The following is a 57,671-nucleotide window of genomic DNA, read 5'->3' as shown; positions in this document are numbered from 1 at the left end:
AAAGCTGGGACAATGCGTGGGATGTTGGCGCAATGTCTACCTATAATACGATTACTTCTTTGGCGGAATCACCTTTGCAGGAAGGTCTCATTTATGCTGGGACAGATGATGGTATTTTGCAGGTTACCGAGGATGGTGGTGCAAATTGGAGAAAAATAATGCTTGGGTCCATCAAAGGAGTACCAAACAGAGCTTTTGTAAATGATGTACGGGCAGATTTATATGATGCAAATACCGTATACCTGGTCTTGGACAACCATAAAGAAGGGGACTATAAACCTTATCTTTTAAAAAGTACCAATAAAGGAGCAAGTTGGACCTTTATAAACGGAAACCTTCCCGAAAAATTGATTACTTGGCGAATTGTACAAGATCATAAAAAAAGAGAGTTATTATTTGCTGCAACGGAGTTTGGAATCTATTTCACCAACAATGGAGGTGGATATTGGGTACCTTTAAATGGTGGTTTACCTACTATTTCATTTAGGGATATTACAATTCAAAGAAGGGAAGATGACCTTGTTGGTGCTTCTTTTGGGCGTGGTTTCTATATTCTGGATGATATTTCGCCATTACGTGATTTTGATATGGCCAAGATGGGAAAAGCCACTCTTTTTAAGGTGAAACCGGCGTATTGGTACATCGAAAAAAGTGGTGTCTCTAGTCAAGGTCATTCGGAGTATAGGGCTGAAAACCCACCGTATGGAGCTACGTTTACTTACTTCTTGCCTGAGAAGCTTAAAACGTTAAAAGAGCTGCGGACGGAATCAGAAAAAACACTTAACAAGCAGAAAAGCAATATCTCTTTTCCAGGATGGGAAGCATTGGAGAATGAAAAAAATCAGGAAGACCTGGCAATAGTACTTCTAGTAAAAGACGATGCAGGAAATTTGGTAAATACCATAAAAGGGACAAACAAGAAAGGGTTTAACCGAGTTTCCTGGAATCTTTCTCATGCAGCTAGAAGAGGGATAAAGTTGGAAAAGCCAAAAGGAGGAAACAATTTTTTCGGTTCTCCTTACTTGGCAACTCCAGGTACATATGCTGTGGAATTATATCAACAGGTGGATGGAGAACTAAAGCAACTGTCAAACACACAAACGTTTGAAGTAAAACCATTGGGCAAAGGTGCACTACCTGGCAAACCAGCTTCTGAAATAGATGCGTTCAGAAGTACATACCAACATTTTCAACAGGATTTGGCAGCAACAAATTCCATCCTATCTAAGAGCATGTTAAAAGTCGATGCCATGAGACGTGCAATGGCTGAAATCAAAAAACCAAGCCCTGGATTATCAACTAAAATATATAATACTAAAGTATCGCTTCATTCATTGCAGAAACAGATGAATGGCAGTCCTGCTAAAAATGAAGTTGGAGAAAGAAATCCACCGTCTCCAGGGAATGGCAATTTTATTGGTGTTGTGGCATTGAGCAACACATATGGCCCTACAGGAAACCACAAAGCTGCTATGAAAAGAGCAACGGACCAATTGAAGAACATCAAAAAAGAATTAAGTGTTATCGTAAAAAGCACCCTTCCAGCTATTGAATCAGAATTGAAGGAGGCCGGAGCCCCATGGATTGAAGGTCAAGGGTTGATTGAAGACTAACTAGTATATGAAACATATCTTTTCCGTCCTATTTACAATCATAACTTCAATAGCTTCACTTACAGCACAGTATACGGAAGCAGATTGGTCGGAACGAGATCAATGGATGAAAACCGATTATTTATTAAATCTATCGGGAATAAAAGTCGGTGACAGAGTGGCGGATATAGGCTGCCATGAAGGGTATTTGAGCATACATTTGGCAAAAAAGGTCTTAAAGGATGGAAGGGTTTATGCCGTGGATGTAAGAAATGACCGATTGGAGACACTACGCAGTAATGCAAACAAACGAGGACACACGAGTATAATTACCATTTTAGGCGATTATGATGATCCTAAACTACCCAAAAGCGAATTGGATATTGTGTACATTATTGACACCTATCATGAAATAGACGCCCATGAAAAAGTATTACGGCTCGTAAAAAATTCCTTGAAATCCAATGGAAAAATCATGATACTGGAAAAATTAAAAAAAAGAGTAAAGGGAAAATCGAGAAAGGAACAGGTAGCGGCCCATTCGTTGAGCATTGGCAATGTTAGAGAAGAACTAAAGCAAGCGGGGTTCAAAATTATATCAGAAATAGAAAATCATGGGAAATGGGAATGGGAAGAAGACAAACAAATGTGGGTAATCATTGCGCAAAAGCTTTGATAAATCATTCCCTGTTCAATTCTTCCTGCAATTGTTCATAAGAAGCTATCCAACTATATAGTTTCCCACCTAGGCTGATTATTGGGCTAGAGATAGAATCCATTTCTTCTGGAGACTTTGCAATAAACTTGCTTAATTGATTTTTCACCTCCGGCTTCTCGTTCAAATTAATGCTTCTGAAAATAAGATTATCCACGGTAAGTTTTGCTACAATACTATCACATGCAACACAAGTATTGGTAGTATAAATCGTAATCTGTTTTCTTGGTTTGATTTTAGGAGGTGGAATATCCAGAATTTCAAACTCTTTCTTTAACGCCCTCTTTGATAGACTATCATTTACTTTCAAGCTTTTTGTGAAAACCGGTTTTTTATCCCTAAAAAGAATAACAGTTTTTAGGTGCACCTTAGATGTTGCGGGAACCCTTATCCATCTTGGTTTTGCGGCACTTTGTCTGAAATTTTTTCCTTTCACTTCAAAAAGAACGTCATAATCAGTTTGGGTTTCGTTTACAGCAAAAAAGGTCATCCTATTATTGGATGGTTTTTCAACAATCTTAATAGGGTTTACTTGAGCCTGAAGCTGCGAAAGAAAAAGACCGATTAAAAGAAATACTACTCTGCTCATAACTTTTCAAATATATGCAAGGCAAGGGCTATTCCATGTTAAAAAGGGCAACAAATTTAATTTACAATCCGTCGCTCATACACGTAACTTTGAATACCCGGCAAGTCTTGACCCAATTGATTGACTAACAACTCACCATCAATCTGTAATGCTGTCAACACTGAATTTCCATCAAAAGTTGCCTCAACTTCATCTGAAAACCAGGTGCCCGTGGCAGTAACACTTTCCAGACAGGTAACAACATATTGATTGTTGGTAATCGGTGAAACGGCGATATCTGTCTGTTCATAGGTCCAGACCAAATCTCCGTCAATCAATAATGTTCCAGAAATACAATCCATTTCGTCAATTAAGTTGGTAGAAGCCGTACCATCCATATTAATATCCTGCGCTGGATTCACATTCACTTCAACCAAATCCCAAAGACCAATAACATCAAAATTGGGTGGGTCTATTCCTTGTTCACCATCATCGATGCTACAAGAAAATAAAAGCAATACAAAACAAACAAGAAGGGGTACTTTTTTAATAAGATTCATAAGCCATTTTTTATTGTAAAGTAAAGCAATTTTGTAATTACTCAGCTTTACAACCACCGCCGATTGACAAAGGAGTGTTTCCAATTGAACTTTTCGCATAAAAAATCGCTATTTTTAGGAAATTGACACCATAATTCTAAATTCTTTCCATGAAATTTCTTTCCTTCTTTTTTACGCTAGCATTTTTTACCGTTCACCAAAGTACATTCTCCCAAGAAAATTTTCTAGTTGGAGACGCCCTTCCCGATGCCCCAGAACTTTCTGCCAGAGGAGATAATGGAGTAGGGGTTCAGACACTGGATTTGGTCAATAAAAATCAATTGGACATTCTTAGCATCAAAGACGGAAAAGGTCAATTGTACGACCGCCCCATTACGGTGGAAGTATGGTATCCAGCTACAATTCCACAGAATGTTGATGAAATTGAAACCTATACACAGGTATTGGGAACAAATGGAAGAGCGGAACGCCCCCTTGTACCTTTTAAATTTAAAGGAAGAGCTTTACGAAACGCTTTAATTGTAAAAACTGAAAAAAAATATCCGCTTGTTATTTTATCCCATGGATATGTAGGTTCCCGTTTTCTATTTACCTATTTGGCTGAAAATTTGGCTTCAAAAGGATATGTGGTCGTTTCTATTGACCATACAGATTCAACCTATAAAGATGCGGCCAACTTCACCAGTACATTGGCAAATAGATCTCTTGATCAATTATTTGTGCTTAATGAAATTGAAAAACTCGCATCTCCTTCAAGCGATAGCTTTTTAGCCGGATTGGTCGATACTTCCAAAACGGGATTAATAGGTTATTCCATGGGTGGATATGGTGGTCTCAATACCTGCGGAGCTGGATATAGTGCCGCTGCAATTGGCTTTTTTAAATCCATGACAGGAGGAAGCGATGCTTTGGATAAAAGAGGCATGGACAATGAAGCATATAAAAGTTCAATTGACCAACGAATCAAAGCCTTTGTTGCCCTTGCGCCTTGGGGTATGACCAATGGGGTTTGGGATACTATGGGATTGGCGGGCTTAAAAACCCCAACGCTTTTTGTTGCGGGTAGTCAAGATGACATATCTGGATATGAAAAAGGAATTAAAGCAATCTATGAAGGAGCAATAAACAGTGATCGCTATTTGTTGACCTATATAAATGCAAGACATAATGTAGCTCCAAACCCACCTGTTCCAGATACCATGAAACCTGGACTTCATATTGATGAATATTTAAGATACGCGGATTCCGTTTGGGATATGCGCCGTATCAATAATGTGAACCAACATTTTATAACCGCATTCTTGGGAATTCATTTACAGGAAATGGATTATGCCGAGTACTTAGACCTTGAACCTGATGCAAATACGGGAAATTGGAAGGGTTTTAAACCAAGAACTTCTATCGGCATGGAATTACTTCATACAACACCTGCTACCGACTAATTTCTAACTAAATAAAGTGAAGAGAAGAGATTTTATAATAGGAACAGGAGCAGTGGCATTAACTGCAGCATCTTATGGAAATATTCTTGGGTCCAATGATAAAATAGGCCTTGCAGTTGTAGGAGCAGGGAGACGGGGTAGATGGGTGTTGGGAGAGATGTTGAAGACCAATCAGATAAGACCGGTAATGTTTTGCGATGTTTGGGATGAACAAGTAAAAAGAACAACGGAATATTTGGAGTTGGGCAAAATTCCAATGACCTATGATTTGGAGGAAGTATTATCCAATGATGCTGTTGATGCGATATTGTTGGCCACACCTGACCATTTACATAAAAATTACGCGATCCGAATTTTAGCGGCTGGGAAGCACCTACTCTTGGAAAAACCGGTGACCTTACATTATAACGAAGGTCCTATGCTAAAAGAAGCAGTAGCCAATAGTGGGGTAGTGTGCCAAACAGGAACACAACAGCGCAGCGGACAGATGTATCAAAGAGTAAAAGAAGAATTCTTTGGAGGTTCCAAAAAACTGGGGGATATGGTTTTTGTTAGGGCAGTTTGGAGCAATTTTGGCTGGCAAAGGCGCCAGTTGCAACAGCGACCAATGCCAAAAAACTTCAAATGGGATACCTTTCTTGGACCTTCACAAAAAATGGATTACTACTGGCCAAGATACGATGGATGGCGCCATTATAAGGAATACGGTACTGGAATTCTATCTGATCTTTTGACCCATTGGGGTGATGTCGCCCAATGGATGATGGATGATACAAATCCTTTAGATGCAGTTACAACAGGAGGTATCTATCACCTAAAAGATGACAGAACCAATCCAGATACGGTCAATACCATTATTAAATATAAGGCAGGATGGAATTTTACTTTTGAATGTAGCGTTATGCCTGTAAAAAACAAACACGACTCTGTTCTTTTTCATGGTACAGAAGGTCAATTGGAACTCTTTCGGGCTGGATACATCTATACACCGCATAAAGGTGAACCGGTTATTTTCCAAAATGATGAAAATCTTACCCATGCACATGTCAAAAACTTTTTTGATGCCATTAAAACGGGAGCACAGCTCACAGCGCCTATTGATGTGGGACTAAACGCCGTTAAACCTTCCCATTTGGCTGCTGCTTCATATTGGTCTGGAAAACGAATGCAGTTCAGTGCTGATCAAACAGATATTGTTGAAGTAATTTAAAGTAAAACATGGGGGCGTTTGTGTTGTTTTCTAGGAAGCAATTCATCGATAAAACAAAGAAATGCACACTAAAAAAGCCCGCTTACCGTTAGTGGAGCATAACCCCATAACTTTAGTATCATGAATGGACTAACTAGAATAATCCATGCATTGTCAATTACCGCTTTCGCTCTTCTCTTCTTGCAAGGATGTAGCGAAGATGCAAATTCATACAATGGAGAAGTAGAGCTTTCCCAAACAGAACTTCAAATCATTTTAGAAACTGATGACGCTGCTGGTGCCGTAGATAGCGCCTTGGCAGAACTGTTTACTTTGGATGCAACAGCTAGCAAATCTACAGGCGTGTCAAATGAATGTTATTCGGCCGAATACACCCAAACTGGCTACACGGTAACGTTCAACAATTGTGTGCTGAATGGAACTGAAAACATAAATGGCACATTGACGGTAACATACAATCTTGAAAACGAAACTTCTGCGTTTACGGCGACTTATGTTGACTTTTATGTAGGAACCCTAAAACTTAACGGAACACGAAGCTACACTTTGGGTAGTGATATTGAACAAGGTACAATCGCTTTCACTGTAGTTAGCAATATGTCTGTTGAGATGGAAGATGAAAGTGTTATTTCAGAAAATGGCACGAAGGTTTTTTCATTCACCTTTGGTGAAAATTTAGAGACAAGCATATTCACTCTTTCAGGAACTTGGCAGGTAGAAGCTGATGGAAACACCTACATTGTTGAGACCATTACCGATTTAGCGGGTAATTTTGGTTGTGAGTATTTAACCTCAGGAAGCATGGATGTAAATAAAAACGGGCTTACCATTACAATTGATTTTGGTGATGGTACCTGTGATAATGTTGCTACCCTTGTTTTTCCAAACGGAAATACTCAGGAAGTAACTTTATAAAAACATAATTTCTTAAAATATAAGCATCGGGTAATTCCGGTGCTTTTTTGTTGGATGTAATCCAGCGGAGCCATTTCCTATATATCCTATATTTGTAGTATTAACTATTTTTTTGTTGCTGATATTCAAAAGGACAGGTATTTATGATAGGAGATTTGGTAAAAAGACAACGTGAATTCTTTGCTGGACAGAAGACAAAGGATGTTGGATTTCGGAAAAAATACCTAAAGCTTTTACAAAAGGAATTAGTTTTAAGGGAAGATGACATCTGTGATGCCTTATATGCTGATTTTAAAAAACCAAAGTTTGAAGCGCTTGCCACTGAAACCCAATTGGTTCTTTCTGAACTAAAGCATGCATTGAAGAACGTAGCTTTTTGGAGTGAACCTACCAAAGCAAGTCCAACACTGGGAAACTTTCCTTCTTCAGACTATATCTATAAAGAGCCCTATGGAAATGTATTGGTTATTGCCCCATGGAATTATCCCGTTTTACTTTCCATATCTCCACTAATCGGAGCCTTGGCCGCAGGGAATACAGTACTGCTCAAACCTTCAGAGCTATCTTCGCACACATCACGAATCATAGCGGATATCATTAAAAATGTATTTCCACCCGAATATGTAACCGTTGTTGAAGGAGGAGTGGAAGTTTCACAATCACTTTTGTCCGAGAAATGGGATTATATCTTCTTTACAGGAAGTTCACGAGTGGGTAAGATCATCTATAGAAGTGCCGCCGAAAAACTTACCCCGGTTACTTTGGAATTAAGTGGTAAAAATCCCTGTATTGTTGATGGGACTGCATCCATTAAGCTTGCTGCAAAGCGAATTGTATGGGGAAAATTTTTAAATGCTGGGCAAACCTGTATTGCTCCCGACTATATTTTGGTCCATGCATCCGTAAAAGAAACCTTGATAAAAGAATTGAAGCATCACATCACCACCTTTTATGGCGAGGACATACAAAAATCAAAGGATTTTGCCAGAATAGTTACCTCTGACCATTACAATAGCTTAAAAAGTAAGCTGGATAGGCAAAACATTTTGTTCGGAGGGAATTACGCGGATACAGAACAATTTATAGAGCCCACATTGATAGATGAACCAAAGGTGGAAAGCGAACTTATGCAAGGAGAGATTTTTGGGCCAATACTTCCAATACTATCCTATTCATCCGAAGAGGATATCCATCAACACATATCCCGCTACGGGAAGCCGTTGGCACTTTATGTATTTTCAACAAACAAGAAATTTCAGAAACGGATGATCAATTCCAATAGTTTTGGGGGAGGTGTCATCAATGATGTTGTTATGCAGATCACCAACAAGAAATTACCATTTGGAGGGGTAGGGCAGTCCGGAATTGGAGGATATCATGGTAAACACTCCTTCGACTTGTTCTCTCATGAAAAAGCAATAATAAGAAAGCCCAATTGGATAGACATTCCAATTCGATACGCTCCATATACCATTCCCGTAAAATGGGTTAAAAAGCTAAAACATCTGTTTTAGTCATACTGGATAGGTGCAAAACAAAGTGGCATTGTTCATCTTTGGTTATCTTTAGGTTCATTTTAAAATTTGATACCATGAAAGCTTTTATCACCTTCATGTTGTGTGCATTTTTAATTGTCACAACGTCCTGCAAACAGAAATCTGAAAATAAAAACAATACAGAGCAAAGCAACCAAGAACTGCCAGTAAAAGTAAAAGGGGAGGAGGTTACCTATGCTTCGGACTCTACAAATCTCAAGGGCTATGTTTCTTTTGATGAAAATAATCAGAAAAAACGGCCTGGAATATTGATTGTACATGAATGGTGGGGGCACAACGATTACGTCAGAAAACGTGCGGACATGCTCGCCGAATTAGGGTATACTGCAATGGCTATTGATATGTATGGCGATGGAAAGCAAGCAAACCACCCAGATGATGCCGGAAAATTTGCCATGAGTGTAATGACCAATTTACCTGAAGCAAAGGCTCGATTCAATGCAGCTTTGGAACTCTTAAAAAAACAAGAATCCGTTGATGAAGAAAAAATAGCCGCAATAGGTTATTGTTTTGGAGGTAGTGTTGCGCTTACCATGGCCAACTCCGGTGCCGATTTAGATGCCGTGGCTGCATTTCATAGTGGGGTGCAACTTCCCGTAATGCCAAATAAGGGGCTTAAGGCGAGGGTTTTGGTATGCAATGGTGCGGATGACCCATTTGTTAGCCCTGAATCCGTTGTCGCATTTAAGACTGCCATGGATTCAATCCAAGCGAAATACGAATATGTTTCCTATCCCGGGGTAAAACATAGTTTTACAAGTAAAGATGCGGATGTAAATGGTGAAAAATTCCAATTGCCATTGGTATATGATGCAGATGCGGACAAAAAGTCATGGGAAAGTCTGCAAATACTCCTTAAGGAGACTTTTTAACCACTTTAGGCTTTAGAATAGTAAAAGGAGATTCTTAAAGAGTCTCCTTTTTTCACCTGACATTTTTATTAATTAAAAGTTAAACCACTGTAAATTAACAGTATTCGTGTTATATTTAAGTGTACTCATGTCGGTTTTGATGTGCAACAATTAAAAAAACAGCAACTATGAAAACTAAAAACAACCCTTCAAAATATCGCTTATCCGTATTGATGGATTTGTCCAACACATCGGAAGCAGTATTGACCAATGCGGTTCAATTAGCCAAAATCATAAATGGGACGGTAGAAGTGTTTTTTGTGAAAACTCCTGTCGATGTGGTTAAATATGACAACCAACTATCAGCGATGCGAGCTATTAATGAGGATAGGCGTGATTCAAAGGCCAAGGTTACCAAAATAGCGGAAGAAGTTAGTGAAAGTGAAAGTTATCCTATTTCGGTTCAAATGACCTACGGAAATATAAAAAATAAGTTGAAAGAGTATGTTGCTGATGCTAAACCGGATATTCTAGTACTTTCAAAGAAAAAATCAAGATTCATCAAATCTATAAATGATAAGGTTAATGTGTTGATAATGGATGAAGGGCATAATTTTCATTCATTTGAAGATATCTCCTTAGGGGTATTCGATGACCTAAAAGGAAGTGATTTTGAAATAATCAATGATTTAAAGGGACAAAGCAGTGCACCGGTGCGTATATTCAGTATAAAGGATTCCCAAATGGAACACAAAGAAAAAACAGATTTGGAAAACACCGTTTCCTACGTTTTTTCAGAAGGAGCACATGCATTGGATGCAATTGCCTCATATGTGGATCGAACGAACACAAAATTACTTTGCATTCCCAAAACTTCAAAAGGCGAATTAAGTTTTCAAAGTGGTAATGCAAAACAGGTGATACGAAAACTAAATGTTCCTGTATTGATCATGTCATAATATAGAATCACAAATGGGGGATGATTGATTCTTATAATTTCTATTTTACATAATATAAATTATGATACATTTGACGTGGTACCCGTGCTGAGCGCAGTCGAATTATAAAGTATCCACTCCCAAGTAAAATATATGCAAACAATGGAAAGAGTAATTAGTTCAGCTGTTTTTTATCTATTCCTTAAGTTTTAATTACACAATCTTTAACGGTAATTGGTTTTTGTAAAGATATTTTTGTCTTCCATCAATCAAACATATGAGACGTAAATTACGGTTACTCTTACTTTGTCTATTCCTATTCACCGTCTTTAGCTACGGGCAAATCAAATCAAAAAAGAAAACGACAAACACCGAACTCCCAGAATCTTTTTTGGACAGAACTGAATTTAAAGTGGGGTTAGTGGGGACTGTGTTTTGGAGCAATGGCCTGTCAGTAGGCGCAGAATACCTATGGAAAGAAAACGAAAAAACAAAAACCCGTAACGATAAAGAGCGAACCAATACCCATCAGTTCCTATTTAATGGAAATTTGGGGTTTGTAACTAACTTTTCATCAAAAACGGATACTGGGGCCTACACTAATTTCGGACTTACCTGGCGCCGTACCAATAAAAAGGGAAAACAGTTTAACATCGAGCTAAATCCTTTAGGATATTATCGTTCTTTTTTACCTGAGACCTACGAGGTCAATGGCGATTCGGTCGATAAGGTTTTCTTGCCAGGACGCGGATATTATGCACCCTCGTTATCTGTTGGAATAGGCAAACATCGCAAAGGAAAAGTACGTTCTGGCAGCTATTTCAATATCAACTACACCCTAAGAACACCATACAATTCAGGAGCCTTGCCTACCTTTTCGTTGCAATATGGTTTCCGGTTCAATTTTAAAAATAAAAAACAATGATGCAATCACTTGCCAATAATATCAAAATAGGATTTCTGGCAATAGCCACATTGTTGGTCAATGCCTGTTCTAATGATCATACGCTAAGTAATCTTGATGCTACAGTTTTTGTACGTCATAAAGGTGCCGATATGCCAGCTTATATCAAAGGGAATGCCAATGAAAAGATATTCCTTATCACCTTACACGGTGGCCCAGGCGGTTTAGGATTAGGTTTTAGGGGAAATGCATTTAATCAGATAGAGGATAACTATGGTGTGGTATATTTTGACCAACGAGGTTCTGGAATGTCACAGGGAAATTATTCCGAAGATGACGTTACGATTGATGTAATGGCCGAGGATGTACTCGCCTTGGTTAAAGTTATAAAGCGTATTTATGGTAATGATTCTCGGTTCTTTTTATTGGGACATAGCTGGGGAGGCGCATTGGGCCCGGCTACCTTATTGAAAGACCAAAGTGAATTTTTGGGTTGGATCAACGTGGATGGCAGCCACAACCCAAAAGACCTCTATTTTGAGTACATACGAAACTTTGAGCGCGTAGCGGCCGCTCAAATTGAACTTGAAAATAGTGTTCTCTTTTGGGAGTCGGTTTATGATGAACTGGATAAGGTAGATGCGGATGAAGTGAGTCTTGACGATTTTGCCATTTTGAATACCCTTGCGTTTGATGCTGAAGAATATCTGAATGATGACGGAATAATTAACAATGCAGAAAATGGAAACGTTAAGGTTTCGGATTATAATGTACTCACTTTTATCTGGAACTTATTAAAAATTCAATCCATCTTGGACGAAGATATCATTGGCGAATTGTCCTTCACTGAAAGACTTTCAGAGATTACCATTCCTTCTTTGATTCTTTGGGGAAGGCATGATATGGTCGTTCCAGAATTCTATGCCCAGGAAGCTTTTGATAATTTAGGTTCCAGTGACAAAAAGCTTGTGTTTTTTGAAAGATCCGGACACTCACCCATGTTTAGTGAACCAAACCAGTTTGCCGAGGAAGTACTACAATTTATAAACCAAAATAAATAGTGTACTACCGTTTCCGTTCCATACACTTTCACATCCCTTCAATCATCTAGTTTGTGAAGAATAATTTTTTCTTCATTATTCTCAATCAAATAAAGTTGGGCGCTATTGTTCAGGTACCAAGCGTATAAGTCTACCAGGGCCCTCTACAACGATGTACAGATACCCATCTATACCCATATGTGCGTCGCGTACCCTGCCTATACCATCCACAAGCGTTTCATGGCCAATAACCTCGTTGCCATTCATTTGTAAACGATGGAGGTATTCGAATTTGAGCGAGCTGACGAACAAATCATTTCTCCAATTTCCATAAAAATTGCCAGACACAAATGTCATTCCGCAAGGAGCAATGGAAGGGGTCCAATAGTATATGGGTTGTTCCATGCCAGCCAATGCAGTAAGATCTGTAAATATGGTGCCATCATAATTGATACCGTATGAAATAACCGGCCAACCATTGTTGTTCCCAGCTTCCAAAATATTGATCTCATCACCGCCCTGAGGCCCATGCTCACCTTCCCAAAGCGCTCCGGTTTCCGGGTGCAAGCTCATGCCTTGGGGATTACGTGTGCCGTAGGTGAAAATTGAATTGACTGCTCCTGCTGTATTATAAAATGGATTATCGGTAGGGATTTGACCATCGTCATGGATACGGTGTATTTTTCCGATAGCATTGTCCAATTCCTGAGGATAAACCTCTCTGAATCCTCGATCACCCACAGAAACATATAGGTAGCCATCGTTATCAAATTCTAGTCTTGAGCCATAGTGATGGGTACTACCAAGATACGGAAGTGCCGTAAATATGTTCTCCACTTGAACCAAGTTGTTGCCCTCTAACCTACCCCTTGCCACTGCAGTGGTCCGCTCGGATGCATTATTGGGGTTAGCCCGGGAATAGGATAGATACACAAATGCATTGTTTTCAAAATCTGGATGTATCAGCACATCCAACAGTCCCCCCTGCCCTTGTGAAACCACAGCTGGGACACCGGTAATTGCTGTCAGTTGCTTGTCATTATTAACCAAAAATAACCCTCCCCCACGCTCGGTCACTAAAATTTCGCCAGTGGGCAATTGTGCTATTCCCCAAGGAATGCCTGGAATCTCATCGGTTAGGGTTTCCAGTCGAAATGTAAGGTCATCGGATGAGATTAAGCCTGATAAATCAGGGTTCTCCTCCTCCAACATCGCTTTGGTTTTCCCATCAATCTCGGTAAGTATAAAAGTGGTCAAATCCTCGATTGCTTGCGCACTTAAAGCAGACCCGTATGCTGGCATACCATTGCTCGCGTATCCATCGGTTATGGAATTTATAACATCGTCCTGAGCATTGCCGTAGGCCCACTCGCGTTCCACAAATGAGCCAAGGTCTTGTCCATGGCAACCTCCACAGTTGTTTCTATAATTGAGAGCAGCATCTCCTGAATCCACAATTTCATTGCCTGGATCAATTTCTTCTTCAGACGACACGGGTTCCAGTGAATTGTTACAGCTCAACAGAATGGATAAAAGAAACAACAATACCAATTTCGGTGTTGTATCTAACCATTGGTAAGCGTTCTTTAATGGTAAAGCTATCTTGGAAAACAGATTTGAGGTGTGTGGGGCCATAATTATCCATTTTAGCACTTAGTGTATCAACGTTACATATATATGTAACGTTGACAATTAAAATAAAGTATTGAATTGGGAAGTCAAAATGATACTGGTTATCAGCAGATTACTTCCATGTACCTATGGGACTTCATCCGAGTTTTATGGCTTGGGCCTAAGATCTTCAATCACCTTAGCATCTACCCAAAAGATATCTATATTTTCGTAATCGGATGAGCCCACATTTCTATTGAAGAAAAGATATTTTCCATCGGGCGTCACAAACGCGGTTGACTCCCAAGCTTCTGTATTTATACTACTTCCCAAATTAATGGCCTCACCCCATAAACCATCTTTCTCTTGAAAGCTGATATAGAGGTCAGAATCACCATAACCGCTCGCTCTTTCACCATCCCATATCATATAGGACTCATCAGGTGCAATGAATGGGTGCGCATTGAATTTGCCGGTGTTGATCTCTTTGCCAAATGGTTTTGGTGCTTCCCGCTTGCCATTAATTAAGCGAGAGTAACGAATAACACCATCTCCATCTTTAGAACCTACTTCATCAAAAACAAAAGTGCCCTTGGATGAAGACGTAAGGCGCATAATGCGAATGTCATCGAAATAAGAACCAAGACTTTTCACTTCAGACCAACCTGTCTCGGTACGTACCATATATTTCTTTCCCAAATGCATGGTCTTACCGTCAGGTGAAAACACTGGTCTTCCTATTCTGGGCATTACATACGACTCGCTCCATTGATTTTCTATATTTTTAAAAACAACCAATGCGTGCTTTTCGTAGCTACCCCCATTCCTATTAAAATAAAACTCTTTTAAATCTGGTGAAAAGAATCCACTCAGTTCCCGATGTTCTGTATTAACAATTCCGGGTGCAAAAGGTATAGCAGTGAAACCAGGTGGTTTTTGCCCCAAATAAAGACCTCCCAATACGGGCTTATTCAGTTGTGCCAGCCAGCTAATACTGCGAACTGCGGTCATAGGGAATGCAGTTCCATGATTTCCATCAATCACTTCTTTTAGTACGGTTAAACCCGCATCTCTTCTATCATTTAATAATTTAATAAAAGCCTCAATAGGCTCCATCATCGCTTCTTCCAATGAGCCATATGAAATGAAAACATTGGCATTCAGACTCGAGTTTCTTTTTGAGGCTTCATAGGCTCCGAATTTCGTATTAAGTTCAGATAGATATTCAACTTCATTTTTGATTGATGGACTACCAAGAATGTAATTATTAAAGGTATCAGGTTGAGACAATAATATATAAGCACCAAATTCACCACCCATTGAATAACCGAAATAGGTACGACTATTTGGGTCAGTGCGATACGTATTGTCAACATAAGTAATAACATCATTACGAATAAAGTCTAAATGTTTGTTAGCTTGTCCAAACTGTATTTTTTTTTGAATTTTAGGATTATCATGTTTCCTAAAACTATAATCCCTATATCGACTTACGTGGTCTCCAAACTCTTTTTTCAGGCTATCATTGATGTCTTTCTGCCAAGAAATTCCGACTAGAATAACATCTTCCAGCATGTATTCTGTGGAACCAGATAACATCTCCATGTGCCACATTGCATCGGTTGTATAAATTACCGGATACGATTTATCATTGCTTTCTGAATACGCCTCTGGTAGCTTAATATAAAGTTCGTATTGTCTATTGGCATTAGTATCCGTTATTGGGACAACCTGAATCTTTGGCAATTCAAAATTAGAGGTTCTCGCTACCCCCGCATTTTCTTTAATTTGATTCTCCTGAGCAAGGAGCGCATGGAGCGCCGCTGTGGCTAGCACCAGAAATAACTTCAATTTTCTCATTTTTCTATTTTTGGTCTCAGTTTTTCAATAATCTCTGCATCCACCCACATTCTATCATAGGGTGGGCTGCAACGGGGGCAATAGGAAAGATATTTTCCATCTGGCGTTACGTAACCTCCACCGTCTTCGCCATCTGTGTTTATCTTATCCCCGAAGTTAATGGCAGCTCCCCATGAACCATCTGACTGTCGAAAACTGATATACATATCACTATCACCATACCCACCTTCACGCTCACTATCCCAAATAATGTAAGATTCATCTGGAGCAATGAAAGGATGAGCCGTCCATTTACCTGTGTTTATCGTTGCATCAAAAGGTTTTGGTGCTTCACGCTTGCCATTTATGAGTCGTGAATAACGAAGAATACCATTTCCATCTCTAGTGGCTTCATCAAAAACCAAAGTTCCTTTGGAAGAAGCTGTTAAACGCATAATGGGAATCGTGTCAAAAGGAGCTCCAAGACTTTTTATGGCTGACCACCCTGATTCGGTTCGTTCAATGTATTTATCTTTCGAGTACAAAACATCTCCACCTGTATCATAGAACTCGTACTTCTTCCAAGCTCTGTTTTCCTTGCGGAAACTTACAACAATAGGGCGAAGAGGTGTCTCTAAAGTAGAGGTCAAGTAAAACTCTTTCATGTTTGGAGCGTTCACACCTCCTAGCTCCCACCCTTTTTGTGACATATTATTTAATTCAAGGGGTTTAGCTTCCAATCCTGGTGGTTTAAATCCAAAATAGAGTTCCACAGATGATGAAGCATTGTCGTTCTCTTTCTGATTTTCAGATCCACAGGCATTTAATAATAGCGTCCCTATAAACATCAAAATAAAATACGTTTTTCTCATCTCTTAGATTTTGATACTAATTATTATTTCTTGGTAAATGCAGGTAAAATCTGCTCTGCGATTATTTGTAAGGTGCGGTTATCGTTATTATGAGCAGTAACCACAATCATTAAATCAAGCTCCTCAATCAAGATGATATATTGTCCTCCACCACCTTGGGCAGATGTACTGTAATAGCTTTTATTCCCGTATTTTAAATCTGCATTCCACCAGTAGTAACCATACCCTTGGTTGGAAACATCTTTACCTCCACCATAGACATCATCATCGCCGGTTAAGAGAATTCTGCTGGTTGCTTTGGCGAGAAAAGCCTCCGGAACCAGTTGTTCGCCATTCCATTTACCTTTGTTCTTAGCTAGGATACCTAATTTCACCATATCACGGGAGGTGATACTAGATCCCCACCCTGCAGTTGGCAGATCACTAATCTCAGTTCTCCAACCATAATCCGTGATGCCCAATTTATTGAGGAGTTCATTTTTAATGAAGTCTTTTGCAGAACTAGGCACAACGGCTTCAATAACTTGCATAACCATCCTTGGATTGTAATTGCCGTATAAAAAATCTTGGGATTCCTTGGTAATGGGCGCACTATTTTCCAGAAGGGCCTGCACCATGCGCTGGCCTTTTAATACAGCTGGATTTTTCTCGAATTCTTCCCGTTGTTCATTAGTGATGCCAAGGCCCCCACGCATGGTCATCGCCTTATGTAAAGTAATCAGCTCTACCCCTTCGACAAATTTTGTAGAATCTAATTCTTTTAGAAAGCTAATTAATGGTTTGTCAAGATCCGCCATGGTCAGATATCCCAATTGGATTGCACGACCGAGTGCCATTGAGGTATATGCTTTGGTTGCCGACGCTTGGAAATGAGGTAAATCGATTCTACCTCTTAAATAATAGGATTCAAACAAGAGTTTATCCCTATAAACTATGTGAAAGCTGTCAAACTTATCTTCATTGTTATCGGCGATGTCCCTTGCCAGCTCAAGAACCATGACTTTATTTCCACCATCGACACCTAATTCCCCCACAGAAATACCATCTTTTCTATCTGCTGGGGTTACATCGATAAAGGCTTTTTTGAGATAGGGAATATCTCGGAAAGAGAGTTCGGCTTCGGCCGCTGTAGCCACTGGTGCTTTGCTATGACTTTGTTGGGCAATGCTAGCAGGTGCTATTTTTAACCACGCCGCTTGTCCCCCATTTGAGATTATTTTTTTTACGGAAGAACCGTCCTTATTCATCATGTAAACATTCCTGTCTTCACCCATTTTTGTGTGAAAAATTAGTTGAGAGCCATCAGGTGACCAAGAAGGCATGGAATCACGGGCATCACTATATGTTAATCGTTTTTGATTGGAGCCATCTATATCCATCACATAAATTTCAAAATTTCCATCTCTATCAGACATAAAAGCAATTTGCTTTCCGTCAGGAGAAACATCTGGATGCCATTCTTGAGTCCCTTTATTATTCGTCAACCGAATGATGTTATTTCCATCAACATCAGCGATACTTATTGCATTGCTCTTATCTTCAAATTCCTGAGAAAAGACAATTCTACCATCTGGAGTAAAATAAGGATTACTTCCCTTTAGACCCTTTATTTGAGTCTGCTCGCTACCATCTGAATTCATAATCCAAATTTCGTGTTGCCAGACGCTTTCTGAATCTTTGTAGGCTCTTGCAAAAACAATTTTTGTTCCATCAGGAGACCAATCTGGTGCATTATCCCATTTATTTTTTAAATGAGTTAATCGTTTTCTATCCGTGCCATCACTATTCATTGTATGAATGGACCAAGTCTTCTTTTTATCATATTTTGAATAAAAAGCAATACGCTTTCCATCGGGAGACCAAGCAACATAGCCACCATTCTCATTGGTACTTTTACTAGTTAATTTACCTTCTATACCACCTGAATAAATTTCTATGTTACCAGTTTCTAATGAAGTATAACCAATCGCGTATGATGTTGATTTGGGTATTTCACTATTCTGGCCATAAGCAATAATGACAGGCAGGAAGGTCAAAATAAGTGAGAGTTTTAAGTGTTTCATATACATAAATTTCATGTTTACTTTCTTATAACCGGTATGATTGCTTTTCTGGTTAAAGCATTTCTTTTTACTCCTATAAAAAACTCGTTTGTCTGCACCAATTGTTTTTCATGGCATTTGTTATACAAAAGATGAATTTTTCTTTCATGAATTCAATCTAAATTTTCCCAACTGCTCTATGCGCTAGTGAACTGCTCGAAGAGGCGGATTGTAATGATTATCTTGCACCTTTAACTGCATCAAGACAAGCTTGAGACATCTACTATACATTCTTTTCATATTTCCTCTGTTGTTAGTAACCTCTTGCTCTCAAAACGAGGAGCCAGTTTTTACGCGATACAGGACGGTATTTCAAATAGGAGATCAGGCAGAATGGGCTGCCAAAGACTTGAATGATAGGTTATGGGGAAATCGTTTAGAATTAGTGCCAGATGGACAGATATTCTGGTCCAGAACTAAGATTGATATTCACAAATCTCCGGAAGCCTTAAAACCCTATGGGCTTCGGTTGGAAGCCTATGGTGAGTATGAAGTATTTTGGGACGGGGTTTTAATCGGTAAGAACGGAAACCCTGGACAGGAGGCAGATTTACCTCCTGAAGGCGAATTATGGATAACCTTTAACATTCCTACCCATTTGACCAATAAAGGTGAACATGTTATGGCCTTGAGGTTGAGTAATTACTATTATCCAGATCACATCGGCAATTATGGGTTGCGGATAGATGATTACCATGATCTGTTAACCGACCGACTTATCCAAAACTCCTACATGCATGTTTTTGCGGGAGCTTTTCTTATCGCATCCATCTATTTTCTTTTTCTATTCTTAGGAAATAAAAAAGAATACCTCACACTTATTTTTAGCATCAGTTGTTTGCTCTTTTTTGGCTTGACAATGACCCACTTTGTTAGGACAACCATACCAATTCACTATAGCTTGCACGTTATACGTTTAGAAGTTATTACGAGTCTAATGTTCGGTATTTCGTTTTTGATTCCACTCTATTTTTCCATGCAGTTCCCCTACCCCAAATGGAAACTCTTCTTAGGTATTTACACCGCTGTTCTTTTGTTTATATTCTCTATTGAACACCACTTATTTGATCTCACCATATTAAATATGACGCTAATCTTATTGCTGTTTTCCCTATGCATAGCAGCTTTTGGAGTTTATAAAAAAGCAAAAGGTGCTCTCCTGGTGTTGCTTACCCTACTCCTTTGTATATTCATTCGCCATTATGTTTCATTAAACATTAGTCTTTTCACAGGTTTTAGTCTAATTCTGCTTAACATGTTGTATTTGCTTTCCCTACGAATCAAAGAACAACGATTGGCCTATGAAAATTCATTGGTCCAATCTACCCGCCTTCGCTTGGAGCTACTTAAAAAGAACATTCAGCCCCACTTTCTTATGAACACGCTCACTTCGTTGATAGATTGGATAGAAGAAACCCCTAAAAAAGGTGTCTTGTTTATAGAGGCCCTGGCCAAGGAGTTTGACTTGCTGAACCAGATAGAAAATCAAACCTTAATACCGATTAGTCAAGAAATAGCCCTTTGCCGTGCGCATTTAGAAATTATGGAATACCGAAAAGAAGTGAACTATTCTTGGGAAGAGGATGGCATCGATTCTGAGCAAAAAATACCTCCTGGAATTCTGCATACCTTATTGGAAAACGGAATTACACATAGTCTACCTCTAGAAGATAACAGCGTTAAATTCAAACTCCTTTTTGAGTCAAATGGTACTTATGATTGCTACACATTTTTAACCTACGCCGAGATTATAAAACAAGCTTCAGCTCAAAGGCAAGAAGGTACGGGACTGAAATACATCAAAGCCCGACTTACGGAAAGCTACCATGATCAATGGGAAATTACTTCAGAACCTGCACATCACGGTTGGAAAAATGTCATAAAAATATATAGGTAAGAAGATGAACGTTTTAATTGTTGAAGATGAATTAAGAATCGCCAAAAGAATTGAACGAATGACTCGTGACATTTTTGGAAGTACACTGCAATCCCTAAAACATATAAATACACTACACGAAGCATTACGTCATATTGAAAACAGTGAGTTGGACCTGGTTCTCTTGGACCTGAATCTTAATGGTGATAATGGGTTTGACCTCTTGACAAAAGCAGTGTCCGAATCATTTCATACTATTATTATTTCCGCTTATAAGGACCAAGCTATTACCGCCTTTGAACATGGTGTTCTAGATTTTGTTCCCAAACCTTTTAACCAAGACAGGTTGGCCCAAGCCTTTAATAGGGCAACCGCAAAAGAAAAGGTGGAAAACAGTAAAATCAGATTTTTGGGAATAAAAAAAAAGGGCAGAATGCAATTAGTGCCTATTGAGGATATTATTTATATAAAAGGTGCTGGCGTCTACACCGAACTCTTCTTAACGGATGGAAGAAAAGAATTGCATGATAAATCCCTTGAAAAACTGGAACAACTCTTATCCTATTCTTTTGAACGGATACATAAATCATATTTAGTGAAGATGTCTGAGGTAAAGGAAATTAATGTTTCATCTGGAAGTAAATATATGGCTGAGTTGAAGAATGGCGAACGCATCCCCATCGGAAGAACCAAATACAAAGACATAAAGGCGAAGTTGCTTTAAATATTATTGGTCTAATCTTCAAGGATGAAGTTTTCAATCAATACCATTTTTCAACTTCCATTTCTTAATTATGTCTTTCTCTTGGTCTGGAGAATAACACTTCATGGTACCGTCGGCCTGCTTTCCAAATCTCACATCATCATTTGGATGTCTATATCTATATCCATTTATTTGGTCAGTTATCATGTCTACCAAAGGTCTATGCTCAAAACCTGCCTCAATTGCCTTTTGTACATTAAAATAATACGAGCCTTGGGGTTGTGTCCTCCAAAACGGTACTACCTTATAAGGAATAAGCCCATTTTCAATTAAAAAATCTCCATCGATCCAATGCAACTTTTCAGGCTTTTTAGTTGCATGTATTAAACTGGAAACATAATCCTTAAATAGCGTTGGTCGACAAGCAATATTATATTCCCCAAACACTTTATGGTTTGAGCAGTGTATAATAAAATTAACCATACTCTTAACATCAGTCATTTGCATGTGATGATTCTTTACATTAGGCAGTAAAATTTCCCCTCCTCTATAAAAACGTATAGGCCAAAATGGTTCGTCAATTAGTTTTTTAGGATTAGAACTTCTAAAATCTCTCATTCCATGAGATCGATATATCGTGTAATTAGCTATGCGTTCTCTTATAGCCTCTTCGGCCAATGTTTTCCGAATTGCATATCGATACTCTTCTTTGATAGTTTTTGGGAAATTGGGAAGGGGGTTTAAGGGTTCCGTCTCAACAATAAATTTTTTATTCCATTTATCATAAACAGAAACAGTTGAGATATAATGGTAATGCCCTATCTGATCTTTAAATTCATCCAAAAAATCTGAAACTGCTTTTGGTGATTTCTGCCAAGTATCGACCACTACATCCCAATAGGTTTTTCCGTACTTGGAATCAATCGATTTTAGGCCAGCTTTATCCTCCTTTTCCCTATCACATACGATCAAGGGTAAATTATTAAAAAGATGTGTATTGGTCTTATTTCGGTTTAACAAGGTAACTTCATATCCATTAGCTAATAGGGATTGAACTATTGAAGGTCCAATAAAACCCCTTCCGCCTAATACCAATGCTGTTTTTTTTGTAGTGCCCGGCATCATTACAGCTTGTCCTAAAGTTTCAAATGGATTTGTAAAAAGAAGTGCGGTGGCAGCTCCCATACCTTTGAGAAATTTTCTTTTTTTCATTTTCGATAGAATATCAATTGTTATTTAAATATAGTATTTGGGACTTTTTGCTGAATGGATAGCATCCAAAGAATCACGGTTCCTAAAGGAATGGGTCGGTACCTATTGCATTAATTTCCAATACTATTTAACCCGATTTACCAATTAGGGCTATACCCATTGGTAATCTGAATACAAAAGAGTGTATTTTTTTCGAGCATTGAATAGCCCTTAATTAAGCAGTACTGATTTTTCTGATATATTGACCTGGCGTAAGACCAACAATTTTTTTGAAATTATTGAAAAAAGAAGATTTTGAACTGAAACCGCACTCGTATCCAATACCTTCAATTGTAAGACCCAGTGTTGTACATTGCTTTATTTTTTCGATGGAGTGTTCTATTCTTCTTTGATTGACCAAATTGTAAAAATTGGTGTTCATTTCAGAATTTAAGATCTGTGAGAGATGATGTTTGGCGATATACAGTAAGTTGGCCAATTCTTCTAAAGAAAAATCGGGATTTAGATAAGGTTTATCCATATCAAAAATACGTTCTAAGTCAATTTTTACTTTTTCGATATCATATTCCCTGAGCGGGCTGGTTTTATATTTTTTAGCATCTTTGTGCCGAAGGGATACCGGTTGGTAGAGCGTTCCGTACCTAAGCCCAAAAAAACCAATGATTATTACTAGAACTACATATCTTGTGGTATCCCAGAATCTGAAATATTGAATACCCAGTGAAAGTTCCAATACCATCCTAAGTATACTTATTCCAGTGCTGAGCAGGAACAGAAAGGCAATAGCTCTTATCCATCGCGCATTTTGTAAATAGACCTCCTTAGGGTCGGGTTTTGATAACACAACGGTAAGTACGTAAAGGGGATAAGCCGTAAGCGATACAAGCTTGGGTCCGAGAACAATCATACCCCAAACTTGCTGTAGCTTATTTAGGAAAAGGATACTGAGTACCAAGAACAGTAAAAAGGGCAAGAGATGGATATAATCAAGTTTTGTCAAAACTTGCTGCTTCAAGCTTTTTACATAAAAGAGGAATAAAGGACCGTGCAAAAAACTCATGTTCAATATGAGCTCATCCTGTAATGCGAAATGTTGGAACTGTTTACTTATTGCAAGGGATAGATGTATGAAAAAAACCAAGAACCAAACAACCAATAGCCAATCATGTTTCTTGTTCTTCTTTTTGATTATAATCAGAATCGCAAACAACATGGATTGAACAGCACCAATACCTGCGGCTATTAACGTTAAATTAGTATCCATAAAAATTTATACCTCTGTACTTTCCAGATGGTAAAGATAAAATTCAATTGGAGATGATTTGGCTTGATAGATAAATTTAGAAACAGAATAGCCTAAAGTTTTGGTGTAGACGGCTCATATGTAATCTTTTTAATTACGCAGTGCCTTGGTCTATCAGTAGCCAATTGGAAAACAAATTATAAAGACTTAAAGGCGAAGTGGGTTTAAATAACTTTGGCCTCAGCTTCGTATCGGAATACTATTTTTATTAAATTGAACAAGGTCTATCTAGTATAAGACTGGTTTTTTGATGAATGGCTGAAAGGTCACGTGATTACAAAATTATGCCTAAGCTCCAATGGCAATTGCCAATAAAAAACTTTCTAAAACAACCTTATCGCTATAAAAAAGCAATTAGGTATCGGTTCTTGATTGCATTCGGTTACGGACTTTTTGTCACCTTTTTTCTTCTAATCTATAAGCCATTTGGTCTCCATTTAGCTCCACAAGAATGGCTTATAAAAGTGGGAATTAAATATGGTGTTATCACATTTATAGCGGTGTTTGTCAATTCGTTTCTAAAATACTATGTAGCATTTAAACTAGGAAAATGGAACAATCAATTGGAATTGATTGCGAGCTTTATTATTCTTTTTCAAATTGGTTTTTTCAATGCCATGTTTGCTAGTATGGATATGTCCAAATTATCTTTTTTGGAGATTTTTTGGAGGATTCAATGGAACACGTTGAAATTGGGTATAATACCCATTACGTTCGAAATAGTATTGGAAAGAAACCAGTACCTAACTAGATATTTAAAACAGTATGAGCAAAGCGAAGTCAATAACAAGAGATTTATTTTACTTAAAGACTTAAAGAGAAACATCTCCAAGGTAAAGTTAGAAGACATCATCTTGGTAAAGAGCGATGGTCATTATCTACGTGTCTATACAAAAACCTCTTTTTTTTACATCAGGGAAACCATGTCGCAGTTTCATGAAAAGCTGGGCAACACCTTATTTAGAAGAGTCCACAGGTCCTCCCTGATAAATATTGATCATATTCTAGAAATAAACAGAAGAAACAGGAATACGTATGCTTTGATCATGTCCAATGGCGATAAAGTCAATATTAGTGAATCCTATAAAGATACGATTCGAGATTATTTAAGACTTAGTGAGGCTCAAACCTAAAAGCCCAAACAAATTTATCGGAAAAAATATGTCGTTTACATAATCTAAATACCAATTATGGCCTCTCCCGCTGTTTTGATTCCTGCTAATGAAGCAATTGTTGCAACCGCTGTCTTAACAATTTTGGTGGTGAAATCAAAATCCAGCGTATCAAAACTATCTGAACTTTTATGGTAATGAGGGTTTCTAAAATTGGCCCCGTCAGTAATGAACAAAGCCGGAATACCTGCATCCCAAAATAGAGCGTGATCGCTTCTTCTAAAGTTTGGGTCTCCATCTGCTTCAACGGAAACTATCCCTAAATTGGAAACGTAGGAACTTCCCTTCTCGTCAAAATTTATCCTCAACGTACTTGAGTTGGGATTGGCGATATTGTATATTGAAGTATCGGCTAATTGGAGATTTGCACAAATGGGACTTCTACAGGTATAACCTATCATTTCGAAATTAACGACACCCATGATGTTTTGGTTTTGGGCAATTTCTGAGACATATCTACTACTTCCGATCAAGCCTTGTTCCTCAAGATCAAAACCGATAAAACGTATAGATTCACTATACTCAAATTGACTAAGTACCCTCATTGCCTCGAGCATTCCGGCGGTACCAGATAAGTTATCGTCCGCACCAGGGGTATTTCCAACAGTATCGTAATGTGCAATTATTAACAGGTCATTTGAGTTAGGTGAACTCCCTAGATGATTTCCAATGATATTTATTCCTTGGGTGGATTGCCATGAAAAAGTGTGTCTATCGACAGATAAACCATATTGCCCAAATTGTTTGTCTATGTAGTCCCTCGTTTGTGATAGAAGGTTTGGACCACTTTGATAATGTCGTATACCTGTCATTTGACCTACATCACTTATAATCCGCTGTTTTGAAACAAGGTTGACCAAATATGGAATACTTCGGTCCCGTCCATCATTTGCTACAACTTTGATTTTACTGTAGTCTGTGCTTCCCTGTTGCGTCCATTGGATTATCTTATTCTCTCCCGGTGCTATACCCGTACCAACATCCCCGGCCCAATCTGAAGTAATCTCAACGTACTCCCCATTTTCTATTGAAAGGCCATATATTTTTACATCGACTTCAGGATCATCATCTTCTAAATCAAAAGAAAAGGTATTCCCCTCTTCAGAAGAAATAATACGCAATTCAGTTACAATAGGAACCGTATTGATTTCAAAATCATGTGAAGGGCCAATTATTTCGTCTGACTCAATTGGATTGGGAATGCCTGTTCCTGATGGTGCTTCTTTTTCCGCTTTAGCACACGAAAGCAAGATAATAACTGAAGCTATTGCTAATTTTCGAAATGACATATGTCGCGTTTTGTTTGTGAAGTACAGCAAACAAATTGAAACTAGGAACAAAATGTCATGAATTGATTACTTTTTGACCCCAACTAGTTTGGGGCTAGGTTTTGCAAACGATGGGCGAATAATTCTATCCGACAAATCAACCTGTATCCTAAAAAAGAATTACCGCGTTGACAGGGTAAGCAAATCGTACTAAGCTATTTGCTTACTATATTTTGATGGCAGCACACCATATCGCTCCTGAAAGCACTTTGAAAAATAAGCCGGGCTACTAAATCCAGTTTTATAAGCTATTTCAGAAATATTTGAATTTTGCTTGTCCAATAATTGAAGTGCTTCGTTTAATCTGTATTCCTTTAAAAAGCTATTAGGTGATTTTCCCAGTATTGCCATCATGGTTCGATATAATTTGGATTTACTGTATCCTAAACTTTTTTGAAAGTCACTTACCGTCATATTTGAATGGGACCAGTTATCTTCCGTATATTCCATCAATTGAGCAACAAATTTTTCTTCTTGAACATTCAATGAGTCAATTTCGTTAGGAATGGAATTATTTTGATTTTCACTTTCATACAGGTCTTTAACTTCATTTGATATACATACCTTTTCTTTTGATATTAATGCCAAATTAGTAGCTCTTTTTATGGTGTCTTCAAAAATGCTCTCTTTTTTGGTTACTGGTATACCTGCACTTATGCCAATTTTGAATTCTAAATCCGGAGTAATCACACAATTATGAATCTCTGGGATTTTAATCGCACTTTGAATTGCATTCGTTACGGAATCAAAGGACATTAAATAGGTATTTGATTTTTCTTTAACGATACGTCCGTTATGATTGCTAACGATATTGGATATTGATTTATGATAACCCCGAATAGCAGCATTTAAGGTTTCAAATTCTTTGTTTCTTAAAACCTTCTTTTTTAAGCTAACAACCATTAATGTTCTAAAGGCTGAATCATTAATAATATTGAGGCTGGTATTCTGTGATTTTACGGGGTCTTGTATCCTACCCAAAAAAGATTCAACAATAGCTTCGTTTACTTCAAGAATACGTTGCGGAATTGCACCATGTGCTTTTTGGTGCAAATCTATTACCGCTTGTTCGCTAGGAGCTTCCATTAAACAAAATGCCGTTCGCCTTCGCTCATCACACCAATAGGTTAATCCGCGACAATTATATTTGTGTTCAATTTTTAAATCTTCTTGATGCATTTCTGCAATATCTTTTGCCGTAATACCATCTGGTAAATCATGCAAATCCATATATATTGGCATGTGACTAATTTTTAGTTAAGGTAGTCAATAAAAAAAATAAGAAGCCGCCTTTAAAATCGATAACCTCTTGGAAAAAAGCGATTTGATTTACAGTTTTGCTGTTGCTGGGCTAATCGTTGTTGCCACCTCACTTATTGAATTTGCCGGAAAACCTCCTTTTTTGGCATGTTCTTCAATCAATTCTTTATTTTCCGCTTTGTAAACACAGTACACTTTATCTCCCGTAACATAGCTATGTTGCCATGTTATCATTGAACCCATTTCTTTTAGTACAGTACAAGATGTTTGAGAGATTCCTTTTAGTTGTTCTGTTGTTAAATCTCCTGCTCCTGGAATAATACGTTCAATTACATAGGTCTTCATAGTATCGTTGTTTTTTGTTATTTCTTGATTTTGTTCTTGTTGACCTACGGCATAATTTGTAGTTATTACTGTTAGGATTAAGATTAATTTGATTGTTTTCATCATCTCTATTTTATTAGTTATACTTCAAAACTACCGTATCATTATATCAATGGATTTATCATTTGGTCCAAAAAAGTATACTTTTGGTTCAGACCTTTTAGTGTAAATACCATTCCACACACTTTATACTCCCCTCCTACCTTCGTCGGTCGGTTAATAAATGTTTATTCATTGCTTATCGCATATGCGATATGCTAATTAAGCAAGTTCTTGTATGTACATTAAATTGAGTTGAGGAGAGTGATGACAGAAAACCATCATCAACTGAGAAAGCTATTCTAAATTTTGTATCCGTATTTCTTTATAAACCAATTCGGCACCTTCAGCTTGAAAGGTAATATATCCCGAATCTAAGGGACTTCCATCTTTAGAGATAAAGTCTGTTATCTCATTAACAAGGTGACCATTGACGAAAAATCGAGCGGTCTCGGCACCACGCACTTCTACCCTTACATGGTTCCACCCTTCCTTTTCATAGTCATTGAACTTCACATTGCGTTGATACTCTTTTTCCCCAGATGCATCTACTTCTCTTTGGGTCCCATTCGGATTCTTTACCGTAATCTTCGGGCCTTTTATGACCCATAGGTCACCAGTATCGCCTTCCTGCACCTGACATTCCAAGGAAGATGGCCATATTTTTTTTGGGCCCTTGCAATGAAAAAGTACCCCTGCATCGCGTTTTACAGAATCTCTTGGAGCAAATTTGCGATTACCCCATTTATATTCAAACTCCAAATTAAAACGGCTATATTCCTTCATGGTGCTGATCATCCCAAAGGGTGCTTCACCATCTGGCCAATTGTATAGTACTTCTGTGCGATTGCCTTTTATTTCAAATAGTTTCTGGGCGTCATTATGGTCTGCATTGATTTCATAGGTAGTTCCAAGTTCACCTTGTGCAAAAAGGTTTAACCACACAGCTTCTTTGTTTATATCAAAACCTTTGGCTTTAGTTTCGATTTGGCCATCCACATGAAAATTAAGCAGTAACAAAATGTTAAGACAGAGGAATGTTTTGTTTTTCATTAGTGGGTTAAAATTGTTCGACGGTTAGGTATATTTTTGCTAAAAAACACAGTGGCTTATTTGAAATCCATTAATCCAAATATATCCAATTCAAACAATAAGACATCACAATTACTTGATAATCATACCCAACTGGGCAAGGAAATCATTAGAAAAGCATGGGAGATCTAAGGATTCAGGTTTGCCTTAAACCAAATATTTAATGATTCTGGTTGTGGACGTTGTCCCTGTTGTTGAGAGCCTCCGCCATTTCCGCCAGATGGGGGTCCACCCATTCCACCTCCAGAACCTCCTCCTCGGCCGCCGCCTCCACCAGGACCACCACCTTGTCTACCGCCCCCGCCCATATTCATGGACATTTGTGGACGACCTCCTTCCTTTTCCTCAAGCTTTGTTGAAACAATACCAATAGTCAATTTTGACAGGTCCTGACTATCCTTTAGAATAGCATCTTTGGGAATTCGCAACTCGTAATTCAGGATACGTTCCCGCTCTATAAACGAATAGGTTATAGCGATGTTCATCGCGTTGATATCCAAGTGAATATCCTGTGTCATATCATAAAAAGTGTATTCGGCTGTCCTGGGGAGCTTGTTTATGACCTCCATCATATCCGGACCTTTATCTTCTTCCTCTTCATTTTGCTCTGTAGTCTGTCTTTCTGGTCTTTGCCCTCTTGTCTGTCCTTCTGGTCTTTGCTCTCTATCTGGACGTGCTGTTTCCGCTGGATATTTTACAGCGACGTTTTTTTTCTTTTTTCCTTTTACATCAAAATAGACACTAAACCCACGGTGTAACATAGACATCATTGTTTCTCGATGATTAGAACTGAGTTTCACAACGACCATATCACCATCAAGTAAGGCCTCATAAGATAGCTTGTCTTCGTCTTTATCCTTAGTCCTTTCCTTTTGCGAAAACATCAAATTACTCGCTAATACAACCAGAAAAATAAATTTTAGTTTCATCATTCCATTTAAAGTTTAAACCTCAATATGGTTAGATAACTATTTTCGAAAAAACTTGCGGTAGACTCTTATTTTTTAAAGGAAATACCAGTACTACTGCTTTTCGGAAACGTAAAGTGTGCTGAGATAGGAAATAAAAAAACAAAAAATATAAGGCAGTAAGAATTTTTGGATAAGGATAGAAAAACGCTTGCAACAAAATATGGTTTTCCAGCTTGCTATGTTACCTACGGCTTATTGGTAACGACCAATTCATCATGGTTCCAGACCCCACTGGCCACTAAATCACCTTTTTTGCCATAAAAAGCGCCTTCGCCAGTGCGTTCATCATCTTTCCAAAACCCAACAAATTTTTCCCCATTTGGCCAATGATAGGTACCTTTTCCGGATCGCTTGTCGTTGACATAGTGTCCTGTGTAGTATTCTCCATCTGCCCAATAAAAGGAACCCTCTCCGTTCCGTTGATTGTCTTTCCAGTCACCAACATATCTGCTTCCTGTACTCAAAATAGCTACTCCAAAGCCATTCGCCTTGCCATTTTTAACCTGACCCACATAGTGCATTTGACTTCCCTTGGCATTTGTAAAAGTAAGATACTCGCCAGCGGTTTTATGCTTAAGTTGTTTTTGTATCATTGCGATCTGTACCTTGGCCTTTTCCATGGCAAAATACAGGGAATCATATTGTTGGATTTCCTTTGGAGCTGATGTTTGAAGCGCAACTAGGGAATCCACCTTCTGTTGTAGTTCCTCATTTTCCAAATTTTGGTTTGATTGCGCTCGTAAGGCCATCATTTTTTGTGTCAAAGCAATTCGCAGTTCCAATTCTCTCTCCTCTTCAGTAAGATGTTCCTGATATTTTTCTTGATATGCCCGTAAGGCTCCGCTATAATCATCACCGTCAATAATTAAGGCATCTATTTCATTGAGTTCGTTGTGATCAACCCTACTGTTTTCAAACTGTTCTGTTTGCCTAGACTCTAATGTAAGCAGTTGATTTTTCAAATCTTTTGCCTTGAATTGATAAAAGACCGTAAGACCAATGCTCAATACTAAAACAAGATATAGGAACTGATGGAAATGTTGTTTTTTCATGATGGATTTGAATGACTACGCTACATATACGATGTTAATCCTCAAAATGGATGGCGGGCAGCTTATTTTTTACCTTCCGAATGTCCGGTGAGAAATATACATGGAACCGCATCGTCCAATTTTGTTTGTAAATACCACCATTTTCCAAGGTCTGACCCTGTGAATACATCATACCTGCCGCAACCGTAAGTCTGGGCGTTAAAATGTAGCCCAAAGTAGCGGTCAATCGCAAATCTTCCATGGGGCTGGCCACCACCGCCTTGCCACTCTGCATGATAAGCTCTGCTTCCGGAGACACATATAACGTCTTGGGCTCCAGTTTGTAATTGCTCAACGGAATCTTGGCCCTGAACATATAACGCCATCGGTTTCTAAAAATATATTCGCTTTCATCTGGAAAATCCTGCGTCCAACGGTGCTCTATGCGCAGTCTGTGATAGATCATGAAATTATAGAGCGGCATGGCAAATTGATATTGGTGCCAAATCCGAAATTCAGGTACTACGGAACGGTCTTCCGATGCCTCATCGGTATTGAAGTTGACACGGAGCACGCCCCCCAAACTGAAATTTACTTTTTTGGAATAGATATATCCAATGGCATGACGGTTATAAACCTGCCCTATTTGACCAATCCATGGCGTATTTTTACTCTCTTCAAATCGAAAATGGGTTTGCGCATCCCAAAACAACCGTTTGGAAATTCGAATATTTCCATAGGTATTAAACCAAATCTTGGTTTTTGGGTCCTTGTATTCGGATTCAGAGGGCAACACCTCTCCTTCTTGGGCTTGCACCGTCCCTATCAATAAAAATAGGACCACAACCCACATGGAATGTTTTATGATTTTTTTCATCACTATTTTTCCAAGGGTTGAAGGTTGAACAATTCCATGACGGTATTTGGATTCCTTTCCTTTCGCAGCTTGCGTTCCAGTTTTGCGGTATCTTCATCTCGCAATTGAAGCATTCGATTATGTAGATTAACCAACAAGCGATTTAACACAATTGCCTTGTCACAACCCAGATCGCTATTGACCTGTTTCAAAATATGGGGTATCAATACGTTGTGATAAGCAATGGTAATGCGCTTTTTTACTTCTTCATCCATTATATTGGCCATAAAGGGATTCCAAACCGCATCCTTATATAGTTCTTGGATTTCCAACGCTTTTTGGGGAAGCGACCCAATATTTTGCGCCAAATTTTGAAAGGTGTTCAAACAGCCTACAAGCAATTGTGCATTTTCCAATTTTCCCTCAGTTTTTGCTAAGGTCGAGTAGGAATTTAAGTTGTTCTCAGCTTGTGTTTTAATGCTTTCCATAGCCTGCAATACTTTGCCTGAAGCTTCCGTGCTATCAATCACTTGGTTCAATTGATTAATTTGGGTAATCATCCGGGCCTCTAAGGTTACAAACTCTTGCTGTTGCTGCTCATTTTCAACCTTTTTGTACAGCAGGTCGGCTATATGCCTTAAACTTTCGTTGGCGTATTGGGCTATTTGCGATAGACTTTCATACGCTGGTGCTTCAAACTCATAATTATCAGAATCCTCAAGTTCAAAGAATTGTAGTTCTTCTACACCCTGAGACACTGAAACCCGCTTGGAAGGAACACCTTCGGGAAATAAATGATTCATTAATTGTTCACGCGTTGCATAATCCAACACATCCTGTTGTTGGTAGGATACCAGTTTTTTCAATGGACCAACAAAAAAGGTATTCAAATGCTGCACCACCTCATATAAAAACTGTGCTTCATTATCTGACCGTTTTAATAGATTCAACTGCGTGTTCTCCAATAGCCCTTTGGCTAATCTTTGGGCATCCTCATAGCTATTTTTAATCTTTACAAGTTGTTTGTTCTCTACTGAATCAAGAGGTGCATAGGGTACCTTTACCTTAAACATGGGCATAAATTCTGATGGCCCCAATTGGGAAAGAATATCATCCAGTTTTTTGTAATGTGAGGCATTTTCATCCAAAACCATGGTGATGCCTTCCTGTAAGGAATGTGCATCATTCTCGCTCAATTGTAGTTTTAACAATTGTGAAAAACGGGTGTCAAGATTAATGATTTTGAACGTACCAAAAGATTCTTGATATATTGGAATGGACTTCCGCTCCTCCTCTGTTCCCAATTGAATATCAGTCAACACCCCATCATCAAATGTCCAGGTCTCTGTTGAGCCTTCCCCAAACATGGTCCAATCGTCATGGGCCAATCCATTTCTTAAAAAACGTCCTACCAGGGTACTTTTCCCATATTCAATCCGAAAACTTTGTTGTGGTACACCATCAGCATAATTGATGGTACTCCGAAACAAGGTTTCCTTTATTTTGGAATCCGCTATTAGAGCTTCCGAAATGGTCCATAGACCATCTGGTTTTCCCATCGAAATGTTACCCTTGGCCTCTTTTTGAATACCATTGATATTGACTCGGTACTGATAGCCTACTACTTCTGTTTTTTTGTCCGATTCAAATTCCCCAAACAGAAACTGCCATGGACCATTAGGGTATCCATCGATAAAATCCCCAGAAAAAGAAAATGTTTTGTCCTTTTGATTCAATAACGCTCCCAAATTTGATCGCCGGAAGTTGAAAGGGCCCTGAAGAAGTGTATCCCCGTTGTTGATTTGATAGGTGTAATCTACCTCTCCGGTATAATTACCCACCTGAAAAGGACCAGTGTAATGTAATTCCTCTTGTCCTTTAATGGATGGTGAAAAACATAGCATCGAGAAAATCAGTACCATTAAAGGCCATGACCGTAAGGTTGATTTCACAAGAAAAATGAATTTAAAATTAGTGTTCCGTTATTGTATCATCTCACAAATGTGATGTCCTATATACGGAGGTATAGCAATTTTGGATGCCTTGAATATTTTTTTATTCAATTGAAAGCCACAGCGTATTGATGATTGGAGAAAAAAGTGTAAGATGTTTATTTAATTGGTGTTATTTTCCTAATTACCACCATTTATCTGTTACTCTTTGGTCTAGTTTATTTAAGCTAATCACCTCCCCTATCTGTGGGGCAACAAGCTGAAGTCCCAATTCATCTGCTTTTTGGGTAACCCTCTCAATAGGATCTGTCCAAGAATGTAAGGCTAATTTAAAAGCACCCCAGTGAATAGGCATTACTATTTTGGCACTTACATCCAAACCCGCCTGGGCAGTTTCTTCGGGAAACATATGAATATCTGGCCACCTAGTGTTGTATTGACCGCACTCCATCATAGCAAAATCAAAGGGTCCGTATTTCTTTCCAATCTCCTTAAAGTGATTTCCATAGCCACTGTCTCCACTGAAATACAGTCTATCAGTTGCAGATATTATAACCCAAGAACTCCATAGTGTAGTTTGATTACCTCCAAATTTTCGTCCAGAAAAATGTTGCGCTGGCGTACATACAAACTGCAAACCTTTATAGTTAACTTCTTGCCACCAGTCCAATTCAACTACGCTTTTCTTTTTAATGCCCCATTTTTCTAAGTGAACGCCAACACCCAAGGGAACATAGAAGATTTCTACCTTATCTTTTAACTTGATAATGGATTTATAATCTAAATGGTCGTAATGATCATGTGAAATAAGCACTGCATCTATTTTTGGGAGTTGCTCAATGGCTAATGGCATTTCCCTGTTGAAACGATTTTCACCCAACAACGGATGGGGCGCTGCTACCTCTCCAAACATAGGGTCAATAAGGATATTCTTTTCATCCATCTGGAGTAGGAAAGCTGAATGACCATACCATATGAGACGAGAACCGCCCTTATAATCGGCAACTTCTAGAGAGTCCAACTTCTCAACTTCTAGGTTTTGCTTTGGCCGCCCGTTGGGAACTTTGGTAGTAAAAAACGCATAGGCAAGTTTGACCGTTTCGCCAAAACTTAAATCTTTTGGGACGTCTTTCTGATTTACAAATTTACCATCCTTATAGTTTCTTGACTTTTCATATTCTTTTTGTCTTTCTTTAGATATATCACCTCCAAAGCTTGGGTAGAAGTTTACGAAAAGGAGATAGGCGATTATTAATATTCCTATTAGAGAAAGTATGACAACCAACATTCGTTTCAGATATTTTTTTAGCGTTTTCAAATCAAATAATTATCAATTTTGGAACTCCCTCACTTTTGAATTCATGTAATGGGAAGTCTTAAAAACAATATAGGCTTCTTTTCTTGATTTAAGGGTGTATTAGTCTCCGATATTTTTAGGGTTGTATGCCAATCTAACTATCTTTATAGGGTAAGTTTAACAATTTATAGTGCCTTGGGAAAATTTATACGTCCACATTTAGAAATAACAACTAAAAAAGTCTTTCAGAAATTTTCTGGTTTAAGGATAATCCTGTTTTTCCTTATGGCATCAATTTCATATATAACACATGGACAAAATATTTTTACAACAAAAGGATTGTATTTTGAAAATGTACTTAGCAACATACACAAGGGAAACTTTTCAGATATTCCCTTTGGTAGGGACAATACAAAGTTCGTTATTTTATACAATGCTTATCTCAATGCCTATGGAATGGGGTGTAAGGGTTCTTTACCTCCAGATAAGGTTGAGATTGCAATACCAAAATGTGATTCTGAAGAGGTTATCACTAATGAATATGGTATTGAAACCCACAGATTATGTGCAGAATGGACATCTGTTGGGACAGGACTTCATGCTGATTCGAAAATGTATGAAGCAAAATTAGCTCTGGACAAACTTAAGTCTGGGGAATCCTTCCGAAGCATTTTTCATACCACTGCCCATGATAATCCTTCGGACGACCTAAAAGAACTATTGAAAAATTCACGAAAAGCCGAACAGGATATGGCTGCACTATTCCTAATGAACAAATGTGATGGTCTTGGGCTTCAAAAGTTTGCCGAAAACCTTAGACTGTTCGCTATGGACAATCCATCCATCCAACAGGTTTTGGAAACGGAAAATCCGCAAGTCAGAGTTGGCCCCACTGGTGATCACGATTTTAGATTGTTCATGGAAGATTTGATAAAAGACCAATCCAGAAGATGGATGTCCAATGAATTTATAATTGGCAGCACCTCAGATGTTCATGTTAGCTTACGGGACAGTAAGGGAAGACCCTCTGAACTGTCTGCTCGATACGGATACAGTGATTTTAGTGGACAAAGTAGCGGTTGGGTAAGATTAACACTGACCAATGGACTTCCAGATTGCATGTATTTCTTTGATTTTCCAAATACTTGTAGGACGCCTAATAGCAGAATAGCGGACAACTATGTCAATGGTTTTTATGAAAGATAGTCAACTCTACCACGCACAATAGTAAACCTCTTAATCTTTCAGCCGTCAACGCTATAACTCACCCTATAAATGGCATCACCAAAATCATCTGAAATCAACATTGAACCATCTTCCAAGAACAAAATGTCCACAGGTCTGCCAAACCTTTCTTGACTTTCCTCATCCAACCAACCATCTATAAAGGTCTCATAACTTATTGCTTCATTATCCTGAAGGCGTACCAAGGAGATTTTATATCCCACCTTGCTTGATCGGTTCCATGAGCCATGTTCTGCTATAAATATCTGGTTTTTATAGGAGGATGGAAACATGTTTCCTGTATAAAATTTTACTCCTAAAGGTGCGACATGAGCTCCAAGTTGCTGTACCGGGGGGACAAAGTCTTCGCAAGGGAATTGATTACCAAACTCGGTATCCTTAACTGTTCCACCATGGCAATATGGGTATCCGTAATGTTGCCCAGCCTGGTCTACACGGTTAAGCTCACAGGGAGGAATATCATCACCCATCATATCTCGACCATTATCCGTAAACCACATCTGTTCGGTTTCTGGGTGCCATGTAAATCCAACAGTATTGCGAATGCCTTTTGCATAAATTTCCCTGTTGCTTCCATCAGGGTCCATTCGAGTTATGGTCGCATAACGTTCATCTACCGTTGTGGAATCGCAAATATTGCATGGAGCTCCCACAGGAACATATAATTTTCCATCTGGACCAAAAGCGATATATTTCCATCCATGATGGAACTCAGTAGGATAATCATCATAAATAACCTCTGGCTTTGGTGGATTTGATAATTGTTCCTCTATGTTTTGGTACTTGAGTAATCTACTTACCTCCGCAACGTATAAAGCGCCATCTTTAAAAGCAACTCCATTTGGTGACTCCAGATCTGTATCCAAAGTGATAATAGTATCCGCTCTAAAATCTCCATCCAGATCTTGAAGGGCATATACCTGTTTTTCATTACGTGTACCAACAAAAAGAGTTCCATTATCCCCCATTGTCATGGATCGTGCTCCATCAATACCTTCTGCAAAAACACTTATCTTAAAGCCTTCTGGTAAATTGAGGTTCATTAACGGTAAATCTGTCTCTATTAGATTTTCGTCATTTTTTTTCTTTGTTTCTTCTTTTTTCTCATTGCAAGAAAAGAGGAACATAGTCAACAATAGTATGCAAGTGATTTTTCCAAACATAGTCTTATTAGGATCGAAGGGTTTTAATTGGTAAGTTTTGAAATAGGTTCCAAATCAATTTTTCGAAACTCCACTTCAGAGCCTTCAGCCTGAATCGCAATTTGCCCCATCGTGGCTGTGGCGTTATGCCCATGATTTACGAAGTCTCCATTTACCCAAACTTTTATCTCATCATTTAGACATTCTATGGTCATTGAGTTCCATTGACCTAATTCTTTTTCCGAATCATCAGTTAAATTGGTGATTCTTCGCTTTTTGCCTTCAGTAATTCCCCATTCATTCTTAGGACCTCTGCGTTCCTCCATATTGTCTACCTCAATATCTTCAACAATCACCCAAAAGTCACCAGCGTTCTTATGCTTCATTTGCACTTCAATAGATTTTGGAAACATCTTGTAAAGTGCCCTAGGTGTGGACGCATGTACCAATATCCCACAATTGCCCGGCTCAGCTGTAAATCGATACTCCACTGTTAATCGATAATTTTTATGGACTGCATCTGAAATAAGGTGTCCTCTTGGCGTACCAAGACTTATGAGGTTACCATTCTTCATGATAAATGGATTTTTTGCACTAGGTACGGAATCCATTTCCGGAACATCAATATGCCAACCATCAAGCGTATTTCCTATAAGAAGGCTTTTGGGTTCAGGATTACAGGCAATTATTGGAATGATAACTAATACTAGGTAAATACACTTTTTCATGGTTAAAGCTTAATGAGCTGTCTAAAGATACCCAAAAAACCATAATGCATTTCCAAACTTGATATTCAAAACATCTGGCCAAGAGCAAATTTTTATGGGAACTTTTATGTCGTTTTACTACGACTTCAGGACAAATGTTCATTCGAGAAACGAACAAATTATTAGATTCCCTGTTATTTGTATCTCAATCAAAAATCCACATATCATGAACAGAAAGAAATTTCTTAAAAACAATTTTATTATTGGAACCATGGCCATAGGTGCTCCAACTTTATTAATGGCAAATTCGCATACAAACCAGGAAGAGGTTTTTGACAAGGAATTGATTCAAGCATTTGTATTCGCTGCCCATAAAAGTCTTGAAGATACCCGAAAAATTCTTGAGAAGCACCCTTTATTGCTTAACTGTACCAATCAATTCAAAAAGGGAGATTTTGAAACCGCTATTGGAGGTGCATCGCATATGGGTAGACGAGATGTAGCAGATTATCTAGTAGGTAAAGGTGCTAGACTGGATATTTTTAACTACGCTTTTTTAGGGTATGGCGAGATTGTTAAAAAACTAGTACAGAATCATTCAAATTTGCTCAATGCTCCTGGACCCCATGGCTTTACACTATTGCACCATGCTGAAGTAGGTGAACGCAAAGAATTGGCTAAATGGTTAAAATCAAAAGGGTTGACCGAAACTCATTTTAAGGGGATTTTTGGATAAATAAGGACAAAATCGTTAATAGCCTATATTTGTGATTAATGATATTGAAACAATGTGTCATTCCTAATTTCCTATTTCAATGCAGTTTATAGCCAATGAAAAAAGGTTTTATTTTTTATCAATAGCACTGCTAACCCTAATCTTCATCATCACTCTTGTACAGAATATCATTCGATACAGTCATCATTCAAGCTATAGTATTTGGACATCAATAATTTATCTCAGTGTTTCCGTTCTTTTATTTATACCCGTAATTGTACTTGGCCTTCAAATTCAAAAAAAAATAAAGAACAGCTACAAAAAATGGTATTGGATATTGAATATCGGCTTCGCATTACTTGTTTTGCTGCTTTTTTATGTACTATCAAATGTTATCCTGCATAGTTTAGGATATTTTGAAAATTATATAGATTCCGATTATGCCAGATACTATTATGGAAGGGAAGCCCTATACCATTTATTTTTTGTTTTAGCATCTGCTGCATATGTTTACTTCCAAAAAAGCCAAAAACAAACCATTGAGGTGTATAAGGGCAGAAAATTGGTTACGATTCCATTGGAAATGATTCATTGGATTGAAGCTGAAGGACATTACCTTAATCTTTATACACAAACAGAAAAATATTTGCAAAGGAACCGTATTGGAGTATTGGCAAAACAATTACATCCAGATTTTATAAGAATACACCGAAAGTATATTGTGAACAAAAATCAAATCTTTGCCATGGAGAAAGAAAAAAGAGAAGAATATATTGTTCTTAAATCAAAGGAACGCTTGAAAATTGGGCAGTCTTTTAAGCCTATTGAATGGTAAAAATCATTCGTTAGCTGAATATTCAGAAATCTTTCCGTTATACCCTATGGGTGTTCTATGAGTACTGATAACATTGATTGAGCTATTATGATTTGGAAACAATTCTGTGGTCACTGTGTAGCTTTCCCCTTGATTCTTGATTACAAAACTCATGGTATATCCTTGCGTTTTTTCATTTTGGGTTATCTCAAATTTCTTGGGTAATCCCTTAAACGTTATTCCAACATTTGTGTTATTGTACCCCCCTCCCATTTGTCGCTCTCCAAAATAGGGAAGAAAAACATCTAAACTATCTCCAATAATTCGTAAATAATTGGGGGTGGTAGTTAAATCAACCCGGTTTCCTGTACTACCTAACGGCAACAAACCTGCATTGGAGATACTGTTTAAGCTATTTGTAGCCAAAGGCAATGCGGAACGCGACACAATCTCAAAGGTCCTTTCTGCCACCATAGTATCCAAGGCTTCCTTTTTTGCTGCGTTATAATTCGTTTTGAATGTTGAGGAACAGCCTAAAATCAATCCAAGTAACAGCAAAAAACTAAATTGGAACAACTTTCTCATAGCACATAGATTTATCGTTGACCTTAAGTTACACAAAGTTGTTTTAAATCGCCTATACTTTAACTTTTCTATATAGCTATACTATACATTTCTGGATTATGTTCAAGTCTACTACATCAGATAAAAACCATTTCACTTATTTGATTTTTATACCCGAGTTATCCTGAAATTTTCCGGTAATAAGCCATCCTCCAAAATCTTCAGAGACCGCCATGAGAAGTGTGTTTTTTCCTTTTTTTAGGTCAAGATAAATTGCATCGAACAGACCTATGGTTCCCAAATACCGATAGTCCCTAGATCGGAAGTTGTTGGTGCCTTTATAAATGGGCTGACCGTTTAAAATGGCCATAACCCTATCGGAATATCCAAAATCAAATAGTTTTGTCTGGGGTCTATCGGAATGAATGGTAATTTTTGCAAAAACAGTATTTCCCGGTTTTCCATCACGCAACTCAACCTTTCTTGAAATGTTTGCTGCAGTTCCCTCTTCTACCACAATTTCTTTTTCCCATGTCCTTGATTCAATAACATCGTTGAGTTTAGTATGGTCAACTAGTAATGATTCTTCAAATTTATCCGATATTTCCCAGTTTGGAATTAATCCCTCAATAGGTTTCCGTTCAATGGGCATGAAATCCTTAAGCGTATCTTTTTCCTTATCTATACTGATGTTCGCAATATGCAGCGCCTGATTACCTCCACCCGTAAGTCGTATTTCCCCAGCTTTGACCTTGTGAAATAGCTTCCATGAGAGATTGGGAGTATCCGAATAATCCAAAAACACCTGTGCTCGATCATTGTTCACCACTAATTTCACATGCGTCCAATCGTCAAATTTATAGTGATAGGGAAAGGAATATTTTGGGCCAAAGTAGAACTGCCACGGGGTTATTCCATTCGTTATGGGCGTTGCTTGATTTGCATCTGGATTACCCGATTGATGCGGCCTAATATAAAATTCTTCGGCGTTTGCATCATTCACTCTAAAATGTACACCTGGAAATCCCCGTACATTTTCCCTTAAATGTATATCGTATTCTATGGTGCCGTTTAAAAAAGTCTCATCTTTAAGTGTAATCGCCCCTCTTTGAAGATAAATCGAAGCCTGGTCCTTATAGGTTTCCAAAACATATGATTTGGCTTCGATTTTCCAATGTAACGTATCCAATGGTATACTTTCTTGTGAGACAATTACTTGTGTGAAAAATAGCGATATAAACAGACTTGGGATAAAAATGGATCTTCGTTTCATTTTGTTCTTGTTTTAAAGCTAAACTCAAAATAATTGCCTTAAAAAAGTGAAACAAGTTGGTGCAATCCGAATCATTATTGGACAATTATATTTATTTTGAGGATGTTTGTACCCTAAATGAAACTATACGCAGAACATAAAACGGTTGATAAGTGTCTTCAACAAATTGAAGACAAGTTGGGTTGGGGCAATTCAGCAAAATGGCACAATGAAGTATTCACTGAATTAAGCGAAGCTATAGAGAAAGAAATCCATGTACTTTTAAGTCCAACCACATTAAAGAGAGTTTGGGGGAGAATAGATTATAAGAACGCCCCAAGTATCAGCACGCTGAATGCATTGGCTCAATTTGCAGGCTATCATAACTGGAGGGATTTTAAAAGCAATAAAACCATTAGAAAAGTCTCATGGTTTGACCGCAAGATTGCCCCAAACATGAGAATCATTACGATATCGGCTTCTGTTATGACACTTGTATTTATTTCCTTCTTCTCAATGATTGGCATTGGAAACAACAATGCTGCTTTTGATTCTTCACAGATAAAATTTTCAAGTCATCCAATTGCAGAGGGCATTCCCAATTCCGTTGTTTTTGATTTTGATTTAAAAGGAGTGCAATCTGACAGTATCCATATTCAACAGTTTTGGGACAAAACAAAAACTATCAAAATAAAACCTGAACAAAAACAAGCAACAGGCATCTACTATTATCCAGGTTATTTTAGGGCAAGACTATTAATTGATGGTAATCGAATAAAGCAGCATGACCTCTATATTAAAAGTGATGGTTGGTTGGGAACACTTGATTATAGCCCAATTCCAAAATATGTAAAGGAACTGCATTTAAACTCCAATAAATTATCGCTACCCACCCATAGCATCAACGAAATTATGGAGAGCGATGAACCTTTGATTTCCTCGTTCCATTTTATTGAAGCATTTGAAAAAGTCTCTGGAGACAATTTTAAACTAGCCACTGAAATAAAAAATGCGTATCGAGACAAATGGGCCGTTTGTCAGCATGTATCCATTGTTATTATGGGAACAAAGAGCTCGCTGATCATTCCTTTTTCCATTCCAGGATGTGTCTCAGAAATTGGAATTATGTTAAGTGAAACTTTTTTGAGCGGAAAAGAACATGACCTATCCGGTTTGGGTATCACATTGGAAACAGAGAAAACCATTAGAATTGAGGTAGCAGAAAAACAACTTACCGTTTTCGCAGAAGATAAAAAGCTGTTTTCAAAAACTTACAATGAATCTATTGGGAATCTGACGGGTATTCGCTATCGCTTTTTGGGCGCTGGGGAAATAAACAGTATAAAACTTACGGACCTGAAAGAAGAAGTAATACTTCTGGATGAAGATTTCAAACTTTAAATATAAAGTAGGGTTTAATTCGGAATAGGCGTAAAGTTACTTTCCACTCCAAAGATTATCCCCCAAAATTTTTGGCATTACCTCTTTCTTGTAATTACGGCTTAAGGGAATTTTATAAGAACCTATTTGAATCTCGTGTTGGGCAACCCCCTCAATTTTGTCTATGGCAACAATGTATGATTTATGTACCCGAATAAAATTGGTTGAATCTAACCTTTCTTCCACGTTTTTTAAAAATAGTAGACTTACATATTTTCTTTTTACGGTTTGAATAATAACATAATTCTGTAACGCCTGCACAAAAAGTATATCTTCCAAAAATATCTTTTCATATTTTCCATCACACTTAATAAAAAAGCAGCTTTGTTCCTCTTCCTTTGCCAAGAAAGTATCCTGATGCCTAAGTACGAATTGCTGTTTGGCCTTGGTAGCAGCCGCAAAAAAACGATTAAAGGAAACTGGTTTTAAAAGATAATCCAAGACGTTCAAATCAAACCCCTCAATGGCATAGTTGGGAAAGGCAGTGGTCAAAACTGTCATTGGAGGTTTTGGATTGGATCGTAAATATTCCAAACCGTTCATCAAGGGCATTTGTATATCCAAGAAGAGCAAATCCACTTCCCCACTTCCCAAAAGCTTTGGAATATCAAGCGCAGATATTCCGGTACCTACGCATTTCAGAAAATCCAATTGCTCAATGTAGCTAATAATGCCCTCACGCGCTAAGGGTTCATCATCGATGACGATACAATTAATCATGCGCCTACTTTTTTAAGTACGGTTCCCTCTTCACCTAGCAAAACGATTTCCAATTTTACCGAATAGCTATCTTTTCCTTTTGTAACGACCAAGGTATGGGAATCTGGGTAGATAATATCCAATCTTCGCTTTACGTTTTTTAATCCTAAACCGCCATATACATGCATCTCATCCAATGTGTTTTGGAATTCAAAGTTTGCACTATTCTCAAGTTCAAATTGTAATTTTTTCCCATCCATATAGATATCCAAACGCATCCATTTTTTAAGTTTAAAATCCTCTGAAAGATGCTTAAAGGCATTTTCTATAAAGGGAATCAATATAAATGGAGCAATGGTGAAACGTTCTCCTTCCCTTTTGGAAATATTGGATGTAAGTTCAAAATTATTGTTTTGACGAAGGCTTTCCAGCTCCATAAAACTTTCAATATAGGCCAATTCGTTTTGCAGCGGAATTTGATTACTGTTGCATTCATACAATTGATATCGCAGCAAACTTGAAAACTTGACCAATGACTCAGAAGCCATTTCAGGGTTCTTGTTGATCAATACAAATATTGAATTGATCGTATTAAATAAAAAGTGTGGATTAAATTGCGATTTCAAGAATTTTAGCTCAGTTTCAAGCTTTTCCTTTTCAAGGACCTGTTGCCTTTTTTGGGAAGCGATCCAAATCTTTGTAAGTTTTATACTCATACCCAAGGTCACGGCTCCAACACATGAAGGAAGTGCATTGTATTTAAAAATTGAAATGGGGCTTTCCGGTGAAATCTTAAACAAATCGTATACCGACATATCTGCAACCCTTGCCGCTAAAAAATAATTGGAGGTAATCAATGTGGCCATTAATACTACAACACCTACTGTAGAAAGGAAAAAAACAATGTATTTCCTTTTTTGAAGTAGTCTAGGAATTAAAACATATAAGCAGAAATAAACGCCAGCTGCTTGGTAGAGGACATATCCTAGATATTTTACAATTCCATGAGGTTCTGTAACGGATTGAAACACTTCTGTTACACTTCCGGAGAATATGGTCCACCATGTAAAATGATACACCGCCCAAAACAGGACATGATGTATTTTATAACGTTCTATGAACGTTAACGAAGCGGTTACTGTATTTGATGATAGTCTTCCAGTTGTCATAGATTCAACAAGATACGATGGCTCTCTTGGTTATTCAAATATGGTAGCCTCCAACTTGACATCAGGTTACTATTTATTGATGAAAGGAATTTAAATCGCTTTTCGGTCATAAAATCATGAAAATCAAACCCAAAAGACCTCTTGTAATGAAATAAAACCACTTTGTCATTCAGTTTTTCGATACAGAAATGATTTTGCCTACTTGCCTTCAAAATCATATAATGAAATCAATCTGGCTATTCCTTTTAGTTTTTTTCACTTGCGTTCAAAGTCTTTTAGGGCAGCTTACAGGTTCCGTCCAGGATAAAGACAAAAATGAGATACCATATGCCAACATTACCTTGCTTAGTTCTCCCGAAGCAGTTTTACAAACAGGAACTATAACTGATGAAAATGGAATGTTTGAACTTGATTTTCCAGATTCTGGAACTTATATTTTTAGGGTAAGTCTACTTGCATTTGAAACCTGGGAATCTGAGCCTTTTACGATTACCTCAAATTCACAACAACTATCCTTTCCTCCCATTACGTTATTGGAAGAGGTAACATCACTAGAAGGTGTTGCAGTTGTAGGCAAGAGAAAGTTAATACAAAGAACTCAAGAAGGAAGTGTAATTAATGTACAAGAAAGTATTCTTACCAAAGGTAGTTCCGCCCTGCAGTTACTTGAACGTTCTCCCGGAGTTCTCTTAGATCAGCGAAACAATAGTTTTTCCTTAAATGGAAAAAGTGGAACATTGATTATGATCAATGGTAAACCACAACGCATACCAACCGCGGATTTAATTGCCATGCTTAGTGGCATGAGTGCTGACAATATTGAGAAAATTGAACTATTGACCAATCCTTCTGCCAGATATGATGTTGATGGCACCGCTGGAATTATCAATATTGTTCTGTCTAAAAATGAAGCATTAGGGCTACGTGGCTCCATCAATTTAAGTGCTGGATATGGTGAAGGTCCCAAACAGACAACAGGGTTTACCTTAACCTATGGTTCTGAACGCTCAAACCTTTTTGGCTCCTACACTTTTTCATATGATGATTTTTTTCATGGCTGGATTGGCCGCGGTGTTACGGATTTACCTGTCTTGGGAGGTAATACGGAAATAGTTTTCCAGAGCGATATGTACCAGATAAATCGCAGTCATAATTTTAATGTAGGATACGAGTATAAGTTGTCAGAAACTTCATTAATAGGTACAAATTTGGTATACAATCAATCAAGTCCATTAACTTCAACAAGAAATCGAGGGTTGTACGATTTCACCATTGATCCTTTTTTAGAAGCGCAAATTCGATTGGATGGCGATGGCATGTGGGAAAACCTTAACGCTTCCATGTATTTTGAAACAAAGAAGGAGAAAAACACATTTGCAGTGACCGCAGATTACATTAATTACAACAATCAATCCCCAAATAGGGTCAACAGCTCCTATTTTGATGAAGATGGCGTCCAATTTCAACCTGAAAGTGAAATATATAATGAAGGGAATCGTGGTTTCAGTGAAACCAATATTAACCTTGGCGTATTAAAACTAGACTACAAACACATTTTAAGTAAGGATGTGTCAATGGAATTTGGTCTTAAAACATCACTTTCAAAAACGGTGAATGATGCCAAAATTGAAATACTCGAAGGAGATACTTTTATATCTGATGAACGTTTTATCAATAACATAGAGAATGAGGAGAAAATTGGGGCAGTATACTCCCTTGCGGATTTCCATCTAAATAAAAAACTAAAAGCGCAACTTGGTTTACGCTATGAATATTGGGACCAAAATTTTGATGATAGTAGCTTAAATCGAAGTTTCGGCAAACTATTTCCCTCAATTTTTATTACTCATGCCCTATCAGACACTACTGCCTTAAGCCTAGCGTATACAAAACGTATTACAAGACCAAACTACAGCGATTTGGCGTCTTCCCTTACTTATAATGGGCCAACATCTGTTTTTAGTGGAAATCCCCAATTGTTGCCTGCCATAACTGATAATATAACCCTTACGTATAACAATAAATCCTTTAGTTTTTCTGTATTGGCCTCAAAGGAAGAAAACCAGATTGCCCGTTTTCAAGTTACCAGAAATGAAGCCAGCACTATTGCCGTAATAGCACCTGTAAATTTGCAATACCAAAGAAGTCTGGATATACAGACAAACATTCCAATCAACATTAGCAATTGGTGGAACATAAACCTAAATGGTACTGCAGGAATACGAAGCTTTAAATTGTTACATACCGATGAAAAGTTAAAACATAATTATTCGCACTATAATTTCAATGGGAACCAAACCTTTTTACTTCCAAAAAATCTCTCATTGGAACTTTCCGGATGGTATACATCACAACATTTTAATGCCAGTATTCGGGTTGAAGGCTTTGGAAGCTTAAATGCTGGGATTAAAAAAGAATTCAAAAATGGAAGTAGCCTACAATTTTCAGTAACCGATATTTTTGAAAGCATAGATATTGAATCAAGAATAGGAACCTTGACCAGAGAGGCTTTTGGTGACGAATTTTTGGTCAATTATAGCCCTGAATCAGGATTTTCAAGAATTTATAGAATTAGCTTCTCCTATCCTTTTGGTAACAAAAAGGTAAAAGGAACCAACACTAGAAGTGGCGCCGATGTTGAAAAATCAAGGATTTAGATGTAAGAATATAGTTATATTTTCTTGACGCGAACGGCATTCATGCCCTTCATTCCTTTTTCAAGTTCAAAGGATACCTTGTCATTCTCAGCAATCTCATCAATTAAGCCGCTAACATGACAAAAATATTTTTCTTGATTTTCGGTATCAATAATAAACCCGAAACCTTTTGAGGTATCAAAGAAAGAGACTTTTCCATTTCGTACTGGGTCAAATTCTTCTTCATCACCCTCTTCCTTTTTAGGAATACCAAGTGTAATGCTTTCGGCTTCTACAGCCATTTTTTGGGAGGGATCTGGTGGAGTATCGGTTAAATTACCGTTATGGTCTACGTACGCAAACTGGATGCCTGACTTGCCGCTTTCTTTAGCTTCAGCTTTTCTGGCTTCCTTCTTTTTCTGCTTTTCTTCTCTTTTCTTTAAGCGTTTTTTTTCTCTTTCAGATTTGTTGTACGTCTGTTGCGATTTAGCCATAAAATATACTCCTAATTTTTTTAGTTGAATTATTAAATCGCCTAAAGATAATGAATGAAGCTTTTAAATGGGATATTTTTTAATATTTAGCGATATTATTTCTTTTTAGTAAAAGAATATATCCCACTCCAAGGAGTGCCAATCCGGCACAACTATACATTATTACTGGAATTCGCTGAATGGCTTCTTGATAGTACCACCCAGAACAAAGCGCCCCTAACCCAATGCTAGTTTCCAATGCAATGTACATAGTTGCCATTGCTTTTCCTTTTTGTTTAGGTCGGCTTAAATCTATGGTCCATGCATTGATTGCTGGTGACATTATACCCATTGCTAGACCATATATTGATGCCCCGATCAGCAGTCCAGATTTCGTGTTTACGTAGCCAATTACACTTAAAGCAATTAAAAGCAAAACAAGGCCCACAACGATTACTTTCTCTCTACCGTAACGGTCAGAAAATCTTCCTGCCATAAACCGAACCAACAAAGACGAAACAGTAAAAACAATAAAAAACACCCCTTTGTTCACAAAGCCTACTGCCGCTGTCCAATCTGGGATCAGCGTCAGGATAACTCCGAAGCCAACGTATGCTAAAAAAGTGATTATTGCCGGTGGTAATGCTTCAAAGGCAATAATGTCATTCTTTGATATCTTTAATATTCCCAGTCTAAACCGTTCTTTTTTTGGTAGTGTCTCTTTTAAATTCAATATCAACACAAGAGCTAAAAAAGCGACAATGGAGGAGCTATAAAATAGTACTGAATACGAAAAATAGAGTTTAATATAGCTTCCCAGTGCTGGACCTAAAGCCAAGCCTGTACTAAAAGCTATTCCTTGTATGCCCATTGCCTCTCCGAGTCTTTCTTTTGGCACTACATCAGATACAAAAGTAGAAGCTGCCGTTGGCGTAAACCCAGTGGAAAAACCATGAAACAAGCGTAATAACAAGAAACCATATACGGTGGTCAGTACAGGATAAAACAATCCACAAACCAAACAGACCATTGCACCAAAAAGCATCACCGGTTTTCGCCCAACAGTATCCGTTAACTTACCACTGAAAGGTCTGGAAACACCCGCCGTAAGAGTAAAAAGAGCTATAATCAGCCCTATATATTTTGCCCCTCCCAAACTGCTCAAGTACGATGGAAGTTCAGGAATCAGCATATTATAACTTGCCGAAAAGAAAAGAGAACTTAGACAGATAAGTACAAACTTCGGTGTGTATATTCCATTTTTTTTGGGCTGCATTAGATTTCTTTTATTGATATCCCAATTGGTATTCCATAACTTTAGGGGCAAAGAAATTGCATCTCCGCAGTACTAAAAAGGACATTTGTCCCATTCATAAAAATGATTAGATCTAACTTAGAATTAGCCGCTTATATACAAATACTGTATAAGAAAGGAGCTTATGATATTAGAGAAGAACAGTTTAATGCCAAACATAAAATAATTGAACAGGACAGAAGGTATAATAGGGTCTACGTTATTATTGAGGGAATTTCAAAATGTTATATTTCTGATGAAAATGGAAAGGAATTTATCCAAGAATTTTTGGGTGAGGGAATGGAATTTGGAGAATTGGAGGTATTTAGTAAAAAACATACTATATGCTCCATCGAAACCATAACTCCTTTAAAAACCCTTTCCATTTCACACTCTGGGTTTAATGAACTTTTAGAAAAAGACAGTCTTTTTAATCAATTGGTCATGAAGGCCCTTGCAGATAAAATTAGATATAAGGCTCCGAGACACTCTTACCAGCACTCCTACCCTATTGAAGATAACTTGCTACGGTTAAAAAAAATATTTCCAGAATTTACCTCTGTGATATCCAAAAAAGATATTGCCAATTATATTGGGTTTACAGTAAGAAGTCTAAACAGGGCTTTAAAAGATCTAAAAGAAAAAAACAACCAGATTTAAGCCAATCCTTCAAACCATTTTTTAAAATCGGCCACTTTTTCCCTGCTTATGATAACTTCCTTGTCCAATTTTGAGCTCAATGCCAATTTTAATCTTCGGTTGGCATAAACCGTAACATCTGTAATTGCATTTAGATGAACAATAAATGTTCTGTTTACCCTAAAAAAGTGTTTTGGGTCCAACAGTTCTTCCAAAGCTTCCAATTTATACTCAATGATATACTTCTTGCCTATATCTGTTACTAAATAAACATCTCTTCCTTCGGCAAAAAAGGCATTTATGGTAGTGCTTGGAACAGAATGGATGTGATTGCCCATCCGCACTAAAAACCTATCCTTAAAGACTTTTTCCTGTATTTTTTGAATCAACGGAACCAATTCTACCGGATTTGAAAACTGCGCCTTCAATGATTTTAGTTTCTGAAGTGCTCTGGACAAGTCCGTGAACATAATCGGTTTCATTAAATAGTCAATACTGTTCACCTTAAAGGCATCAATGGCAAACTCATCAAAAGCAGTTGTGAAAATAACAGGTTTTTGTACTGAAGTCTTTGTGAAAATTTCAAAACTAAGCCCATCTATCAATTGAATGTCCATAAAAAACAAATCCACTTTTTGTTGATGCTCCTCTATCCACGGTATGGCGGTTTCTAAAGATGGCAATGTGGCCAACACTTCAATTTCTTCACTATATTTTAAAAGATAGCGCTGTAACTTTTCCGCTGCCAATGGTTCGTCTTCTATAATGGCAATTTTCATGCTAGGGTCAGTTTTGGTAAATGGATGGTTTTAAAGTCTTCTTCATGAAGTATTTGTATAGGCTGTGAAGCATAATAACTAAACTCTTTCGATAAAAATTTTAAATCATTGATATTTAAATTCTTATTTATCTTTTCTTCATGTATATATTTAAATATAATTTCATTTTCAGATTCTTTAATATCAACAACCAATGACTTGTTTTTAGAAGGTATTGTGGTTCGCATTATAAGCTCAAGAAGTTGCAACATACTTCCAGGTACCGTGAGCGTATTTCCAAGCTCTACTTTTCCTAAACTTACTTTCCTATAAGGTAATTCTGAAAGTAATTGTATCAACTCTTCAAGGATTTCAACTTCTTCTTTAACAGGGACAAGCTCATCCTTTTTCCTTGATAAAAAATATCTGTAAACCAACGCAAAGCGATCTGTAACCAATTCTGCTTTATCTGGGTCCTCTTTCATAATGGCCAATATGGCTTCAAGGCTCTCAAAAAGCAACATTGGATTAATATCTCTCTTGAACTCTACAAAATCTTCTTCTATTTCTTGTCTGGCCCACTCTTCTTTCTCCAGCTTTTCAGTATTTATCTTAAATAAAAATTGATGGCTTACGTATAACAATATGTAAATCAAAGCAATAACAGAGAAAATACTATTGAAAATTAATAGCTCCCTGCTATTAAGTGAATACAAAAGTACTTTTGTGAAGTAAACGTGCATTGCCAAGGATACCAAAACGATATTGATCATAAGTGTGCTTACGATCTGCAGCGCTATCCTATACACAAAGGAAGAAGGTCTTGCAATGCGCTTAAATATTACAATGGAGAAACGGACATATTCCTGAATTAGATAAGCAAGTCCGATACACACATATAGCTCTTGTCCAAAAAAGTTTTCATTAAGGTCAGCAACGGAATTATTGATCAGTAAAATGAGAAGATATACCAAGGTTCCACTAAACAGAGGACTCAATAGCCTAAAAAACGGTTTATGGATAAAAAGTTTTTTCATGCAAGTAAGGGTAATATTACCGTGAAAATGTCATCATCAATTACCTGAACCTTTTTGTACCCAAGAAGTTCATACCTGGAAATAATATTTTTGAGGCCTATTTTCAAAGATTTAACTTCCGGACGTTTTACCGTCTTATTATTGCTTATTTCCAGAAACCCATTCTTAGCTTTAATTTCCACTTTTAATTGGTTTTCTTCATTGATAATGTTGTGCTTAACTGCATTTTCAACTAACATTTGAAGGGTCAATGGGGGTATTTTACTTTTCAATTCTTTATCTGATAATTGTAGATCTAAGGACAAATAATCTCCAAAACGCGTTTTTACCATAAAACAATAAGAATCCACAAAAGCCAATTCATCTTTAATGGATACCAAAACATCTTTGTACGTAGTAAGTGTATATTGATATGACCTTGCCAACGAACGTATAAACACGTCGGCCTTTTTTACATCCTTTTGAAACAAAGAGGATAAGGTATTAAGGCTATTAAAAAGAAAATGTGGACTGAGTTGGGATTTCAATGCTTTTAATTGAAGTTCCGTTTGCTTTCGTTCAAAACGTACTTGCAAGACTTGACCCCTTGTATACTGCTGGTAGGAGTAGAATGCAAAATAAATGACATTGTATATTAAAACGGTGCAGAACAGTAAGATCCCTATTTCCAACAACACATTAACCCCTTCCTTGGAAAAAAACACATACTCCGGTCTAATAAATTCGTAGCTCTTAAGAGCCAATAAAACAAACCCAAAGCCAATAAATAAGTGCACCATTATTCCCGATAAAAGTCTGAACCCTGTTTGCTTTTTCCAGCCTATGGTTTTGTTCAAAAACAAATTGGAATAATGAAAAGCGTAGCTGATAGTGATTCCAAGTACCCCGTTCAGCAAAAGTTCTGATACGTTTGGTTTTACATTGAAATTGTGAAAACTGTAGAACAAAATGCCTACAATGAAGCCAAGAAGACACAAAAAAAGGTTCCTTCCCATGGTTGGTCTATCTATAAAATAGTTTGCTATTCGCTCCATACTACCAAAATACTCATTATTCCGCTATACAGTTGGAGTCGTCGGTAGTTGGAATTTGGATTGGTTATCGAATTGCGTTTAATGCCCTTCTAAAATGAGAGTCCGATGAAATGCTTCTGCAAACCGAGTTATAGGAATCCCCAACAGTACCTCCTTTTTCCTTGACAATTCTAGAGAATGCTAATAAAGCATCAGCCTTATGGTAATCAGAACTAATATCTTTAATACTCAGCAAAATTTTGGAAAGTTGCATGTCAGAATAACTATTTCTTGCCAACTGTTTATAAACATCCGCTTTATGGTTATCAGAACCCATATGATCCAAAACATCTATTAAAATTTCAATGTTTTCATTGGATAATTCTTTTTTTACAGCAGACTTTAGAATACTGGTTTTGTGACTATCGGAACTGATTTGCCCCGTTTGCTTAAGGGCATGGGAAAACGAAGATGGATCTAGGTCCTCTCGAAGCAATTTGGAAAGCACTGTGGAAATATGGTAGTCAGAACTCATTCCATCCAAGGAGCTTAACAAAGCATGAAAACTGCTTGGTGCTACCCCTTCAGTGTCTAGGGCCGCCCTCAGAACCTCTGCCCTATGGTGGTCGGAATCAATATCCTTAGCACTGGATATCAATAGTTTTAGATTACTGGAGTTTAATGACCTTGATTTCAAGACCGTTAATAAAACACTTGATTTATGATGATCCGAATCAATATTTCTTGCTATCATAAAAAGTGAGTTCATTTGATTATCTGTTATCCTGCCATCCTTTATTGATTTTTTGAGTACCTCTGCCATATGATGATCTGAATCTATTTCAGAAGCTGCTTCAATATAAGCGGCAGCACTTGCCTCCGTTTTTAAGAATTTAGAGGTGTTATTTTTTAAAATATCGGCTTTGTGATGGTCAGAATCAATATCATCACCAATTACATTGAGAATGGATATGTAATCTGCATTTTTAAGGTCTTTTTGAAGCAGCAACTTTATGTATTTGGCTTTAACATGGTCACCGCCTATATAATCTATTTCTTTGAGCACACCGTATGCACCAGTTTTTCTATAAATCCTATTTACCCGCTGTTCAGAACCAAGGGTAGTTGAGCGGACCACTTCCAAAAGAATTTCAGCCATCCATTTTCTTCCCTCAGAATCAAAACTTCTTTCAGAACTGCCTACATAGTATTTTTTGATAAGCTTTCCAGAGCTATTTGGTTCAATAAAAATCTTCCTGCGATTTCCAAAGGCAGATTTTTTTATTTCCATATAACCTCCGGGAGAGATGGAAACAACATCACTGTCATCATCCGAAAGTTTAATTTCACCTCTGTATTCAACATGAAAACTATTTCCAAAACCATTGTTAACCGAAATTGTGGTTTTTCCTTTGTTGCTGATGCTTATTGAAGTGCTCTTTTTTTGCCCTTGTAACGAGTCGCTCCCAAACAATAAAATAAAAAGAAGAAGCTTTAGAAGAAGGGCTGCGAGGATTTTTGACAATTGATTCATGATTGTTCGTTTTTTGATTGATGATTTGTTTTGATTGATGCAGCAAAGATGTGCCACAATCCCTTTCTTAAAAAATGAAATGTAGTGAATTGGACAAGAAATGTATTGAACTGTACAAAAACCAAAAAACAGCAAGGTTGCTATCTTTTAAACCTTTCAAAAATGGCCAAGGTCTTTTTTGTATTTATAAAATAGACCCCTGTTAACAGAACAGTGGCAGCAATGACGGATTGCGTGGTAATCTGTTCGTTTAAAAAATACCACCCTAGAATCAATGCGACTATGGGATTTACATAAGTGGAAGTAGCTACTTTTTCCGGAGAAACGGATTTCAGTAGGTAATTAAAGGAAGTAAAGGCCAAGATACTTCCAAAAATAACCAGTAAAATCATTACAATTTGCACTTTTCCTGTCCATACTAATGGAGATGACCAATTTTCCCCAAATCCCAAGCTCATGATAGCAAGCATAATCCCTCCGGTAAACATCTGGTATCCGGTGTTTACAAAGTAATTTGTTGGTAGGTCTGCTTTTGAAACAAAGAGGCTTCCGTATCCCCAACTAAGCATACAGAAAAATATCATCACCATTCCCAAAACGGTGCCTTCCTTGGTGATAATCTGTTTTTGGCTAACTAGAAGATAAATCCCTATTACCCCAAGAACAACACCAATAACGGACATGGGCTGTATTCGTTTTCCCTGTAATATTCGCATCAACAACAAAATAATCAATGGTTGTGCAGAAATTTCCAGTGCAGCAAACCCTGAATCAACATACTTAAGAGCCCAAACAACAACGCCATTGCCAAAGCTTAAGAACAAAAAACCGGCGATTATCGTATTCCAAAGCTGTTTTTTTGTGATGGATATTTTTATCCCTAAAAGTCTGGCTAAAATAAAAATCAAAAGACCTGCTGTGGTAAACCGAAAAGATGCCAACATAAAAGGCGGAAGTTCCAGGACAGCAATCTTATTTAATAAGTACGTAGACCCCCAGATTACATAAATAGCAAAAAAAGCCAAGACCACCAGTGCAGAATTTGAGGATTTTCCCATTGTAGAATTTGGTAATTACACTACAATATTACACATGTTTATAGGAGTAAAAAATATATTTTGGATAAGTTTTGAAATGAAATTATTTTCGCCTTTTTCAGGAATTACCTAAGCCTATGAATACTGATTCATATCCAGGAGATATTGAGCCATTTGCATTTCCAATTGCTTAAATTTTTGAAGGTGAAGTTGAACATCACTATTCAGATGTTTAGCCTCTACATGCTCTCTTTTTAATTCAGCCACAATATGTTTTTGTTCCTTAAAAAAAGTTTGGAAGTTTTGTTTTAAATCATATAGCTTTTCAAAACAAGAGTAATTATTAGGTTCACAGGTATATGAACTAAGTTGTTTAAAAAGCCTTTGAATAGTATTACCGTTTCGTTCCATGCGAATTAGTAATTCTTGGATATGAACCTTACCGTTTTCGGTTACGTTATTCATGACTTTCTACTTATGGATGTTGTTATATTAAATCCACAATAATATACTAATTATCTTACAATTTTCATTGTTAATTAACTAATATTTATACCTTAGGGCAAAGTATTTATCATGAAAACTGTATTGGTATCCTTTTTTCTATTCATTGGACTTTCAGTTCCTAATCTCAATGGTCAATCCCAGAAACTAGGTAATGCAGAAATATCGTTTGAATTTGTTTCCACTGGGGTAAAGGGAACCATGGCGGGTTTTAAGACCGAATCCAAAGTTGATTTGGATAACTTGGAAAATTCTTTTTTTAAAGGTTCGGTTGCCTCAGAAACCATCGACACCAACAATGGATTACGCAACTGGTCTTTGCGGAGTGGAAAATATTTTGATGTTGATGATTACCCATCAATTTCATTTGAAAGCAATCATCTTGTTTTTGAAGGTAGTGACTTGATAGTAAAGGGCAACCTTTCAATTAAGGAAACTACTAAACCAATTACAGTGAAATTTATCAGAAAGGGAAGTCAACTTGTTGGAACAACAAGCCTATATTCCATTGATTACGGAATCAAAATCAAGAAAAAAAGAGAAGACAATCTTGTAAAGGTTAAAATGATATTTGATATAATTCCCTAGTTCTTCCCAAACAACATTTTATAAATTTTACCCACTCCCCAATTGCCCAATGGAAAGTATAGGGCAAAAAACAAAGCCATTCCCAAACTAAAATTACGCACATTAAAGAATTGATCTAAAATGTTATTGGGATAGGCATAGGAAGTCCCCAGGGCATAACCACCAAACTCTAAAAGCCCCATAGCTACCAATCCATACGCGTACTGTGCATGAAACGGCAACCCTCTAAGTGCCAATGAAATGGGAACCATATAAAGAATATAACAGCTAATAACCTGCCACCAAAAGGTAAATTTGGCAATTTCAACCTGGGCTCCAAACCAGTTCATACCAAGGCCCCACAAAAAATAAACAAGACAGTATATCACTAACAAACGCCTGTCTACCTTTATCTTTTGGATAACAAAGTTCAAGAACTCCTTCATTTATCGGCTATTTTTGTGTCTATGATTTTTAATGCGTCTGCTACAGTTAGCATTCCGTCCATATCCTCATTCTCCAACATAATGTCAAAAGCATCTTCAACATCCAGAACAATATCCACCAAATTTGCAGAGTTAATGTTCAGTTCCTGTGTAAAGTTGCTTTCCAATTGTATATCATCTGCAGAAACATCATCCGGCAGGTAGATTTGAACTATTTCCTTTAATTTTTGATATCGTTCTTGCATTTTCAATATTAAGAATTTAATCTTGACCAAAAGCTTTAAAAATGACACAAGCATTTACATCCCCAAAACCGAAACTTGCTTTTGCAATAATTCTGGGAGCAAAATTGATTGTAGCTTGAGGAATTCTAGACGTGTCTATAATTTTACTTATTTCTGGGTGCACATCCTCACAATTTACGTTTCCAAAAACTTGATTCTCCTTGAATTGAAGTAATGTACCAACACATTCAATACTTCCGGCAGCAGCCAAACAATGTCCGAACATTCCCTTGAAAGAATTTATATAGGGAAAATCCATTCCAGATCGCCCAAGCGCATTACACCAGTTTTGTATCTCCATTGGGTCTTTTGTGGTGGCTGTCAGATGCCCATTTACTACATCTATTTCATCCGCATTAACACCAGCATCTTTAATTGCGGCCTGAATGCAACGAACCACCGCGTCATTATTTGGTGCCGTCATCGTTCCCCCTCCACGTTGTCCACCACTATTAATAGCACCACCGACAATTTCTCCGTAAATGGCCGCACCACGACGTTTTGCACTTTC

Annotated in this window: 54 protein-coding genes (2 of these 54 cut by a window edge); 20 read left to right on the top strand and 34 right to left on the bottom strand. The window is 37.6% G+C overall.

From position 1 onward, the window contains the following. Positions 1-1,613, top strand: the final stretch of a protein-coding gene (locus AAY42_RS03785; RefSeq protein WP_055392665.1) for a WD40/YVTN/BNR-like repeat-containing protein. 1,630 nt of this gene lie to the left of the window's left edge; 1,613 of the gene's 3,243 nt are visible here — the last part of the coding sequence; its start codon lies off the left edge, out of view; it ends in the stop codon at positions 1,611-1,613. A gap of 7 nt (positions 1,614-1,620) precedes the next feature. Beyond that, positions 1,621-2,268 carry a class I SAM-dependent methyltransferase gene (locus AAY42_RS03780; protein ID WP_055392664.1) on the top strand — a complete coding sequence of 216 codons (648 nt, stop codon included), beginning with the start codon at positions 1,621-1,623 and terminating at the stop codon, positions 2,266-2,268. Positions 2,269-2,272: 4 nt separating this feature from the next. Here AAY42_RS03780 and AAY42_RS03775 read toward each other — a convergent pair whose 3' ends face one another. Then, positions 2,273-2,896 (bottom strand): glutaredoxin domain-containing protein, encoded by a 624-nt coding sequence (locus AAY42_RS03775; protein ID WP_055392663.1) that lies wholly within the window; start codon positions 2,894-2,896, stop codon positions 2,273-2,275. A gap of 56 nt (positions 2,897-2,952) precedes the next feature. Then, the gene (locus tag AAY42_RS03770) at positions 2,953-3,435 is read right to left on the bottom strand and encodes a hypothetical protein (protein ID WP_139063643.1); all 483 of its coding nucleotides are present in this window, start codon (positions 3,433-3,435) and stop codon (positions 2,953-2,955) included. A 149-nt stretch (positions 3,436-3,584) separates the two neighbouring features. On the opposite strand from AAY42_RS03770, the gene AAY42_RS03765 reads away from it, so the two are divergent. The 8 genes from AAY42_RS03765 to AAY42_RS03730 all read left to right on the top strand — a co-directional run bounded on the left by AAY42_RS03765 (position 3,585) and on the right by AAY42_RS03730 (position 12,312). After that, positions 3,585-4,877 carry an alpha/beta hydrolase family protein gene (locus AAY42_RS03765; protein ID WP_055392661.1) on the top strand — a complete coding sequence of 431 codons (1,293 nt, stop codon included), beginning with the start codon at positions 3,585-3,587 and terminating at the stop codon, positions 4,875-4,877. A 16-nt stretch (positions 4,878-4,893) separates the two neighbouring features. Further along, positions 4,894-6,087, top strand: a complete 1,194-nt coding sequence (locus AAY42_RS03760) for a Gfo/Idh/MocA family protein (protein ID WP_055392660.1) — start codon at positions 4,894-4,896, stop codon at positions 6,085-6,087. A 120-nt stretch (positions 6,088-6,207) separates the two neighbouring features. Next, a complete protein-coding gene (locus AAY42_RS03755; RefSeq protein ID WP_055392659.1) occupies positions 6,208-7,002 on the top strand; it encodes a hypothetical protein in 795 nt (264 codons plus the stop codon). A gap of 143 nt (positions 7,003-7,145) precedes the next feature. Continuing rightward, complete coding sequence (locus tag AAY42_RS03750) at positions 7,146-8,516, top strand: aldehyde dehydrogenase (RefSeq protein WP_055392658.1); 1,371 nt, start codon at positions 7,146-7,148, stop codon at positions 8,514-8,516. Positions 8,517-8,593: 77 nt separating this feature from the next. Then, positions 8,594-9,430: a dienelactone hydrolase family protein gene (locus AAY42_RS03745; protein WP_055392657.1), complete on the top strand. Its 837-nt coding sequence runs from the start codon at positions 8,594-8,596 to the stop codon at positions 9,428-9,430. A gap of 167 nt (positions 9,431-9,597) precedes the next feature. Continuing rightward, positions 9,598-10,368, top strand: a complete 771-nt coding sequence (locus tag AAY42_RS03740) for a universal stress protein (protein WP_055392656.1) — start codon at positions 9,598-9,600, stop codon at positions 10,366-10,368. Positions 10,369-10,624: 256 nt separating this feature from the next. Next, positions 10,625-11,272, top strand: coding sequence for a hypothetical protein (locus AAY42_RS03735; protein WP_055392655.1), 648 nt, complete (start codon positions 10,625-10,627; stop codon positions 11,270-11,272). Next, positions 11,269-12,312 carry an alpha/beta fold hydrolase gene (locus AAY42_RS03730; RefSeq protein WP_055392654.1) on the top strand — a complete coding sequence of 348 codons (1,044 nt, stop codon included), beginning with the start codon at positions 11,269-11,271 and terminating at the stop codon, positions 12,310-12,312. Before AAY42_RS03735 ends, AAY42_RS03730 begins: the two co-directional genes overlap by 4 nt. Positions 12,313-12,414: 102 nt before the next feature. Here the strand turns inward: AAY42_RS03730 and AAY42_RS03725 are convergent, their stop codons facing one another. The 4 genes from AAY42_RS03725 to AAY42_RS17905 all read right to left on the bottom strand — a co-directional run bounded on the left by AAY42_RS03725 (position 12,415) and on the right by AAY42_RS17905 (position 18,676). Continuing rightward, positions 12,415-13,926, bottom strand: a complete 1,512-nt coding sequence (locus AAY42_RS03725; RefSeq protein WP_055392653.1) for a PQQ-dependent sugar dehydrogenase — start codon at positions 13,924-13,926, stop codon at positions 12,415-12,417. 144 nt (positions 13,927-14,070) lie between these two features. Beyond that, positions 14,071-15,762: an alpha/beta hydrolase-fold protein gene (locus AAY42_RS18395; protein ID WP_082433316.1), complete on the bottom strand. Its 1,692-nt coding sequence runs from the start codon at positions 15,760-15,762 to the stop codon at positions 14,071-14,073. Then, entirely contained in the window at positions 15,759-16,613 is an 855-nt protein-coding gene (locus AAY42_RS03710; RefSeq protein ID WP_139063642.1) for a PD40 domain-containing protein, read from the bottom strand. The genes AAY42_RS18395 and AAY42_RS03710 overlap by 4 nt, the downstream gene beginning before the upstream one ends. Positions 16,614-16,636: 23 nt before the next feature. Beyond that, complete coding sequence (locus AAY42_RS17905) at positions 16,637-18,676, bottom strand: serine hydrolase (RefSeq protein WP_175288719.1); 2,040 nt, start codon at positions 18,674-18,676, stop codon at positions 16,637-16,639. A 250-nt stretch (positions 18,677-18,926) separates the two neighbouring features. Here AAY42_RS17905 and AAY42_RS03700 point away from each other — a divergent pair, with 250 nt between their 5' ends. Further along, on the top strand, positions 18,927-20,612 hold the full coding sequence (locus tag AAY42_RS03700; protein ID WP_139063638.1) for a histidine kinase: 1,686 nt from the start codon (positions 18,927-18,929) through the stop codon (positions 20,610-20,612). A gap of 4 nt (positions 20,613-20,616) precedes the next feature. Then, positions 20,617-21,315 (top strand): LytR/AlgR family response regulator transcription factor, encoded by a 699-nt coding sequence (locus AAY42_RS03695; protein ID WP_055392650.1) that lies wholly within the window; start codon positions 20,617-20,619, stop codon positions 21,313-21,315. 33 nt (positions 21,316-21,348) lie between these two features. On the opposite strand, the gene AAY42_RS03690 is transcribed toward AAY42_RS03695, so the two are convergent. Together AAY42_RS03690 and AAY42_RS03685 are read right to left on the bottom strand one after the other, a co-directional pair. Next, complete coding sequence (locus AAY42_RS03690) at positions 21,349-22,506, bottom strand: NAD-dependent epimerase/dehydratase family protein (protein ID WP_055392649.1); 1,158 nt, start codon at positions 22,504-22,506, stop codon at positions 21,349-21,351. A gap of 214 nt (positions 22,507-22,720) precedes the next feature. Beyond that, on the bottom strand, positions 22,721-23,770 hold the full coding sequence (locus AAY42_RS03685; protein WP_055392648.1) for a helix-turn-helix domain-containing protein: 1,050 nt from the start codon (positions 23,768-23,770) through the stop codon (positions 22,721-22,723). Positions 23,771-24,093: 323 nt separating this feature from the next. Here AAY42_RS03685 and AAY42_RS03680 point away from each other — a divergent pair, with 323 nt between their 5' ends. Next, the gene (locus AAY42_RS03680) at positions 24,094-24,942 is read left to right on the top strand and encodes a LytR/AlgR family response regulator transcription factor (protein ID WP_175288718.1); all 849 of its coding nucleotides are present in this window, start codon (positions 24,094-24,096) and stop codon (positions 24,940-24,942) included. A gap of 44 nt (positions 24,943-24,986) precedes the next feature. Here the strand turns inward: AAY42_RS03680 and AAY42_RS03675 are convergent, their stop codons facing one another. From AAY42_RS03675 to AAY42_RS03635, 9 genes are all read right to left on the bottom strand, one after another. Continuing rightward, positions 24,987-26,270 (bottom strand): M28 family metallopeptidase, encoded by a 1,284-nt coding sequence (locus AAY42_RS03675; RefSeq protein ID WP_055392646.1) that lies wholly within the window; start codon positions 26,268-26,270, stop codon positions 24,987-24,989. A 189-nt stretch (positions 26,271-26,459) separates the two neighbouring features. Continuing rightward, positions 26,460-27,551 carry a nickel-binding protein gene (locus AAY42_RS03670; protein ID WP_055392645.1) on the bottom strand — a complete coding sequence of 364 codons (1,092 nt, stop codon included), beginning with the start codon at positions 27,549-27,551 and terminating at the stop codon, positions 26,460-26,462. An 87-nt stretch (positions 27,552-27,638) separates the two neighbouring features. Then, positions 27,639-28,019: a DUF4242 domain-containing protein gene (locus tag AAY42_RS03665; protein WP_245625586.1), complete on the bottom strand. Its 381-nt coding sequence runs from the start codon at positions 28,017-28,019 to the stop codon at positions 27,639-27,641. Between the two features lie 270 nt (positions 28,020-28,289). Then, positions 28,290-29,045, bottom strand: a complete 756-nt coding sequence (locus AAY42_RS03660; protein WP_055392644.1) for a 3-keto-disaccharide hydrolase — start codon at positions 29,043-29,045, stop codon at positions 28,290-28,292. A gap of 167 nt (positions 29,046-29,212) precedes the next feature. Next, entirely contained in the window at positions 29,213-30,016 is an 804-nt protein-coding gene (locus AAY42_RS18215) for a hypothetical protein (RefSeq protein ID WP_055392643.1), read from the bottom strand. A 224-nt stretch (positions 30,017-30,240) separates the two neighbouring features. Further along, positions 30,241-31,107 carry an MORN repeat-containing protein gene (locus tag AAY42_RS03650; RefSeq protein ID WP_082433314.1) on the bottom strand — a complete coding sequence of 289 codons (867 nt, stop codon included), beginning with the start codon at positions 31,105-31,107 and terminating at the stop codon, positions 30,241-30,243. 34 nt (positions 31,108-31,141) lie between these two features. Continuing rightward, on the bottom strand, positions 31,142-31,963 hold the full coding sequence (locus tag AAY42_RS03645; protein WP_055392641.1) for a DUF2490 domain-containing protein: 822 nt from the start codon (positions 31,961-31,963) through the stop codon (positions 31,142-31,144). Positions 31,964-31,965: 2 nt separating this feature from the next. Further along, complete coding sequence (locus AAY42_RS03640) at positions 31,966-33,894, bottom strand: hypothetical protein (protein WP_139063636.1); 1,929 nt, start codon at positions 33,892-33,894, stop codon at positions 31,966-31,968. A gap of 184 nt (positions 33,895-34,078) precedes the next feature. Continuing rightward, positions 34,079-35,212: an MBL fold metallo-hydrolase gene (locus AAY42_RS03635; protein WP_313777870.1), complete on the bottom strand. Its 1,134-nt coding sequence runs from the start codon at positions 35,210-35,212 to the stop codon at positions 34,079-34,081. 264 nt (positions 35,213-35,476) lie between these two features. On the opposite strand from AAY42_RS03635, the gene AAY42_RS03630 reads away from it, so the two are divergent. After that, a complete protein-coding gene (locus AAY42_RS03630; protein WP_055392638.1) occupies positions 35,477-36,397 on the top strand; it encodes a hypothetical protein in 921 nt (306 codons plus the stop codon). A 38-nt stretch (positions 36,398-36,435) separates the two neighbouring features. Here AAY42_RS03630 and AAY42_RS03625 read toward each other — a convergent pair whose 3' ends face one another. Next, on the bottom strand, positions 36,436-37,563 hold the full coding sequence (locus AAY42_RS03625; protein WP_245625585.1) for a PQQ-dependent sugar dehydrogenase: 1,128 nt from the start codon (positions 37,561-37,563) through the stop codon (positions 36,436-36,438). Between the two features lie 59 nt (positions 37,564-37,622). Continuing rightward, positions 37,623-38,306 carry a 3-keto-disaccharide hydrolase gene (locus tag AAY42_RS03620; RefSeq protein ID WP_055392636.1) on the bottom strand — a complete coding sequence of 228 codons (684 nt, stop codon included), beginning with the start codon at positions 38,304-38,306 and terminating at the stop codon, positions 37,623-37,625. A gap of 205 nt (positions 38,307-38,511) precedes the next feature. Between AAY42_RS03620 and AAY42_RS03615 the strand changes: the two genes are divergently transcribed. Next, the gene (locus tag AAY42_RS03615; protein ID WP_055392635.1) at positions 38,512-39,021 is read left to right on the top strand and encodes an ankyrin repeat domain-containing protein; all 510 of its coding nucleotides are present in this window, start codon (positions 38,512-38,514) and stop codon (positions 39,019-39,021) included. Positions 39,022-39,100: 79 nt separating this feature from the next. Continuing rightward, positions 39,101-39,835, top strand: a complete 735-nt coding sequence (locus tag AAY42_RS03610; protein ID WP_055392634.1) for a LytR/AlgR family response regulator transcription factor — start codon at positions 39,101-39,103, stop codon at positions 39,833-39,835. A 3-nt stretch (positions 39,836-39,838) separates the two neighbouring features. Here the strand turns inward: AAY42_RS03610 and AAY42_RS03605 are convergent, their stop codons facing one another. Both AAY42_RS03605 and AAY42_RS03600 read right to left on the bottom strand, forming a co-directional pair. Further along, positions 39,839-40,399: a DUF4251 domain-containing protein gene (locus tag AAY42_RS03605; protein WP_055392633.1), complete on the bottom strand. Its 561-nt coding sequence runs from the start codon at positions 40,397-40,399 to the stop codon at positions 39,839-39,841. A 136-nt stretch (positions 40,400-40,535) separates the two neighbouring features. After that, positions 40,536-41,651, bottom strand: a complete 1,116-nt coding sequence (locus AAY42_RS03600) for a hypothetical protein (protein ID WP_055392632.1) — start codon at positions 41,649-41,651, stop codon at positions 40,536-40,538. 117 nt (positions 41,652-41,768) lie between these two features. Here AAY42_RS03600 and AAY42_RS03595 point away from each other — a divergent pair, with 117 nt between their 5' ends. Continuing rightward, positions 41,769-43,031, top strand: coding sequence for a hypothetical protein (locus AAY42_RS03595; RefSeq protein WP_055392631.1), 1,263 nt, complete (start codon positions 41,769-41,771; stop codon positions 43,029-43,031). Between the two features lie 36 nt (positions 43,032-43,067). Here the strand turns inward: AAY42_RS03595 and AAY42_RS03590 are convergent, their stop codons facing one another. Both AAY42_RS03590 and AAY42_RS03585 read right to left on the bottom strand, forming a co-directional pair. Continuing rightward, positions 43,068-43,790: a LytR/AlgR family response regulator transcription factor gene (locus AAY42_RS03590; protein ID WP_055392630.1), complete on the bottom strand. Its 723-nt coding sequence runs from the start codon at positions 43,788-43,790 to the stop codon at positions 43,068-43,070. After that, positions 43,787-44,938, bottom strand: coding sequence for a sensor histidine kinase (locus AAY42_RS03585; protein ID WP_082433313.1), 1,152 nt, complete (start codon positions 44,936-44,938; stop codon positions 43,787-43,789). Before AAY42_RS03585 ends, AAY42_RS03590 begins: the two co-directional genes overlap by 4 nt. Positions 44,939-45,159: 221 nt before the next feature. On the opposite strand from AAY42_RS03585, the gene AAY42_RS03580 reads away from it, so the two are divergent. Then, on the top strand, positions 45,160-47,595 hold the full coding sequence (locus AAY42_RS03580) for a TonB-dependent receptor (RefSeq protein ID WP_055392628.1): 2,436 nt from the start codon (positions 45,160-45,162) through the stop codon (positions 47,593-47,595). A gap of 14 nt (positions 47,596-47,609) precedes the next feature. Here AAY42_RS03580 and AAY42_RS03575 read toward each other — a convergent pair whose 3' ends face one another. Beyond that, complete coding sequence (locus AAY42_RS03575; protein ID WP_055392627.1) at positions 47,610-48,068, bottom strand: cold-shock protein; 459 nt, start codon at positions 48,066-48,068, stop codon at positions 47,610-47,612. 79 nt (positions 48,069-48,147) lie between these two features. Then, on the bottom strand, positions 48,148-49,323 hold the full coding sequence (locus tag AAY42_RS03570; protein WP_055397707.1) for an MFS transporter: 1,176 nt from the start codon (positions 49,321-49,323) through the stop codon (positions 48,148-48,150). 102 nt (positions 49,324-49,425) lie between these two features. On the opposite strand from AAY42_RS03570, the gene AAY42_RS03565 reads away from it, so the two are divergent. After that, on the top strand, positions 49,426-50,001 hold the full coding sequence (locus AAY42_RS03565; protein ID WP_055392626.1) for a Crp/Fnr family transcriptional regulator: 576 nt from the start codon (positions 49,426-49,428) through the stop codon (positions 49,999-50,001). Here the strand turns inward: AAY42_RS03565 and AAY42_RS03560 are convergent. From AAY42_RS03560 to AAY42_RS03535, 6 genes are all read right to left on the bottom strand, one after another. Next, a complete protein-coding gene (locus AAY42_RS03560) occupies positions 49,998-50,759 on the bottom strand; it encodes a LytR/AlgR family response regulator transcription factor (RefSeq protein WP_055392625.1) in 762 nt (253 codons plus the stop codon). The two genes, AAY42_RS03565 and AAY42_RS03560, sit on opposite strands and share 4 nt — an antisense overlap. Next, entirely contained in the window at positions 50,756-51,775 is a 1,020-nt protein-coding gene (locus AAY42_RS03555) for a histidine kinase (RefSeq protein WP_055392624.1), read from the bottom strand. The genes AAY42_RS03560 and AAY42_RS03555 overlap by 4 nt, the downstream gene beginning before the upstream one ends. Next, on the bottom strand, positions 51,772-52,770 hold the full coding sequence (locus AAY42_RS03550) for a sensor histidine kinase (RefSeq protein ID WP_175288717.1): 999 nt from the start codon (positions 52,768-52,770) through the stop codon (positions 51,772-51,774). Before AAY42_RS03550 ends, AAY42_RS03555 begins: the two co-directional genes overlap by 4 nt. 103 nt (positions 52,771-52,873) lie before the next feature. Continuing rightward, complete coding sequence (locus tag AAY42_RS03545) at positions 52,874-54,322, bottom strand: hypothetical protein (RefSeq protein ID WP_139063634.1); 1,449 nt, start codon at positions 54,320-54,322, stop codon at positions 52,874-52,876. Positions 54,323-54,462: 140 nt separating this feature from the next. Next, entirely contained in the window at positions 54,463-55,380 is a 918-nt protein-coding gene (locus AAY42_RS03540; protein ID WP_055392621.1) for an EamA family transporter, read from the bottom strand. 114 nt (positions 55,381-55,494) lie between these two features. After that, positions 55,495-55,824, bottom strand: a complete 330-nt coding sequence (locus AAY42_RS03535) for a hypothetical protein (protein WP_055392620.1) — start codon at positions 55,822-55,824, stop codon at positions 55,495-55,497. A gap of 111 nt (positions 55,825-55,935) precedes the next feature. On the opposite strand from AAY42_RS03535, the gene AAY42_RS03530 reads away from it, so the two are divergent. Then, positions 55,936-56,451 (top strand): YceI family protein, encoded by a 516-nt coding sequence (locus tag AAY42_RS03530; RefSeq protein ID WP_055392619.1) that lies wholly within the window; start codon positions 55,936-55,938, stop codon positions 56,449-56,451. Here the strand turns inward: AAY42_RS03530 and AAY42_RS03525 are convergent. The 3 genes in view from AAY42_RS03525 to AAY42_RS03515 are tightly spaced (at most 16 nt apart) and all read right to left on the bottom strand, a layout consistent with a single transcriptional unit that may run on beyond the window. Then, positions 56,448-56,876 carry a hypothetical protein gene (locus AAY42_RS03525; RefSeq protein ID WP_055392618.1) on the bottom strand — a complete coding sequence of 143 codons (429 nt, stop codon included), beginning with the start codon at positions 56,874-56,876 and terminating at the stop codon, positions 56,448-56,450. The two genes, AAY42_RS03530 and AAY42_RS03525, sit on opposite strands and share 4 nt — an antisense overlap. After that, positions 56,873-57,121 carry a phosphopantetheine-binding protein gene (locus AAY42_RS03520; RefSeq protein ID WP_055392617.1) on the bottom strand — a complete coding sequence of 83 codons (249 nt, stop codon included), beginning with the start codon at positions 57,119-57,121 and terminating at the stop codon, positions 56,873-56,875. The genes AAY42_RS03525 and AAY42_RS03520 overlap by 4 nt, the downstream gene beginning before the upstream one ends. A gap of 16 nt (positions 57,122-57,137) precedes the next feature. Further along, positions 57,138-57,671 carry the end of a beta-ketoacyl-[acyl-carrier-protein] synthase family protein gene (locus tag AAY42_RS03515; RefSeq protein ID WP_055392616.1) on the bottom strand. Its footprint extends 744 nt past the window's final position, so 534 of the gene's 1,278 nt are visible here — the last part of the coding sequence; its start codon lies beyond the right edge, outside the window; it ends in the stop codon at positions 57,138-57,140.

This window comes from Flagellimonas eckloniae, from assembly GCF_001413955.1.
Classification (GTDB): domain Bacteria; phylum Bacteroidota; class Bacteroidia; order Flavobacteriales; family Flavobacteriaceae; genus Flagellimonas; species Flagellimonas eckloniae.
This window is presented reverse-complemented; position numbering and strand designations above follow the sequence as displayed.

Excerpts from the sequence above, each read along its gene's own strand:
- AAY42_RS03780 (WP_055392664.1), top strand. The coding sequence starts at position 1,621 with ATGAAACATATCTTTTCCGTCCTATTTACAATCATAACTTCAATAGCT.
- AAY42_RS03775 (WP_055392663.1), bottom strand. The coding sequence starts at position 2,896 with ATGAGCAGAGTAGTATTTCTTTTAATCGGTCTTTTTCTTTCGCAGCTT.
- AAY42_RS03770 (WP_139063643.1), bottom strand. The coding sequence starts at position 3,435 with ATGAATCTTATTAAAAAAGTACCCCTTCTTGTTTGTTTTGTATTGCTT.
- AAY42_RS03765 (WP_055392661.1), top strand. The coding sequence starts at position 3,585 with ATGAAATTTCTTTCCTTCTTTTTTACGCTAGCATTTTTTACCGTTCAC.
- AAY42_RS03755 (WP_055392659.1), top strand. The coding sequence starts at position 6,208 with ATGAATGGACTAACTAGAATAATCCATGCATTGTCAATTACCGCTTTC.
- AAY42_RS03750 (WP_055392658.1), top strand. The coding sequence starts at position 7,146 with ATGATAGGAGATTTGGTAAAAAGACAACGTGAATTCTTTGCTGGACAG.
- AAY42_RS03745 (WP_055392657.1), top strand. The coding sequence starts at position 8,594 with ATGAAAGCTTTTATCACCTTCATGTTGTGTGCATTTTTAATTGTCACA.
- AAY42_RS03740 (WP_055392656.1), top strand. The coding sequence starts at position 9,598 with ATGAAAACTAAAAACAACCCTTCAAAATATCGCTTATCCGTATTGATG.
- AAY42_RS03735 (WP_055392655.1), top strand. The coding sequence starts at position 10,625 with ATGAGACGTAAATTACGGTTACTCTTACTTTGTCTATTCCTATTCACC.
- AAY42_RS03730 (WP_055392654.1), top strand. The coding sequence starts at position 11,269 with ATGATGCAATCACTTGCCAATAATATCAAAATAGGATTTCTGGCAATA.
- AAY42_RS03725 (WP_055392653.1), bottom strand. The coding sequence starts at position 13,926 with ATGGCCCCACACACCTCAAATCTGTTTTCCAAGATAGCTTTACCATTA.
- AAY42_RS18395 (WP_082433316.1), bottom strand. The coding sequence starts at position 15,762 with ATGAGAAAATTGAAGTTATTTCTGGTGCTAGCCACAGCGGCGCTCCAT.
- AAY42_RS03710 (WP_139063642.1), bottom strand. The coding sequence starts at position 16,613 with ATGAGAAAAACGTATTTTATTTTGATGTTTATAGGGACGCTATTATTA.
- AAY42_RS17905 (WP_175288719.1), bottom strand. The coding sequence starts at position 18,676 with ATGAAACACTTAAAACTCTCACTTATTTTGACCTTCCTGCCTGTCATT.
- AAY42_RS03695 (WP_055392650.1), top strand. The coding sequence starts at position 20,617 with ATGAACGTTTTAATTGTTGAAGATGAATTAAGAATCGCCAAAAGAATT.
- AAY42_RS03690 (WP_055392649.1), bottom strand. The coding sequence starts at position 22,506 with ATGAAAAAAAGAAAATTTCTCAAAGGTATGGGAGCTGCCACCGCACTT.
- AAY42_RS03685 (WP_055392648.1), bottom strand. The coding sequence starts at position 23,770 with ATGGATACTAATTTAACGTTAATAGCCGCAGGTATTGGTGCTGTTCAA.
- AAY42_RS03680 (WP_175288718.1), top strand. The coding sequence starts at position 24,094 with ATGCCTAAGCTCCAATGGCAATTGCCAATAAAAAACTTTCTAAAACAA.
- AAY42_RS03675 (WP_055392646.1), bottom strand. The coding sequence starts at position 26,270 with ATGTCATTTCGAAAATTAGCAATAGCTTCAGTTATTATCTTGCTTTCG.
- AAY42_RS03670 (WP_055392645.1), bottom strand. The coding sequence starts at position 27,551 with ATGCCAATATATATGGATTTGCATGATTTACCAGATGGTATTACGGCA.
- AAY42_RS03665 (WP_245625586.1), bottom strand. The coding sequence starts at position 28,019 with ATGATGAAAACAATCAAATTAATCTTAATCCTAACAGTAATAACTACA.
- AAY42_RS03660 (WP_055392644.1), bottom strand. The coding sequence starts at position 29,045 with ATGAAAAACAAAACATTCCTCTGTCTTAACATTTTGTTACTGCTTAAT.
- AAY42_RS18215 (WP_055392643.1), bottom strand. The coding sequence starts at position 30,016 with ATGATGAAACTAAAATTTATTTTTCTGGTTGTATTAGCGAGTAATTTG.
- AAY42_RS03650 (WP_082433314.1), bottom strand. The coding sequence starts at position 31,107 with ATGAAAAAACAACATTTCCATCAGTTCCTATATCTTGTTTTAGTATTG.
- AAY42_RS03645 (WP_055392641.1), bottom strand. The coding sequence starts at position 31,963 with ATGAAAAAAATCATAAAACATTCCATGTGGGTTGTGGTCCTATTTTTA.
- AAY42_RS03630 (WP_055392638.1), top strand. The coding sequence starts at position 35,477 with ATGGCATCAATTTCATATATAACACATGGACAAAATATTTTTACAACA.
- AAY42_RS03625 (WP_245625585.1), bottom strand. The coding sequence starts at position 37,563 with ATGTTCCTCTTTTCTTGCAATGAGAAAAAAGAAGAAACAAAGAAAAAA.
- AAY42_RS03620 (WP_055392636.1), bottom strand. The coding sequence starts at position 38,306 with ATGAAAAAGTGTATTTACCTAGTATTAGTTATCATTCCAATAATTGCC.
- AAY42_RS03615 (WP_055392635.1), top strand. The coding sequence starts at position 38,512 with ATGAACAGAAAGAAATTTCTTAAAAACAATTTTATTATTGGAACCATG.
- AAY42_RS03610 (WP_055392634.1), top strand. The coding sequence starts at position 39,101 with ATGCAGTTTATAGCCAATGAAAAAAGGTTTTATTTTTTATCAATAGCA.
- AAY42_RS03605 (WP_055392633.1), bottom strand. The coding sequence starts at position 40,399 with ATGAGAAAGTTGTTCCAATTTAGTTTTTTGCTGTTACTTGGATTGATT.
- AAY42_RS03600 (WP_055392632.1), bottom strand. The coding sequence starts at position 41,651 with ATGAAACGAAGATCCATTTTTATCCCAAGTCTGTTTATATCGCTATTT.
- AAY42_RS03595 (WP_055392631.1), top strand. The coding sequence starts at position 41,769 with ATGAAACTATACGCAGAACATAAAACGGTTGATAAGTGTCTTCAACAA.
- AAY42_RS03590 (WP_055392630.1), bottom strand. The coding sequence starts at position 43,790 with ATGATTAATTGTATCGTCATCGATGATGAACCCTTAGCGCGTGAGGGC.
- AAY42_RS03585 (WP_082433313.1), bottom strand. The coding sequence starts at position 44,938 with ATGACAACTGGAAGACTATCATCAAATACAGTAACCGCTTCGTTAACG.
- AAY42_RS03580 (WP_055392628.1), top strand. The coding sequence starts at position 45,160 with ATGAAATCAATCTGGCTATTCCTTTTAGTTTTTTTCACTTGCGTTCAA.
- AAY42_RS03575 (WP_055392627.1), bottom strand. The coding sequence starts at position 48,068 with ATGGCTAAATCGCAACAGACGTACAACAAATCTGAAAGAGAAAAAAAA.
- AAY42_RS03570 (WP_055397707.1), bottom strand. The coding sequence starts at position 49,323 with ATGCAGCCCAAAAAAAATGGAATATACACACCGAAGTTTGTACTTATC.
- AAY42_RS03565 (WP_055392626.1), top strand. The coding sequence starts at position 49,426 with ATGATTAGATCTAACTTAGAATTAGCCGCTTATATACAAATACTGTAT.
- AAY42_RS03560 (WP_055392625.1), bottom strand. The coding sequence starts at position 50,759 with ATGAAAATTGCCATTATAGAAGACGAACCATTGGCAGCGGAAAAGTTA.
- AAY42_RS03555 (WP_055392624.1), bottom strand. The coding sequence starts at position 51,775 with ATGAAAAAACTTTTTATCCATAAACCGTTTTTTAGGCTATTGAGTCCT.
- AAY42_RS03550 (WP_175288717.1), bottom strand. The coding sequence starts at position 52,770 with ATGGGAAGGAACCTTTTTTTGTGTCTTCTTGGCTTCATTGTAGGCATT.
- AAY42_RS03545 (WP_139063634.1), bottom strand. The coding sequence starts at position 54,322 with ATGAATCAATTGTCAAAAATCCTCGCAGCCCTTCTTCTAAAGCTTCTT.
- AAY42_RS03540 (WP_055392621.1), bottom strand. The coding sequence starts at position 55,380 with ATGGGAAAATCCTCAAATTCTGCACTGGTGGTCTTGGCTTTTTTTGCT.
- AAY42_RS03535 (WP_055392620.1), bottom strand. The coding sequence starts at position 55,824 with ATGAATAACGTAACCGAAAACGGTAAGGTTCATATCCAAGAATTACTA.
- AAY42_RS03530 (WP_055392619.1), top strand. The coding sequence starts at position 55,936 with ATGAAAACTGTATTGGTATCCTTTTTTCTATTCATTGGACTTTCAGTT.
- AAY42_RS03525 (WP_055392618.1), bottom strand. The coding sequence starts at position 56,876 with ATGAAGGAGTTCTTGAACTTTGTTATCCAAAAGATAAAGGTAGACAGG.
- AAY42_RS03520 (WP_055392617.1), bottom strand. The coding sequence starts at position 57,121 with ATGCAAGAACGATATCAAAAATTAAAGGAAATAGTTCAAATCTACCTG.